Source organism: Arthrobacter sp. Soil_C_60 (assembly GCF_057656375.1).
In genome coordinates this window covers 115,344-171,418 of the sequence record NZ_JBDGKM010000010.1, presented here as the reverse complement: position 1 = coordinate 171,418, position 56,075 = coordinate 115,344, and the positions used below count along the sequence as shown (strand labels likewise).

56 protein-coding genes and 1 pseudogene (2 of these 57 cut by a window edge) are annotated in these 56,075 nt (G+C 64.7%); 11 read left to right on the top strand and 46 right to left on the bottom strand.

The window, feature by feature from the left end; all coding sequences use genetic code 11:
- The 6 genes in view from AC3A4M_RS18605 to argC are tightly spaced (at most 23 nt apart) and all read right to left on the bottom strand, a layout consistent with a single transcriptional unit that may run on beyond the window.
- A protein-coding gene (locus tag AC3A4M_RS18605; protein ID WP_498737595.1) for an arginine repressor crosses the window boundary here: on the bottom strand, positions 1–513 show its 5' portion. 9 nt of this gene lie to the left of the window's left edge; the window shows 513 of its 522 coding nt (coding positions 1–513); it begins with the start codon at positions 511–513; its stop codon lies beyond the left edge, outside the window.
- A gap of 23 nt (positions 514–536) precedes the next feature.
- Positions 537–1,499 (bottom strand): ornithine carbamoyltransferase, encoded by a 963-nt coding sequence (argF, locus tag AC3A4M_RS18600; protein WP_498728515.1) that lies wholly within the window; start codon positions 1,497–1,499, stop codon positions 537–539.
- Positions 1,496–2,845, bottom strand: coding sequence for an acetylornithine transaminase (locus AC3A4M_RS18595; RefSeq protein ID WP_498737594.1), 1,350 nt, complete (start codon positions 2,843–2,845; stop codon positions 1,496–1,498). The genes argF and AC3A4M_RS18595 overlap by 4 nt, the downstream gene beginning before the upstream one ends.
- The gene (argB, locus tag AC3A4M_RS18590; protein ID WP_498737592.1) at positions 2,842–3,750 is read right to left on the bottom strand and encodes an acetylglutamate kinase; all 909 of its coding nucleotides are present in this window, start codon (positions 3,748–3,750) and stop codon (positions 2,842–2,844) included. Before argB ends, AC3A4M_RS18595 begins: the two co-directional genes overlap by 4 nt.
- A 7-nt stretch (positions 3,751–3,757) precedes the next feature.
- Positions 3,758–4,909, bottom strand: a complete 1,152-nt coding sequence (gene argJ / locus AC3A4M_RS18585) for a bifunctional glutamate N-acetyltransferase/amino-acid acetyltransferase ArgJ (RefSeq protein WP_498737590.1) — start codon at positions 4,907–4,909, stop codon at positions 3,758–3,760.
- Positions 4,906–5,937 (bottom strand): N-acetyl-gamma-glutamyl-phosphate reductase, encoded by a 1,032-nt coding sequence (argC, locus tag AC3A4M_RS18580; RefSeq protein ID WP_498728519.1) that lies wholly within the window; start codon positions 5,935–5,937, stop codon positions 4,906–4,908. The genes argJ and argC overlap by 4 nt, the downstream gene beginning before the upstream one ends.
- Positions 5,938–6,092: 155 nt before the next feature.
- Between argC and AC3A4M_RS18575 the strand changes: the two genes are divergently transcribed.
- The 3 genes from AC3A4M_RS18575 (at position 6,093) to AC3A4M_RS18565 (ending at position 12,415) form a co-directional block, all read left to right on the top strand.
- Positions 6,093–7,058 (top strand): quinone oxidoreductase family protein, encoded by a 966-nt coding sequence (locus AC3A4M_RS18575; RefSeq protein WP_498737588.1) that lies wholly within the window; start codon positions 6,093–6,095, stop codon positions 7,056–7,058.
- Between the two features lie 132 nt (positions 7,059–7,190).
- Complete coding sequence (locus tag AC3A4M_RS18570; RefSeq protein WP_498737614.1) at positions 7,191–11,006, top strand: Pls/PosA family non-ribosomal peptide synthetase; 3,816 nt, start codon at positions 7,191–7,193, stop codon at positions 11,004–11,006.
- Complete coding sequence (locus tag AC3A4M_RS18565) at positions 11,003–12,415, top strand: M1 family metallopeptidase (RefSeq protein ID WP_498737586.1); 1,413 nt, start codon at positions 11,003–11,005, stop codon at positions 12,413–12,415. Before AC3A4M_RS18570 ends, AC3A4M_RS18565 begins: the two co-directional genes overlap by 4 nt.
- On the opposite strand, the gene AC3A4M_RS18560 is transcribed toward AC3A4M_RS18565, so the two are convergent.
- The 3 genes from AC3A4M_RS18560 to pheS form a co-directional block, all read right to left on the bottom strand.
- The gene (locus tag AC3A4M_RS18560) at positions 12,381–13,103 is read right to left on the bottom strand and encodes a 4'-phosphopantetheinyl transferase family protein (RefSeq protein ID WP_498728522.1); all 723 of its coding nucleotides are present in this window, start codon (positions 13,101–13,103) and stop codon (positions 12,381–12,383) included. The two genes, AC3A4M_RS18565 and AC3A4M_RS18560, sit on opposite strands and share 35 nt — an antisense overlap.
- Before the next feature lie 79 nt (positions 13,104–13,182).
- Positions 13,183–15,726 (bottom strand): phenylalanine--tRNA ligase subunit beta, encoded by a 2,544-nt coding sequence (pheT, locus tag AC3A4M_RS18555; RefSeq protein ID WP_498737583.1) that lies wholly within the window; start codon positions 15,724–15,726, stop codon positions 13,183–13,185.
- Between the two features lie 3 nt (positions 15,727–15,729).
- Entirely contained in the window at positions 15,730–16,809 is a 1,080-nt protein-coding gene (gene pheS, locus AC3A4M_RS18550; RefSeq protein ID WP_498737581.1) for a phenylalanine--tRNA ligase subunit alpha, read from the bottom strand.
- A 233-nt stretch (positions 16,810–17,042) separates the two neighbouring features.
- Between pheS and AC3A4M_RS18545 the strand changes: the two genes are divergently transcribed.
- On the top strand, positions 17,043–17,471 hold the full coding sequence (locus tag AC3A4M_RS18545) for a hypothetical protein (protein ID WP_498737579.1): 429 nt from the start codon (positions 17,043–17,045) through the stop codon (positions 17,469–17,471).
- A gap of 54 nt (positions 17,472–17,525) precedes the next feature.
- Entirely contained in the window at positions 17,526–18,587 is a 1,062-nt protein-coding gene (locus AC3A4M_RS18540; protein ID WP_498737577.1) for an Rv2578c family radical SAM protein, read from the top strand.
- 71 nt (positions 18,588–18,658) lie between these two features.
- On the opposite strand, the gene AC3A4M_RS18535 is transcribed toward AC3A4M_RS18540, so the two are convergent.
- A complete protein-coding gene (locus tag AC3A4M_RS18535; protein ID WP_498737575.1) occupies positions 18,659–18,940 on the bottom strand; it encodes a hypothetical protein in 282 nt (93 codons plus the stop codon).
- 148 nt (positions 18,941–19,088) lie between these two features.
- Positions 19,089–19,535 carry a (deoxy)nucleoside triphosphate pyrophosphohydrolase gene (locus AC3A4M_RS18530; RefSeq protein ID WP_498737573.1) on the bottom strand — a complete coding sequence of 149 codons (447 nt, stop codon included), beginning with the start codon at positions 19,533–19,535 and terminating at the stop codon, positions 19,089–19,091.
- 174 nt (positions 19,536–19,709) lie between these two features.
- Here AC3A4M_RS18530 and AC3A4M_RS18525 point away from each other — a divergent pair, with 174 nt between their 5' ends.
- Positions 19,710–20,969 (top strand): MFS transporter, encoded by a 1,260-nt coding sequence (locus AC3A4M_RS18525; RefSeq protein WP_498737571.1) that lies wholly within the window; start codon positions 19,710–19,712, stop codon positions 20,967–20,969.
- On the opposite strand, the gene AC3A4M_RS18520 is transcribed toward AC3A4M_RS18525, so the two are convergent.
- The 5 genes from AC3A4M_RS18520 to infC all read right to left on the bottom strand — a co-directional run bounded on the left by AC3A4M_RS18520 (position 20,903) and on the right by infC (position 25,092).
- Positions 20,903–21,853: a cation diffusion facilitator family transporter gene (locus AC3A4M_RS18520; protein WP_498737569.1), complete on the bottom strand. Its 951-nt coding sequence runs from the start codon at positions 21,851–21,853 to the stop codon at positions 20,903–20,905. The genes AC3A4M_RS18525 and AC3A4M_RS18520 overlap by 67 nt on opposite strands.
- Before the next feature lie 2 nt (positions 21,854–21,855).
- Positions 21,856–22,821, bottom strand: a complete 966-nt coding sequence (locus AC3A4M_RS18515; RefSeq protein WP_498728530.1) for a TrmH family RNA methyltransferase — start codon at positions 22,819–22,821, stop codon at positions 21,856–21,858.
- A gap of 45 nt (positions 22,822–22,866) precedes the next feature.
- A complete protein-coding gene (gene rplT / locus AC3A4M_RS18510; RefSeq protein WP_498728531.1) occupies positions 22,867–23,571 on the bottom strand; it encodes a 50S ribosomal protein L20, sunset domain variant in 705 nt (234 codons plus the stop codon).
- Positions 23,572–23,687: 116 nt separating this feature from the next.
- Complete coding sequence (gene rpmI, locus AC3A4M_RS18505; protein WP_074702678.1) at positions 23,688–23,882, bottom strand: 50S ribosomal protein L35; 195 nt, start codon at positions 23,880–23,882, stop codon at positions 23,688–23,690.
- A gap of 139 nt (positions 23,883–24,021) precedes the next feature.
- Positions 24,022–25,092 (bottom strand): translation initiation factor IF-3, encoded by a 1,071-nt coding sequence (gene infC, locus AC3A4M_RS18500; protein ID WP_498737566.1) that lies wholly within the window; start codon positions 25,090–25,092, stop codon positions 24,022–24,024.
- Between the two features lie 363 nt (positions 25,093–25,455).
- Between infC and AC3A4M_RS18495 the strand changes: the two genes are divergently transcribed.
- A complete protein-coding gene (locus AC3A4M_RS18495) occupies positions 25,456–25,887 on the top strand; it encodes a DUF1844 domain-containing protein (RefSeq protein WP_498728533.1) in 432 nt (143 codons plus the stop codon).
- A gap of 58 nt (positions 25,888–25,945) precedes the next feature.
- Here AC3A4M_RS18495 and AC3A4M_RS18490 read toward each other — a convergent pair whose 3' ends face one another.
- The 7 genes from AC3A4M_RS18490 to AC3A4M_RS18460 form a co-directional block, all read right to left on the bottom strand.
- Positions 25,946–26,794, bottom strand: coding sequence for an SseB family protein (locus tag AC3A4M_RS18490; RefSeq protein WP_498737564.1), 849 nt, complete (start codon positions 26,792–26,794; stop codon positions 25,946–25,948).
- Positions 26,795–26,799: 5 nt separating this feature from the next.
- Complete coding sequence (gene priA, locus AC3A4M_RS18485) at positions 26,800–27,543, bottom strand: bifunctional 1-(5-phosphoribosyl)-5-((5-phosphoribosylamino)methylideneamino)imidazole-4-carboxamide isomerase/phosphoribosylanthranilate isomerase PriA (RefSeq protein WP_498728535.1); 744 nt, start codon at positions 27,541–27,543, stop codon at positions 26,800–26,802.
- A gap of 35 nt (positions 27,544–27,578) precedes the next feature.
- Positions 27,579–27,740 carry a CG2302 family histidine operon protein gene (locus AC3A4M_RS18480; protein ID WP_170837974.1) on the bottom strand — a complete coding sequence of 54 codons (162 nt, stop codon included), beginning with the start codon at positions 27,738–27,740 and terminating at the stop codon, positions 27,579–27,581.
- A gap of 2 nt (positions 27,741–27,742) precedes the next feature.
- A complete protein-coding gene (hisH, locus tag AC3A4M_RS18475; protein ID WP_139006014.1) occupies positions 27,743–28,384 on the bottom strand; it encodes an imidazole glycerol phosphate synthase subunit HisH in 642 nt (213 codons plus the stop codon).
- A complete protein-coding gene (gene hisB, locus AC3A4M_RS18470; protein WP_169996336.1) occupies positions 28,381–28,998 on the bottom strand; it encodes an imidazoleglycerol-phosphate dehydratase HisB in 618 nt (205 codons plus the stop codon). The genes hisH and hisB overlap by 4 nt, the downstream gene beginning before the upstream one ends.
- Before the next feature lie 76 nt (positions 28,999–29,074).
- A complete protein-coding gene (locus AC3A4M_RS18465) occupies positions 29,075–30,169 on the bottom strand; it encodes a histidinol-phosphate transaminase (protein ID WP_498737561.1) in 1,095 nt (364 codons plus the stop codon).
- 61 nt (positions 30,170–30,230) lie between these two features.
- Positions 30,231–30,605 carry a LysM peptidoglycan-binding domain-containing protein gene (locus tag AC3A4M_RS18460; protein WP_498737559.1) on the bottom strand — a complete coding sequence of 125 codons (375 nt, stop codon included), beginning with the start codon at positions 30,603–30,605 and terminating at the stop codon, positions 30,231–30,233.
- Positions 30,606–30,959: 354 nt separating this feature from the next.
- On the opposite strand from AC3A4M_RS18460, the pseudogene lexA reads away from it, so the two are divergent.
- Positions 30,960–31,646: pseudogene (lexA, locus tag AC3A4M_RS18455) on the top strand (transcriptional repressor LexA); the annotation flags it as partial.
- 307 nt (positions 31,647–31,953) lie between these two features.
- On the opposite strand, the gene AC3A4M_RS18450 reads toward lexA, so the two are convergent.
- Positions 31,954–33,987: an ATP-dependent DNA helicase gene (locus AC3A4M_RS18450; RefSeq protein WP_498737557.1), complete on the bottom strand. Its 2,034-nt coding sequence runs from the start codon at positions 33,985–33,987 to the stop codon at positions 31,954–31,956.
- The gene (hflX, locus tag AC3A4M_RS18445; RefSeq protein WP_498737555.1) at positions 33,980–35,527 is read right to left on the bottom strand and encodes a GTPase HflX; all 1,548 of its coding nucleotides are present in this window, start codon (positions 35,525–35,527) and stop codon (positions 33,980–33,982) included. The genes AC3A4M_RS18450 and hflX overlap by 8 nt, the downstream gene beginning before the upstream one ends.
- A gap of 418 nt (positions 35,528–35,945) precedes the next feature.
- Between hflX and AC3A4M_RS18440 the strand changes: the two genes are divergently transcribed.
- Positions 35,946–36,557 (top strand): class I SAM-dependent methyltransferase, encoded by a 612-nt coding sequence (locus tag AC3A4M_RS18440; protein WP_498737553.1) that lies wholly within the window; start codon positions 35,946–35,948, stop codon positions 36,555–36,557.
- Between the two features lie 2 nt (positions 36,558–36,559).
- Here AC3A4M_RS18440 and dapF read toward each other — a convergent pair whose 3' ends face one another.
- From dapF to AC3A4M_RS18410, 6 genes are all read right to left on the bottom strand, one after another.
- Entirely contained in the window at positions 36,560–37,495 is a 936-nt protein-coding gene (gene dapF, locus AC3A4M_RS18435; RefSeq protein ID WP_498737551.1) for a diaminopimelate epimerase, read from the bottom strand.
- Positions 37,492–38,415 (bottom strand): tRNA (adenosine(37)-N6)-dimethylallyltransferase MiaA, encoded by a 924-nt coding sequence (gene miaA / locus AC3A4M_RS18430; protein ID WP_498737550.1) that lies wholly within the window; start codon positions 38,413–38,415, stop codon positions 37,492–37,494. The genes dapF and miaA overlap by 4 nt, the downstream gene beginning before the upstream one ends.
- A gap of 13 nt (positions 38,416–38,428) precedes the next feature.
- Positions 38,429–39,958: a tRNA (N6-isopentenyl adenosine(37)-C2)-methylthiotransferase MiaB gene (gene miaB, locus AC3A4M_RS18425; RefSeq protein ID WP_498737548.1), complete on the bottom strand. Its 1,530-nt coding sequence runs from the start codon at positions 39,956–39,958 to the stop codon at positions 38,429–38,431.
- A gap of 73 nt (positions 39,959–40,031) precedes the next feature.
- The gene (locus AC3A4M_RS18420) at positions 40,032–40,508 is read right to left on the bottom strand and encodes a regulatory protein RecX (protein ID WP_498737546.1); all 477 of its coding nucleotides are present in this window, start codon (positions 40,506–40,508) and stop codon (positions 40,032–40,034) included.
- An 87-nt stretch (positions 40,509–40,595) separates the two neighbouring features.
- On the bottom strand, positions 40,596–41,648 hold the full coding sequence (gene recA / locus AC3A4M_RS18415; RefSeq protein ID WP_498737544.1) for a recombinase RecA: 1,053 nt from the start codon (positions 41,646–41,648) through the stop codon (positions 40,596–40,598).
- A gap of 206 nt (positions 41,649–41,854) precedes the next feature.
- Positions 41,855–42,076, bottom strand: coding sequence for a DUF3046 domain-containing protein (locus AC3A4M_RS18410; protein ID WP_139006003.1), 222 nt, complete (start codon positions 42,074–42,076; stop codon positions 41,855–41,857).
- A 62-nt stretch (positions 42,077–42,138) separates the two neighbouring features.
- Here AC3A4M_RS18410 and AC3A4M_RS18405 point away from each other — a divergent pair, with 62 nt between their 5' ends.
- Positions 42,139–42,633, top strand: a complete 495-nt coding sequence (locus AC3A4M_RS18405; RefSeq protein ID WP_169996361.1) for a MarR family winged helix-turn-helix transcriptional regulator — start codon at positions 42,139–42,141, stop codon at positions 42,631–42,633.
- 95 nt (positions 42,634–42,728) lie between these two features.
- On the opposite strand, the gene AC3A4M_RS18400 is transcribed toward AC3A4M_RS18405, so the two are convergent.
- From AC3A4M_RS18400 to dapA, 6 genes are all read right to left on the bottom strand, one after another.
- Positions 42,729–43,169, bottom strand: coding sequence for a helix-turn-helix domain-containing protein (locus tag AC3A4M_RS18400; RefSeq protein WP_074702696.1), 441 nt, complete (start codon positions 43,167–43,169; stop codon positions 42,729–42,731).
- Positions 43,170–43,311: 142 nt separating this feature from the next.
- Positions 43,312–43,812 (bottom strand): CinA family protein, encoded by a 501-nt coding sequence (locus AC3A4M_RS18395; RefSeq protein ID WP_498737540.1) that lies wholly within the window; start codon positions 43,810–43,812, stop codon positions 43,312–43,314.
- Positions 43,809–44,408 (bottom strand): CDP-diacylglycerol--glycerol-3-phosphate 3-phosphatidyltransferase, encoded by a 600-nt coding sequence (gene pgsA, locus AC3A4M_RS18390; protein WP_498728547.1) that lies wholly within the window; start codon positions 44,406–44,408, stop codon positions 43,809–43,811. The genes AC3A4M_RS18395 and pgsA overlap by 4 nt, the downstream gene beginning before the upstream one ends.
- Before the next feature lie 18 nt (positions 44,409–44,426).
- Complete coding sequence (locus tag AC3A4M_RS18385; RefSeq protein ID WP_498737539.1) at positions 44,427–47,267, bottom strand: FtsK/SpoIIIE family DNA translocase; 2,841 nt, start codon at positions 47,265–47,267, stop codon at positions 44,427–44,429.
- Between the two features lie 138 nt (positions 47,268–47,405).
- Positions 47,406–49,097 carry a ribonuclease J gene (locus tag AC3A4M_RS18380; RefSeq protein ID WP_498737537.1) on the bottom strand — a complete coding sequence of 564 codons (1,692 nt, stop codon included), beginning with the start codon at positions 49,095–49,097 and terminating at the stop codon, positions 47,406–47,408.
- Between the two features lie 8 nt (positions 49,098–49,105).
- Positions 49,106–50,017, bottom strand: a complete 912-nt coding sequence (gene dapA / locus AC3A4M_RS18375) for a 4-hydroxy-tetrahydrodipicolinate synthase (protein ID WP_498728550.1) — start codon at positions 50,015–50,017, stop codon at positions 49,106–49,108.
- 139 nt (positions 50,018–50,156) lie between these two features.
- Here dapA and AC3A4M_RS18370 point away from each other — a divergent pair, with 139 nt between their 5' ends.
- The gene (locus tag AC3A4M_RS18370) at positions 50,157–51,359 is read left to right on the top strand and encodes a heparan-alpha-glucosaminide N-acetyltransferase domain-containing protein (RefSeq protein ID WP_498737535.1); all 1,203 of its coding nucleotides are present in this window, start codon (positions 50,157–50,159) and stop codon (positions 51,357–51,359) included.
- A gap of 28 nt (positions 51,360–51,387) precedes the next feature.
- On the opposite strand, the gene AC3A4M_RS18365 is transcribed toward AC3A4M_RS18370, so the two are convergent.
- The 9 genes in view from AC3A4M_RS18365 to AC3A4M_RS18325 are tightly spaced (at most 29 nt apart) and all read right to left on the bottom strand, a layout consistent with a single transcriptional unit that may run on beyond the window.
- Positions 51,388–51,738, bottom strand: coding sequence for a GNAT family N-acetyltransferase (locus AC3A4M_RS18365; protein ID WP_498737613.1), 351 nt, complete (start codon positions 51,736–51,738; stop codon positions 51,388–51,390).
- A 6-nt stretch (positions 51,739–51,744) separates the two neighbouring features.
- On the bottom strand, positions 51,745–51,933 hold the full coding sequence (locus tag AC3A4M_RS18360) for a hypothetical protein (protein WP_498737533.1): 189 nt from the start codon (positions 51,931–51,933) through the stop codon (positions 51,745–51,747).
- A 14-nt stretch (positions 51,934–51,947) separates the two neighbouring features.
- A complete protein-coding gene (locus AC3A4M_RS18355) occupies positions 51,948–52,436 on the bottom strand; it encodes a tetratricopeptide repeat protein (protein ID WP_498737531.1) in 489 nt (162 codons plus the stop codon).
- Complete coding sequence (dapB, locus tag AC3A4M_RS18350; RefSeq protein WP_498737530.1) at positions 52,429–53,187, bottom strand: 4-hydroxy-tetrahydrodipicolinate reductase; 759 nt, start codon at positions 53,185–53,187, stop codon at positions 52,429–52,431. Before dapB ends, AC3A4M_RS18355 begins: the two co-directional genes overlap by 8 nt.
- A gap of 16 nt (positions 53,188–53,203) precedes the next feature.
- Entirely contained in the window at positions 53,204–53,635 is a 432-nt protein-coding gene (locus tag AC3A4M_RS18345) for a molybdenum cofactor biosynthesis protein MoaE (protein WP_074702705.1), read from the bottom strand.
- Positions 53,625–54,266, bottom strand: a complete 642-nt coding sequence (locus AC3A4M_RS18340) for a MogA/MoaB family molybdenum cofactor biosynthesis protein (RefSeq protein WP_498737528.1) — start codon at positions 54,264–54,266, stop codon at positions 53,625–53,627. The genes AC3A4M_RS18345 and AC3A4M_RS18340 overlap by 11 nt, the downstream gene beginning before the upstream one ends.
- Complete coding sequence (gene moaC / locus AC3A4M_RS18335) at positions 54,263–54,748, bottom strand: cyclic pyranopterin monophosphate synthase MoaC (RefSeq protein ID WP_498737526.1); 486 nt, start codon at positions 54,746–54,748, stop codon at positions 54,263–54,265. Before moaC ends, AC3A4M_RS18340 begins: the two co-directional genes overlap by 4 nt.
- On the bottom strand, positions 54,736–55,950 hold the full coding sequence (locus AC3A4M_RS18330; RefSeq protein WP_498737525.1) for a molybdopterin molybdotransferase MoeA: 1,215 nt from the start codon (positions 55,948–55,950) through the stop codon (positions 54,736–54,738). The genes moaC and AC3A4M_RS18330 overlap by 13 nt, the downstream gene beginning before the upstream one ends.
- A 29-nt stretch (positions 55,951–55,979) precedes the next feature.
- Positions 55,980–56,075 carry the 3' end of a molybdopterin-dependent oxidoreductase gene (locus AC3A4M_RS18325; protein WP_498737523.1) on the bottom strand. Its footprint extends 1,545 nt past the window's final position, so 96 of the gene's 1,641 nt are visible here — the last part of the coding sequence; the start codon falls outside the window, past its right edge; the stop codon is at positions 55,980–55,982.

The following is a 56,075-nucleotide window of genomic DNA, read 5'->3' as shown; positions in this document are numbered from 1 at the left end:
GCTGTTGCGGGCGGGTTCGTCCGCGAACTGCAGGAAGCGGGCGGCCAGGTCGGCGCCCCCGTTGGGGTCCCTGGTTACCAGCAGGACGGTGTCATCGCCGGCGATGGTGCCCAGCACAGAGGGCATGACGGAGTGGTCGATGGCCAGGGCTAGGAAGTTGGCGGCTCCGGGTGGTGTCCGCAAGACCACCAGGTTGCCGGAGGCCTCGGCGGTGACCAGCAGGTCCGCGCACAGCTTGGCCAGGCGGGCATCCAGGATCTCCTGGGTAATGCCGGCCTGCGGGGCGCGTTCTCCGCCCTCGGACCTGACGGCGTAAACCAGCGCGCCGTCCTGGCTGCGCACGCGCACGGCACCGAGTTCCACCAGGTCGCGGGACAGGGTTGCCTGCGTCACCTGGACGCCTTCGGCGCCGAGCAGTGCCGCGAGCTCCGCCTGCGAACGCACGGACTGCCCGGTCAGGATCGCTGTGATGCGGGCCTGGCGGGCGGTCTTGGTGGTGGGCATGCTGGTCACGGCCTGTTGTTCCTTCAGCGCCTTCAAGAAATCTTCTGCAGCGGTGCCAGACCGGCCTTGTCCATCAGCCAGACCATCAGGGCCTTCTGCGCGTGCAGCCGGTTCTCTGCCTCATCCCACACCACGGACTGGTCGCCGTCGATCACGTCCGCCGCGATCTCGTAGCCGCGGTAGGCCGGCAGGCAGTGCAGCACGATGGCGTCCGGCGCGGCCAGCTTCATCGCGGCTGCGTCCACGGCGTAGTCCCTGAACAGTTCCAGCCGCTGGGCCTTTTCCTCTTCCTGGCCCATGCTGACCCAGGTGTCGGTGGCGACGACGTCGGTCCCTGCCAGTGCCTCGGCCGCATCGGAGGTAATGAGCACCGAGCCGCCGGTTTCCGCGGCGCGCGCCTCGGCTTCGGCGACGACGTCGGCAGCGGGCAGGTAGCCAACGGGTCCGCCGACGCGGACATGCATGCCCGCCGTGACGCCGGCCAGCAGGTAGGAGTTGGCCATGTTGTTGGCCGCATCCCCCAGGTAGGTCATGGTCAGGCCGGCGAGTTCGCCCTTGTGCTCCCTGATGGTGAGCAGGTCCGCCAGCAGCTGGCACGGGTGGTAGTCGTCGGAGAGCGAGTTGATCACCGGCACCCGTGAGATGGCGGCCATTTCCTCAAGTCCGGAGTGGGCGTAGGTCCGCCAGACCACGGTCGAGACCATGCGCTCGAGGACCTTGACGGTGTCCGAAATGGACTCCTTGTGGCCCATCTGGGATTCGCCCGGATTGATGATCAGCGGCACGCCGCCCAGGTCCGCCACGCCGGTGGCGAAGGACAGCCGGGTCCGGGTGGAGGTCTTGTCGAAGATCACTGCCACGGTCTTGCGCCCGGCACCGTCCGCGGCATACGGCTGATACAGGTACGGCGACTCCTTCATCTGCGCCGCCAGGTCCAGCACCGAGAGCTGTTCGGCCGGGCTCAGGTCGGTGTCTTTGAGGAAGTGGCGGATCATGGCGTGTCCTTCGGGGCATCGGCGTTGGGCGCGGCGGGATTGGCCGCGGCAGTGGTTTCGGCGGCAGCGGTTTCAGCTGCGGCCGCCAAGATGGCGGGCAGCGCCTGGATAAAAGTCTCGGCCTGCGTGCCGGTGAGGATCAGCGGCGGAGCGAGGCGAAGCGTGCGCGGACCGGGGTTGTTGATGATGAATCCGGTCTCCAGCGCGGCACGGACGGCCGGGGCGGCAATCCCCTCGGCCAGGTCGAAGCCGATCAGCAGGCCCTCGCCGCGGACCTCGGTGACGCCGTCGATACCGGCCAACGCGGCACGAAGCTGCGCGCCGACGTCGTTCGCATGCTGCAGCAACTGCCGGGCCTCAATCGAGTGCAGCGTGGCCAGCGCGGCGGCGGTCGCCACGGGGTTGCCGCCGAACGTAGTGCCGTGCTGTCCGGCGGTCAGCAGGGTGGAAACCGGCTCGCCGAACGTCACCATGGCGCCGATGGGGAACCCGCCGCCCAGCCCCTTGGCCAGGGTGATGGCGTCCGGCAGGATGTCCTCGCCGCCGGCCACGCTGCCCTGATAGGCGAACCAGTTGCCGGTGCGTCCGACGCCGGTCTGGACTTCATCCAGGATCAGCAGCGCGCCGGCCTCGCGGGTGATTTCGCGGGCGGCCTTAAGGTAACCCGGCGGCAGCGGCCGTACACCCACTTCGCCCTGGATCGGCTCAAGAACGACGGCGGCAACCGTCCCGTCGACCGCGGCCCGCAGCGCGTCCACATCGCCGAAGGGGATGTGCTCCACGCCGCCGGGCAGGGGCTCGAACGGTTCCCGGTAGGCCTGCTTGGCCGTCAGCGCCAGCGCGCCCATGGTCCGGCCGTGGAAGGCACCGTCCAGGGCGATGATCCTGTTCCGCGTGGCGGTGGAGTTGCGGCGGGCCAGTTTGAAGGCCGCCTCGTTGGCCTCGGTGCCGGAATTGGCGAAGAAGACCTTGGAACCGGCCGGGGCCTGCGCCAGCTCCAGCAGCTTTTCGGCCAGCGCGATCTGCGTCGGGCTGGTGAAGAAGTTGGAAATATGGCCCAGCGTGGACAGCTGGCTGGAGATGATGCTGGTGATGAACGGGTCCGCGTGGCCCAGAGCGTTTACGGCGATGCCGCCGAGCAGATCCAGGTATTCCTTGCCGTCGGCGTCCCAGACAGTGCATCCGTTGCCCCTGACCAGCACGCGCTGCGGGGTGCCGAACACGCCCATCAGCGACTGGTTGTAGCGGGCCAGCAGTTCCTGGTTGTGCAGCCCGTCGAGGCTGGCCAGCTCCGACGCCGAGCCGGCCGCCGGCTGTGGTGCTGCCTGTTGTATTGCCTCGCTCATTTCTCGTCTCCGTCCGGAACAACCTGGGTGCCGATGCCGGCAGCGGTAAATATTTCAAGCAGGATCGAGTGCGCCATACGGCCGTCGACCACCGCGGCGCGCTCCACTCCCCCGTCGACTGCCTTGAGGCAGGCTTCCATCTTGGGGATCATGCCGGACTCGAGCTTGGGCAGCAGGTCCCGCAGCTCGGAGGCGGTCAGCGAGGATATCAGCGAGGACTTGTCCGGCCAGTTGGCGTACAGCCCCTCGACGTCGGTCAGGATCACCAGGCGCGAGGCATGCAGCGCATCGGCCACGGCAGCCGCGGCGGTGTCCGCGTTGACGTTCAGCACCTGGTTGGTGCCTTCGCCGTCGTTGTTGATCTCCGGGGCCACGGTGGAGATCACCGGGATCCGGCCGGCCTCGAGCAGGTCCAGGATGGCGGAAGGATTCACACCGACTACTTCGCCGACGAGGCCCAGATCCACTTCTTCGCCGTCCACGACCGTGCCGGTGCGCACGGCCTGCAGCAATCCGCCGTCTTCCCCCGAAAGCCCGACGGCGTACGGGCCGTGGGAGTTGATCAGGCCGACCAGTTCCCGGCCCACCTGGCCGGTGAGCACCATCCGGACCACGTCCATGGCCTCCGGCGTAGTCACGCGCAGGCCGCCCTTGAACTCGGATTCAATGCCGAGCTTGGAGAGCATGGCGTTGATCTGCGGGCCGCCGCCGTGCACCACCACTGGCTTGATGCCCACGTGGTGCAGGAAGACGATGTCCTCGGCGAAAGCCCGGCGCAGCTCGTCGTTGACCATGGCGTTGCCGCCGTACTTGATGACCATGGTGGTCCCGGCGAAGCGCTGGATCCATGGCAGCGCTTCAATCAGCGTGCCCGCCTTGTCCTGGGCTACAAGCATCGTGTTCATCGGTTCCTCAGCTCGAGTACGCGGAGTTCTCGTGCACGTAGTCGTGCGTGAGGTCGTTGGTCCAGATGGTGGCGGACTCGTTGCCGGCGTTCAGGTCGATCATCACGATGACTTCGCGGGCTTCCAGATCCACCTGGTCTCGGGAGTCCCCCACGCCGCCGTTGCGGCAGACCTGCACTCCGTTCATGGTGACGTTCAGCTGGTCCGGCTCAAAGACTGCGTCGGTGGTGCCGACGGCGGAGAGCACCCGGCCCCAGTTGGGGTCCTTGCCGAAGATGGCGGTCTTGAAGAGGTTGGACCGGGCCACCGCACGGCTGACAACCTCCGCATCCCGTTCGGAGGCGGCGTTGATGGTGGTGACGGCGATGTCATGGCTTGCGCCCTCGGCGTCGGTGATCAGCTGGCGGGCCAGGTCCGCGCACACGGTGGTAAGTCCGGCACTGAATTGAGCCAGGTCCGGCACCGCCCCGGAGGCACCGGAGGCCAGCAGGACCACGGTGTCATTGGTGGACATGCAGCCGTCCGAATCCGTCCGGTCGAAGGTCAGCCGGGTGGCCTCGCGCAGCGCCATGTCCAGGGCAGGGGCTTCGACATGGGCGTCGGTGGTGATGACCACCAGCATGGTGGCCAGGCCGGGGGCCAGCATGCCGGCGCCCTTCGCCATGCCGCCGATCACGTAGCCCGAGCCGTCGAACCGCGACTGTTTGGCCACGCTGTCGGTGGTCATGATCGCGGTGGCGGCGTCAGCGCCGCCGTCGTTGTTCAGGGCCGCCGCGGCCGCCTCGACGCCGGGGAGCAGCTTGTCCATGGGCAGCTGTTCGCCGATCAGCCCGGTGGAGCACACCACCACATCGGAAGCGGAAATTCCGAGCAGCGCGGCGGTTTTCTCTGCGGTGCTGTGGGTGTTCTGGAAACCCTCGGGGCCGGTGCACGCGTTGGCCCCGCCGGAGTTCAGGATCACGGCGTCTGCGCGGCCGTCGCTGATCGCCTGCCGGGACCAGTGGACGGGGGCGGCGGCCACGCGATTGGACGTGAAAACCGCGGCGGCCGATTTGGCGGGACCGTCGTTGACCACCAGGGCCACGTCCGGATTGCCGGAGGCCTTCAGCCCGGCGGTCACGCCTGCGGCGCGGAAACCTTGTGCAGCGGTGACGCTCACGGTGCTACTCCCTGGTGGGTCAGGCCCGCGGTCTCCTCAAGACCGAGGGCGATGTTCATGGACTGGACGGCGCCGCCGGCGGTGCCCTTGGTCAGGTTGTCGATGGCGCAGCTGACGATCACGCGGCCGGCATGCTCATCGAAGGCGAGCTGCATGGCGACGTGGTTGGAGCCCTGGACCGACTTGGTGTGCGGCCACTGGCCCTCGGGCAGCAGGTGCACAAAAGCCTCGTCCGCGTAGGCCTCGGCCCAGGCGCGGCGCAGCGTTGCGGCGTCGGTCCCCGGCTTCACCCTGGCCGTGGCCGTAGCCAGGATGCCGCGGCTCATCGGCGCGAGCGTGGGAGTGAAGGAAACCCGGACGTTTTCGCCGGCGGCAGCGGAAAGCCCCTGTTCGATTTCGGGCGTGTGGCGGTGGCCGCCGCCGACGCCGTACGGACTCATGCCGCCCATGACCTCGGAGCCAAGCAGATTGACCTTCACGGATTTACCCGCACCGGAAGTCCCCGACGCGGCAACGATGACCACGTCCTGAGTCTCCAGCAGGCCCGCGCTGAAGCCCGGCGTCAGGGCAAGCAGCGAGCTGGTGGGATAGCAGCCCGGCACGGCGATCCGTTTGGCCTCGCGCAGGCGTTCGCGGTGGCCCGGCAGCTCGGGCAGGCCGTAGGGCCAGGTGCCGGCATGGACCGTGCCGTAGAACTTTTCCCACACGAGCGGGTCTTCCAGCCGGTGGTCCGCTCCGGCGTCGATCACCAGGGTCTCTTCCGGCAGCTTGGCCGCGATCTCCGCGCTGGCACCGTGCGGCAGGGCCAGGAAGACCACGTCGTGCCCGGCCAGGTTTTCCACGGTGGTTTCCGTCAGCTCACGCTCGGCCAGGGTGTGCAGATGCGGCTGGAGCGCGCCCAATCGCGAGCCGGCATTGCTGTGCGCCGTAATGGCCCCGATGGAGACCTCGGGATGGCTGGCCAGCAGGCGGAGCACTTCTCCGCCGGCGTAGCCACTGGCACCGGAAACAGCTACCGAAAAAGTCATAAGGTCACTATACAGGAAAAGTTATTCACGGGAGGTCATAATTATGCACGATACGATGAAGCCAGCGCCTGCAGCAGAGACTGCGGTGCACGAAAACGCCAGTCTAGCTGCCGCCGCACGCGCGTGCGCGGTTGATTACAGGAGGACCACACGCCATGGCCCAAGCAATAGTTGCCGAAGCGCCCGGAGGACCCGAGGTTATGCAGCTGCAGGAGGTCCGGATCCCCACCCCGGGCCCGGGCCAACTGCTGGTCAAGGTTGCGGCTGCGGGCGTGAACTTCATCGACACCTATCAGCGCAGCGGCGTGTACAAGGTCCGGTTCCCCTTCACCCCGGGCAGCGAGATCGCCGGAACCGTCGAAGCCTGTGGGGAGGGCGTCACGGGTTTTGCCGCCGGCGACCGGGTGGCCACCTCCGAGGCAAGCGCCGGTTACGCACAATATGCACTCGTCGACGCGGACGGCGCCCTGCCTGTCCCGGACGGGGTCAGCAACGAGACGGCCGCGGCCATTCCGCTCCAGGGCATGACGGCACACTATCTGGTCAATTCGAGCTTCAAGGTCCAGTCCGGCCAGACCGTGCTGACGCACGCTGGTGCGGGCGGCGTGGGCCTGGTCCTGACCCAGTTGCTCAAGGCCAAGGGTGCCCGGGTCATCACCACGGTCTCCAGCGATGAAAAGGAAAAGCTGGCACGGGAAGCAGGAGCGGACGAAGTGCTGCGCTACGACGGCTTCGCGGAGCAGGTGCGCGAGCTGACCAATGGCACCGGTGTGGACGTGGTGTACGACGGCGTGGGCAAGGATACGTTCGAAGGCTCGCTTGCCAGCCTGCGGACCCGCGGCACGTTGGTGCTCTTCGGGGGCGCATCCGGGCAGGTTCCGCCGTTCGACCTGCAGCGGCTGAACGCGGCCGGCTCGCTGTTCGTGACCCGGCCCAAGCTGGCCGACCACCTGCTCACCGCGGAAGAACGCCGCTGGCGCTCGGAGGAGCTTTTCGCCGCGGTCCTGGACGGTTCGCTCAAGATCAGGGTGGGCGCGAGCTACCCGCTGGCCGAGGCGGGACAGGCGCACTCCGACCTCGAGTCCCGCCGTACCACGGGCAAGCTCCTGCTGATCCCGTAACCTTCGCCACTTTCGGTCCGGTACCGGCCGGTAGGCCACCTCTTGTTCACCTTCATTGGCGATGCTGTTCAAGTGATTGTGCATGAACCCCAGCTGCCCGGTGCCGGCAGCACTCCCCCGCCCCGGACCCTGATGGACATCCTGACGGCGAGCGCGGAGGCCTATCCGCACGCTTCGGCACTGGACGATGGGCAGCAGCCCCTGAGCTACGCCGAACTGCTGGAGGCCGTCCGCCGGCAGGCGAAGCTGCTGCATGAGGCCGGGCTCGGGGCGGGCGACAAGGTGGGCATTCGGATTCCCTCCGGCACCCGCGAATTGTATGTCAGCATTCTCGCGACGCTGTACATCGGCGCGGCCTACGTTCCGGTAGACGCGGATGACCCCGATGAACGCGCCCGGCTGGTTTTCGGCGAGGCCAAAGTGGCCGGCATCCTGAAAGCCGACGGCGAAATCGTGACGTCGCCGGAGCGGCCGGCACCGTTCCCGAATCCCCGGCCGGCCGAGCTGACGGACGATGCCTGGGTGATTTTTACCTCCGGCTCCACGGGCACACCGAAGGGCGTCGCCGTCACCCACCGGTCCGCCGCCGCGTTTGTGGACGCCGAGGCCCGGATCTTCCTGCCGGCGGAGCCGCTGGGTCCGCAGGACCGGGTGCTGGCCGGGCTCTCGGTGGCCTTCGATGCCTCCTGCGAGGAAATGTGGCTCGCCTGGCGCCATGGCTCCTGCCTGGTGCCAGCGCCGCGTTCCTTGGTCCGCAGCGGCATGGACCTGGGTCCCTGGCTGCTCAGCCGCGGGATTACGGCGGTTTCCACGGTGCCGACGCTGGCCGCGCTGTGGCCGGCCGAGGCGCTGGAAAATGTCCGCCTGCTCATCTTCGGCGGCGAAGCCTGTCCGCCGGAGCTGGCCCGCCGGCTGGCTGTGGAGGACCGCGAAGTCTGGAACACCTATGGCCCCACGGAGGCAACCGTTGTGGCCTGCGCCGCGCCGCTGGGTGGGGACGGACCGGTGCGGATCGGCCTGCCGCTGGACGGCTGGGACCTGGCTGTGGTGGATTCCGACGGCGTTCCGGTCGCCGAGGGCGGCACGGGCGAACTGATCATCGGCGGCGTGGGCCTGGCCCGCTACCTCGATCCGGCCAAGGACGAGGAGAAGTACGCGCCGATGCCGTCCCTTGGCTGGGAGCGTGCCTACCGCAGCGGCGATCTGGTCACCTATGATCCGGCCGGCCTGCTCTTTGTCGGCCGGGCGGATGAGCAGGTCAAGCTCGGCGGCCGGCGGATTGAACTGGGCGAAGTGGACAGCGCCCTTCAGGCCCTGCCCGGCGTCTCAGGCGCCGCCGCCGCGGTGAAGACCACTGCTGCGGGCAACCAGATCCTGGTCGGCTATCTGGCTGCGCCCGATGATTACGACGTCGACAGCGCCCGCGGGCTGTTGGCCGGCCAGTTGCCGGCTCCGTTGATCCCGCTGCTGGCCGTCGTCGACACCCTGCCCACCAAGACCAGCGGCAAGGTGGACCGCAACGCCCTGCCTTGGCCGCTGCCGGGCTCCGAGCCGGCCGACGGCGCAGGCGAGCTCCGGCTGGAGGCGGATGCCGCCTGGATCGCGGAGCAGTGGAGCTCGGTGCTCGGCCTGCCGGTCGCCTCCCTGGATGCAGACTTTTTCGCCAGCGGCGGGGGGTCGCTGGGTGCAGCCCAGCTCGTGTCGGCCCTGCGGGTCCGGTACCCCACCATTGCCGTGTCGGAGATCTACGCCCACCCCCGCATCGGCGCCCTCATCGAGGCGGCGCGCCAGTCGGTTCCGGACGGAGTGCAGGCCGAGCCGAAGGAACGGCAGGTCCGGCGCACCCAGCGCAAGAGCCAGATCTTCCAGACTTTGATGGGCATCCCGCTGATTGTCCTGGTCGGCATGCGCTGGCTGACGTACCTGAAGATCCTCAATAACTCGCTGTCCCTCCTGGGCGTGCTGACCGCGGCGCCGACCTTGTCCTGGTGGTGGGTCCTTGCCAGCTGGGCCGTCTTCGTCAGCCCGCCGGGACGGATGGCCATTTCCGTGCTCGCCGCCCGGCTGCTGCTGCGGGGGCTCCGGCCCGGCACCTACCCGCGCTCGGGCCGGGTACATCTGCGGTTGTGGCTGGCCGAACAGATCGCGGACATGGCATCGGCCGTCTCCCTCGCCAGTGCCCCGTTCGTCCCGTACTACGCACGGGCCCTCGGCGCCGACATCGGCCGGGACGTCGATCTGCACTCGGTACCGCCGGTGACCGGCCTGCTCACGCTGGGCCGCGGAGCGTCCGTTGAACCCGAGGTAGACCTCTCCGGCTGGTGGCTCGACGGCGACAGGGTCCATATCGGTGCCATCAGCGTGGGGGCCGGGGCCACCATCGGCGCGCGCAGTACGCTCATGCCCGGCACCAGCATCGGCGCCGGCGCCACGGTGGAGCCCGGCTCCGCTGTTACCGGCAAGGTCAAGGCCGGCCTGAATTTCTCCGGCTCGCCCGCCGAGCGCACCGGCAAGTCAAAGCACGCCTGGCCGGAACCGCCGGCAAAATCGAGCCCGTTGTGGAGCATTTTCTACCCGTTGGCTTCCTCGGCCCTGGCGCTGATCCCGTTTGCCGCAGCGGCGGCCGCGGTCGCCGTCGTGATTTTCCTGGTGCCCGGCAACACCAGCTTGTCGGCAGCTTTTCTGCCGTTGCTTGCCGCCGTGCCGGCGGCGGCGTTGGTCTGGTTCCTGACCAACCTGGTGCTGGTCCTCGTTACGGTCCGCCTGCTGGGGCTCGGCGTGAAGGAGGGCTACCACCGGGTACGCAGCCGGGTGGGCTGGCAGGTCTGGGCCACCGAACGTGTGCTGGACATGGCGCGCGACATCCTCTTTCCCATCTACGCGAGCCTGTTTACCCCGGTATGGCTGCGACTGCTGGGTGCCAAGGTCGGGCGCAACGTAGAGGCTTCCACCGTGCTGCTGGTACCCAAAATGACCACCATCGGCGAGGGCGCTTTCCTGGCGGACGACACGATGGTTGCCTCCTATGAACTTGGCGGCGGGTGGATGAAAATCGCCCCGGCCAAGATCGGCAAGCGTTCCTTCCTCGGCAACTCGGGCATGACAGCGGCCGGACGGCGCGTGCCGAAGAACTCGCTGGTTGCCGTCCTGTCGGCAACGCCGTCGAAAGCCAAGGCCGGGTCGTCCTGGCTGGGCAGCCCGCCGGTACGCCTGCGCCGTACTTCCATCGAAGCGGATTCCAGCCGCACCTTCGCTCCACCGGCGAGGCTGAAGCTGGCGCGCACACTCTGGGAATTGTGCCGTTTTGTTCCGGTGGCCGTCACCGTGGCGCTGGCCCTGGTGGTTCTCGCGGTCTTTGACTGGCTGGCCGGAACCTACGGCTACCTCGTGGCCGCCCTCGCCGGCGGCCTGGTCCTCATGCTGGCCGGAGCCGCCGCGGCCGGCAGCTCGGTACTGGCCAAGTGGCTCCTGGTGGGGCGGATCAAGCCCGGCGAGCATCCGCTGTGGAGCTCGTTCATCTGGCGGAACGAAGTGGTGGACACCTTTGTGGAACTGGTCAGCGCGCCTTGGTTCGGCCGCGCCGCTGCCGGCACCCCGGCACTGGTCTGGTGGCTGCGGGCGCTGGGTGCGAAGATCGGCCACGGTGTCTGGTGCGAGAGCTACTGGCTGCCCGAGGCGGACTTGGTCAGCCTCGGCGATGGCTCCACAGTCAACCGCGGCTGCGTGGTCCAGACCCACCTGTTCCATGACCGGATCATGAGCATTGATACGGTGGAACTCGCAGCCGGCGCCACGATGGGTCCGCACGGAGTCATCCTGCCGGCCGCTTCCCTTGCCGACGGCGCCACCGTTGGCCCGGCTTCCCTGGTGATGCGGGGAGAGACCGTGCCCGCGGCGAGCTACTGGATGGGCAATCCCGTACGACCTTGGACGTTTACCGCCTCATGACCTGCCTATCATCAAGCCCAACCGATCGCTCAGCCGATGGTCCGGCTGCTGCATTGCCGGCAGCGGTGTCTACCCCACTGCCGGACCCCTATATACCCGGCCGCGGTACCGGCGACCTGCTCGTCATGCACTATGACCTGGATCTGGAGTGCAAGCTGGCGTCCAACCGGCTGGCCGGACGCGCCGTGCTCACCGGCCGCACGCTCAGGGCCACCAGTCGCCTGGAACTTGACCTGACCGGGCTGCAGGCCGGCCGTGTCCAGGTCAACGGGCAACGCCCCCGGAAAACGTCGCAGCGCAATGGCAAACTGGTTCTGTCGCTGAAGGAACCGCTGCCGGCAGACACCGGACTGGTGCTGGAAATCCGCTACGAAGGCACTCCCGCGCCGATCAACGGCGACTGGGGCGAAGTGGGGTGGGAGGAACTGACCGACGGCGTGTTGGTCGCCGGGCAGCCCGACGGCGCCTCCTCGTGGTTCCCCTGCAACGACCACCCCAGCCAGAAAGCCACCTTCCGCATCAGCACCACCACGGACGCCGGTTACCGTGCCGTGGCCAACGGCGAACTGGTAAGCCACCATAAAAAGGCCTCCCGGGAAACCTGGGTCTATGAGATGAACGAGCCCATGGCAACCTACCTAGCCACGCTCCAGATAGGCCGCTACGTCCTGCAGGATCTTGTGCCTCCCGGGTCAGCCGGCCCGGAAGGCGATGCCGCCGTGGCCCAGCAGGTCGCAGCACCCGCGCCGCTGCTCCCGGACGCCGTCGCGGCCCTGTCCCGGCAGGAAGACATGATGGCGGTCTTCGTCCGGTCTTTCGGCCCGTACCCCTTCGCCCGGTACACCGTGGTGGTGGCCGAGGACGAACTGGAAATCCCGCTGGAGGCCCAGTCGCTGTCCATCATCGGCCGCAACCATCTGGACAACGGGTGGGAGGCGCAGCGCTTGATCGCGCATGAGCTCTCGCACCAGTGGTTCGGCAATTCGCTGACTGCTGCGAGCTGGAAAGATATCTGGCTGCATGAAGGCTTCGCCTGCTATTCCGAGTGGATCTGGTCCGAGGCCTCCGGCTCGCTACCTGCGGCTGGCCGTGCCAAAGCCGCCTGGGAAATGCTAGCCGCCCTGGAACAGGACATCACCGTGGGCGATCCCGGTCCGCAGCTGATGTTCGATGACCGGGTCTACAAGCGCGGTGCCCTGGCCCTGCACGCCCTGCGGACCGAACTCGGCGACGAGCCGTTTTTCCGCATTCTGCGCCGCTGGTGCGCCGACTACCGGCACGGCTCCGTCTCAACAAGCCAGTTCATCGGGCTTGCTGACGCGGAAGCAGGACGGCCGGACTTTTCCGCCGCCACACTCCTGGAGCCGTGGCTGTTCAGCGCGGGACTGCCAGTGTTTCCCGGAAAATAACACCCGGATCGGCCGAACCGCCGATGGCCAGGGCCGCGGTCAGCGTTGGCGGGACGGCTGTTCCATCGGCCATGGCCGGCGTGAGCTGAAGGTCCACGAGTTGCACACCCGGCCGTTCCCCGGCAGAACCGGGCCAGATGGTCAGCAGTGCGCTTCCTTCCGCATCCGCCACCCCTACCTCGTCGGGGGCAAGGCGAAGGCCGTGGCCGGTGGATTTCAGCACGGCTTCTTTGCGTGTCCAGAGCTGCGCGCGGAGCCGCCGGCGGTCAACGGCCCGGGCGAGCAGGGCGCGTTCGTCGAGAGTGAGCATCACGGCGTCGATGTTGTCGTCCTCGCCGAAGGCCGCCGATCCGGTGTCTTCCAGGTCCACGCCCAGGAGCACCGGCCGGAAGGACAGCGCGGCCAGCAACCAGTCCCCGCTGCGGCTGTAGCTGACCCGGACGGGCGCCGGATTACCGTCCAGCAGCAGGTACGGCTGGCCATGGCTGCCATCGTTGCCGCGCAGGCAGTCACGGCAGTCGAACGCCAACTGCACGCGTTCGGTCCCGACGTCGAGCTCATCCGCCGCCAGGCGCCGCACCGCGTCACGCGACAGGTTGCGGATGGCACCCCGGCGGAAGCCGCGGCTGGACATGCCGGAACCGGAATCGGCCAGGCGGACCAGCCGCAGGATGACCTCACCCCTCATACACTTACCTCCAAGACCGCCAACGACGGCGGGGCCTACCAAGGCGCGCCCCGCCGTCGTTGTTCAGTTCGCTTTTTGCTTAACGCTGGACGGCGCCGAACCGTTCGGCGGCCAGAGCCACCGCGGCGGCCCGGGCCTCCGAGGCCTCATCGGCCGTCAGCGTGCGGTCATCGGCGCGGAAGCGCAGCCCGAAGGCCAGGGACTTCTTGCCGTCTTCAATGCCTGTGCCGGCGTACACGTCGAAGAGCGCGATGTCCTCCAGCAGTTCGCCGGCGCCCTCGCGCAGGGTCTCCCGCACCGCCTCGGCCGCCGTGTCCGCATCCACCACCAGCGCCACGTCCTGCGTGGCCACCGGGTAGGTGGAAAGGTGCTTGGCGACAATGACGTCCGGGGCGGCCTCGAAGAGCGCATCCGCGTTGAGCTCCAGCGCGACCGTGCGTTCCGGCAGGTCCTGCGCGGCGAGCAGCTTGGGGTGCAGTTCACCCGCGTAGCCCACGCTCTGGCCGTTGCGCAGCGAGATCCTCGCCGTACGACCTGGGTGGAAGGCCTGGTGCGAACCTTGCTCCACCACCAGTTCGACGCCGAGCACGTCGCCCACCAGTCGCGCAGCATCCAGCGCGTCTGCCCAGTCCCAGGGGCGCGGGGTGTGGTTGGCACCGGCGGGCGAATCGTGACCCATGAAGACAGCCGCCAGGTGCAGCGGCTGCTCGGGAATGCCCGAGTACAGCTCGTCCAGCACGTCTTCCGACGGGCGTACGCCCAGCGGCGGGATCTCCGCCGAGCCGAGGCGGCCGTTGGGCAGGAAGACCAGCCCGGCCTCGTACAGGGCCAGGTCGCGGAAGCCGCGGGAGTGGTTCCGGCGCGCCGTTTCCAGCAGCCCCGGCAGCACGGAGGTCCGCAGGTAGCCATGCTCATCGCTGAGCGGGTTGGCCAGCTTGAGCGCGCTGCGTTCCTCGCCGTCCGCCGCGGCACCGAAGCTGTCGTTCGCCGCCTTGGTGACAAACGGGTAGGAAAGCACCTCGGTCAGGCCCGCGTCCGCGAGCGCCTGCATGACGCGCCGGCGCTGCTGCTGCACGCGGGTCAGGCCGCGCCCGGGAGGCGCCACCGGCAGGGTCGCCGGGATCTGGTCGTAGCCGACCAGACGCGCGATCTCTTCAGCCAGGTCTTCCTTGATCTCCAGGTCCTGGCGCCAACTCGGCGCCGTCACCTTGTACCCGCCGTCGTACTTTTCAACGTCCGCGCCCAGGTCCGTGAGCGCCACGGTGATCTGCTCCTCGGTGAAGTCGATGCCGATCCGTTCGGCGGCAAAGCCCGCCGGCAAATCAATAACGACGGCGGCCGGTTCCTGCCCGGCGTCGGTCACCGTGGTGTCAGCGGTACCGCCGGCCAGCTCGGTCAGCAGGTCCACGGCGCGCTGCGCGGCCTCGTCGGCAACCTGCCAGTCCACGCCCCGCTCGAAGCGCTTGGACGCCTCGGAGGGGAGCTTGTGGCGGCGGCGGGAGCGGGAGATGCTGACCTCTTCGAAGTGGGCCGCTTCGATGAGCACGTTGACCGTGCTGTCCGATACTTCGGTGGCCGCTCCGCCCATCACGCCGGCGATGCCGATGGCGCCGGACGCGTCGGTGATCAGCAGGTCCTCGGGATCCAGCTTGCGCACCTTGTCGTCGAGCGTCCGCAGCGTCTCCCCCGCGTTGGCGCGGCGCACCACAATATCGCCCTGGAGCCGGTCCAGATCGTAGAAGTGCAGCGGCTGGCCCAGCTCGAGCATCACGTAGTTTGAGATGTCCACCACTAGCGAGATGGAACGGATGCCGGCCAGGCGCAGGCGCGAAGCCATCCAGGTCGGCGTCGGCCGGGTGGGGTCCACGCCGCGCACCGTGCGGGCGACAAACCTGTCGCAGCCGGGCTTGCCGTAGATGGGTGCCTGGTCTTCCAGTCGCACCGGGTAGCCGGGACCGCTGGAAGGATCGACGACGACGGCGGCTGCCGGGTCCTTGAACTCGGTACCCGTAGCATGGGCGAATTCGCGGGCCACACCACGGATGGAGAAGCAGTAGCTGCGGTCCGGGGTCACGTTGATCTCGGCTGCCTCGTCATAGAGGCTGAGCACCTCGAGGGCGTCCGCCCCGATTTCGGGATCCAGGCCCAAGGTGCCGAGCACCAGGATGCCGTCATGGTCATCGCCGATGCCGAGCTCGCGCACGGAAGCGATCATGCCGGCGGAAACGTGGCCATAGGTCTTGCGCGGGGTGATCCTGAAGTCACCGGGCAGCACGGCGCCGGGCAGGGTGACGACAACCTTGTCCCCCGGCTCGAAGTTGTGCGCGCCGCAGACAACGCCCTGCACGCCGGAGGGGTCAATGCCGTCTCCGGTCAGGGTCTGCTCCTGGCCCTCCGGCACCACGCGGACCTGGCACCAGTTGATGGTCTTGCCGTTGGACTGCGGTTCCTTTTCGGCCGAGAGCACCTGCCCGACGACCACCGGGCCCTTCAGTTCGTCGAGCGGACGGTGGACGTCCTCCTCTTCGAGACCGACCTTGACCAGCTCGGCCATGACATCTTCAGCGGTTGCTTCCGCCGGTACCTGGGCATACTCGCGCAACCAGGAAAGTGGGATACGCATTACTTAGATCTCCATCCCGAAGTGTTCGCTGAACCGTACATCGCCTTCAATCATGTCGTGCATGTCGCCGACCTCGTTGCGGAACATCAGCGTGCGTTCGATGCCCATACCGAAGGCGAAGCCCGAATAGACCTCCGGATCGATTCCGGCCGCGCGCAGCACGTTGGGGTGCACCATGCCGCAGCCGCCCCACTCGATCCACTGCGGGCCGCCCTTGGCACCCGGATGCCAGATGTCCAGCTCCGCGGAAGGCTCGGTGAAGGGGAAGAAGTTCGGGCGCAGCCGGATGCTGGCGTCGGCGCCGAACATCTGCCGGGCGAAATGCTCCAGCGTCCCGCGCAGGTCAGCCATGCTCAGGCCCTTGTCGATGGCCAGGCCTTCGAACTGGTGGAACACGGGTGTATGGGTGGCGTCCAGTTCGTCGGTCCGGAACACCTTCCCCGGGCACAGCACGTAAATCGGCACCTCGCGCTCCAGCATGGAGCGGACCTGGACCGGAGAGGTATGCGTGCGCATCAGCAGGTGGGCTTCCGGCGGCTCCACGAAGAAGGTGTCCTGCATTTCCCGCGCGGGGTGGTCCGGCTTGAAGTTCAGCGCGTCGAAATTGAACCACTCGGACTCCACCTCGGGACCTTCGGCGATTTCCCAGCCCATCCCGACGAAGATGTCGCTCACGCGTTCCTGCAGGATGGACAACGGGTGCCTGGCACCAGCACGACGACGGCGCGGGGCGGCCGTAACGTCCACGGCCTCATCCACGAGGATCTGTGCATCCCGCTCCGCTTCGAGCTCCTCGGTGCGGGTAGCCAGCGCCTTGTTCAGCCGTCCTCGCGCCGGGCCCACGAGCTTGCCGGCCGCAGCCTTTTCTTCCTTGACGAGCTTGCCGATCTCGCGGTTGGCCAGGCTCAGCGGCGACTTCTCACCGGTGTGGGCGATGCGGGCAGCCTTCAGCTCTTCAAGGTTGGCGGCAGCGGCAATCGCGGCCAGCGCCTGCTCGACGGCGGCGCCAATGGCAGCCTCGTCCAGCGGATGCGGCACAGCGGCGGCCTGCGGGGTCTCAGTCCCCAATGTGGTTTCAGACATGTATGTTCTTACCTATTGATTCTGTATGCAGGTGTGTCTTCGGCTCATGAACAGGTGCCTCGAATACGCTATTGCAGCGCTTCAGGTGCCCGGCACTTCGGTCATGTCTCAGCACAAACAGTCTAGTGGACAGTGCCCACACCTCCGGCATCGAGGGAGCGCATGCCAGTTGCCAGCTATGAGCAGACGCGCCCTCCGGGAGGCGCTGCACGTGCAGAACCTATGATGTTGGCATGACCGCCGGTGAGCGCCTGCGCCGCTTCCTGAACCTGATCAACCTCTCCACCCTGGTGGGGCTCGCCGTCGCCAAGGCCGCGGACTGTTCCCTTCAGCATGGCCCCCGCGGCCTGCTTGTTGCGCAGGGTTACACCTGGCCGGCGCCGAAAGCAGCGGCCTTCACGCTGGGAAACGTAGTGCTGCTCCGCCCGACGGCCGCGCATCTGGCGGCCAATCCGGTCCTGATGGGCCACGAGGCACGCCACAGCACCCAGTACGCGTGCTGCCTGGGACTGCCCTTCCTGCCGCTGTACGGCGCGGCCGCGCTCTGGTCGCTGCTGCGGACTGGCGATCCGGCCTCGCGCAATATCTTCGAACGGTGGGCAGGCCTGCGTGAAGGCGGTTATTCCGAGCGGCCACTACGGCGCCGACGCACGAGGGACTAGGACGGATCCGGGCAGCCCTTGCAGAATACCTCGAACGTGTGTTCGAATTGCTTTATGCGTTGGGACGGGCAAGCTTTGGATTCTGTTGATGATCTGGCTTTGCCGGGCCTTGCGAAGATGGCAGGCCTGGTGCGCTCCACGCAAACCCCCGAGTTCAGCGGGGTCACCTTCCACGAAATTGTTTGCAAATCCGCACTCAGCAAAGTTCCCGCGCAGTCGGCCATGCCGTTCGAATGGACCATCAATCCCACCCGCGGCTGCCTGCACCAATGCACCTACTGCTTTGCGCGCAAGACCCATGAGTACTTGGATCTGGATGCCGGGCGGGACTTTGACACCCAGATCATCGTCAAGACAAACATCGTGGAAGTGCTTCGCCGCGAGCTGGCCCGGCCATCGTGGAAACGGCAACCAGTTGCGCTGGGAACAAACTCGGATCCCTACATGCGTGCCGAGGGCCGCTACAAACTCATGCCCGGCATTATCGAAGCTCTTGCCGAATCCGGAACGCCGTTCTCCGTCCTCACCAAGGGGCCCCTGCTCAAGCGGGACCTGCCGCTCCTGGCCAAGGCCGCCGAAAGCGTGGACATTGGAATCGGCGTGTCTCTTGCTTTTGCGGATACACGGCTTCAGCAGCAGGTCGAGCCAGGGACACCCACGCCCAAGGCCCGGCTGGACCTCATCAAGGCGGTTGCGGACGCAGGCTTTAATTGCAACGTCATGGCCATGCCAATCCTGCCGTGGCTAACCGACGGGGACGAGCATCTGGACCGATTGTTCTCCCAGCTGGCTGCCGCTGGAGCGTCGGGCGTCACAGCGGGCGCCCTGCACCTGCGCCCAGGTGCGCGGGAGTGGTATCTGCAGTGGCTGGGTAGGGAATACCCGCAGCTTGTAGGCAGGTACGACGGACTTTACAACGGCGGCACTTACGCGTCCAAGGACTACCGCCAGTGGCTGGCAGGACGGGTGGCAAAGCTCAAAACCCGGTACGCACTATCCGGCGGCGCCGCCCATCTGCGCGTCCGCACGGCCGCCCCGGCAGCCGAGGAGCAGGCTCCGGCCGCTGGAGCGACAACGCCGGAGGCGTCGCCGGCCCTGCAGCCCACGCTTTTCTGACCGTCGGGCACCCTCCCGGAAAGTCGTAGAGGCAAATTTGTGGTGGCTCAGTCAGCGGCCGTCTCCATCCTCTAGCGGGCCGGGAGCCTGTAACCCCACTGGGTGTCCGGTACGGCCGTGCGTATGCGAGCTTCGCCTTCGGCCCGCTTCTGCCCTCTCAACCATGTCGGCAGCACGGCGGCGGGCAGCCAGAACCATACTGTGATCCCTGCCACCAGCAGGGCGGCGAGCAGCAGTCCGTAAACGACCGTCAGCACTGCGGCGTCGATCTCCTGTACGGTCCGGTAAGCGGTCAGGAGCAGGAGTAAGAGTCCGACGAAGAAGCCTGCGAACGTCGGATAGCCGGTTGTCATGTGGATCCGCGTCCACCAATTGCGCCAGACTCCGAAATGTGCCAGCAGCCCGAGGAGAACTACCAGCAGCCCGAACAGCAAAATGCCTACCCAGACACTGGCCCCATCTTCCCCCGGCTCCTTCGTTCAGTTCACCGTACCCATTCGTTCAGGATCGAGCGATGTCCGCCTGATCAACCGACTCCAGGACAGCCATGATGATCGGAAGATCGGCTGGAATCCAAGGCAGGGCATTGAGTTCCGCGTGCCGCAAGGGCACCCACCGCAGCTCGTCATGGTCCTCAAGCGGGCGAGGTTCGCCGTCGAGAATTCGCGCGTTCCAGACCCGCATCGTGGCAGCATCGTTGAGCTGCCAGCCCTGTTCCAGCGGACCTAGGACCTCCGTGCCGAGCTCGACGTCGACACCTAACTCTTCGCGGATTTCACGCAGTAGTGCATCTTCGCAGCTCTCTCCCGGCTCCACCTTGCCTCCCGGAAATTCCCATAGGCCGGCCAAGGATTCCGGTGCCGTTCTCCGGGCGACCAGGAGCTCGGAAGGCTTCGAAAGAGAGTCCAGAATCGCGGCTCCGACGATCTGTTTTAGAGGCTGTTCCACGGAACCGAGTCTACCGACTGTGCAACGACTCCCCGGAGACGGCCCGCCGCCTCGGTTAGAGTGGAAATGGACAACGACGTCGGCGCGTTGCATTCCCACCATCTGCCGGCAGAAGCCTTGCGCCTATACCTCCGCCTGCTGGCTGCCTGACTTCGACCGAGAGCTTCTGCATTCATGACTTCCAAATCCGTCCGACCCGTCAGACAACCCGGTGACAGCACCCATGTTGTCTGGGCGATCATTGCCCTGGCCGCGGGCGGATTTGGTATTGGAACAACGGAATTCGCCATCATGGGCCTGCTGCAGGACGTGGCTGAAGGTCTGCAAATCAGCATTCCCCAGAGCGGCCAGCTGATCTCGGCCTACGCCCTGGGCGTGGTCGTGGGTGCGCCCATCCTGGCCGCACTCGGTGCCAGAGTTCCGCACAAATACATGGTTCTGGGACTCATGGGGTTGTTCACCATCGGCAACCTCTCGTCGGTGGTGGCGGCGGATTACACAACCATGCTCCTGACCCGCTTCCTGTCCGGTCTCCCCCACGGCGCCTATTTCGGCGTCGCTGCCGTCATCGCGGCCTCCCTTGTTGCCCCGGCCAAGCGCGCCCAGGCCGTGGCCGCCGTCATGCTGGGGCTTTCTGTGGCTAACGTGGTCGGAGTTCCGCTGGTTACTTGGCTTGGCCAGCAATACGGCTGGCGGCTCATGTTCGTGGCCGTGGGCATCATGGGCGTCATTACCCTGCTCCTCCTCCAGCGTTTCGTCCCATTCACTCCTACTCATGCGGAAGCGAGCATCCGCAAGGAGCTCAGCGCACTCAAACGCATCCAGGTCTGGCTGGCTTTGCTCATCGGCATCGTCGGCTTCGGCGGTTTTTTCGCGGTGTATTCGTATATCAGCCCAACCATGACGGATGTCACGGGCGTACCCGAATCCGCACTGCCGCTGATCGTGGGACTGTACGGCCTCGGCATGGTCGCCGGAAACCTTATTGGTGGCCGGCTTGCCGACCGCTCGGTTATGGGCAGCATCTACATAGTCATGACGGCGATCATTATCGTGCTGGTGCTGTTCTGGGCCGCTGCCGGCATCCCCTGGCTGGCGATCCCGCTCGTCTTCCTGCTTGGCGCCGCAGGCTCCAGTCTGATCCCGGGGCTGCAGACCCGCCTGATGGATGCCTCACCCGATGCACAGACACTGGCTGCCTCGCTGAACCATTCGGCCCTCAACATGGCGAACGCACTGGGTGCCTTCCTCGGCGGGGCCGTCATCGCCGCCGGCTGGGGATTCAAAGCCCCTGCCCTCGTCGGCGCCGGATTGGCGTTCCTCGGACTGGCGGTTGCCGCTATTTCCGGCCTCCTTGATCGCCGCGGTCAGGCTCCTGTTGCTTCCGAAGCCGCTGATGCTCTCTCCGCCCGGAAGATATCCGGCTCCAAGTAGATCACGCGGGCAATCGGCACAGCCTCACGGATCCGCTGCTCCGCGGCATCGATCGTTTCGGCGATCTCGCGGCCTGATTCGCTGTGTGCGATAGTGACCTTCGCAGCCACCAGCAACTCCTCGGGGCCCAAGTGCATCGTCTTCAGGTGAATGATTCTGGTCTCGTTGTCGGCGCCGATTGCCTCTTCAATCAGCCTGATGTGTTCCTTGGTCGCAGACTCCCCCAGAAGCAGCGACTTTGTTTCGATCGCCAGGACGACAGCGATTACCACCAGCAGCAGGCCGATCATTGCCGTGCCAACAGCGTCCCAGACCCCGTCGCCGGTCAGCAGAGTCAGGCTGACGCCAAAGAGTGCGAAGACCAGCCCCAGCAATGCCCCTATGTCCTCGAGCAGGATGACCGGAAGCTCCGGCGACTTGGCGTTGCGGACGAACTGGACCCAACTCTTCTTTCCACGGACGTGGTTCGACTCGACGATGGCGGTGCGGAGGGAAAACGATTCCGCGATGATCGCACCGATCAGGACAGCGAGCGGAACCCACCACCAGACGCCTTCAATAGGATGCGGGTCCTGCCACTTGTGGTATGCCTCGTACAGCGCAAAGAGCCCGCCGACGCTGAAGAGTACGATCGAGACAATGAAAGCGTAAATGTAACGGTCCCGGCCGTATCCGAACGGATGCTGCGGGCTGGCCTGCCGGGCGGCACGTTTACCGCCGACGAGGAGCAGTACCTGGTTCCCCGAGTCGGCCACGGAGTGTATCGCCTCTGCCAGCATCGAGGATGAAGCGGTGAGAACATAGGCCACGAATTTCAGAACCGCGATGGTCAGGTTCGCCGTCAAGGCCGCAATAATCGCCTTGGTACCTCCGCCGGCTGCCATGGCTACTCCGTTTCTAGACGCTGGGTTTCTAGATTCTCAGTTTCCTCAAAGCTATACCGATCCCGCTGCGCCCGGGCCGAGGCATACAAACAAACTGTCGCTGCGGTTCCAACATTGAGACTTTCGGCTTCCCCGTAAATCGGTACGGCGACACGCCATTGCGCCGCATCCAGTTCAGCGGTCGATAGCCCCTTTGCCTCATTGCCAAAGAACCATGCGGTCGCTTCCTCGAGGCGCGGCATCTTCAATTCTGCACCCACGACGTCGACATCACCTCCGCCCTTGAGCCGGCGCCCGGCGCTTTGGTCCTGCAGCCGATCGAGATCTACGTTTCCGTACCCATCGGCAGCCAGCAGAGCAAGGCCGTGCTTGCGGAGCTCATCGGTGAGCGGGATGAAATCCTGACCCGTGACGATGGGCAGGTGGAAGAGCGATCCGGCGGTCGAGCGGACAGCTTTCGGATTGTAGATGTCAACGCTTCCCTCAGTGAGGATCACCGCATCGGCCCCGGCGGAATCGGCCGCGCGGAGAACCGTCCCTGCGTTGCCAGGATCCTGGACACGGCACATGACTGCCAGCAGCTTCGGGCCTGCCGCCAATACGTCCCTCAGGGGCCGGTCCAGGAAATTGCAGACGGCGACGATGCCCTGCGGGCTGACTGTATCTGCCATGGCAGATACAACTTCCTCGGTGGCGTACCTCAGAGGGACCCCGGCTGCGAGGTCGGCCAATTCGGGCAGCCGTTCGAGACACGGTTCGGTCGCGAATACTTCAACTACGACGCCCCTTCCACCGGGGACGGCAGCGGCACGGTGCGCAGCCAATGCTTCGCGGACTGCCTGCGGACCTTCGGCCAGGAACTGCCTGCGCTTTAAACGCACTGAGCGCCCGGCAAGCTTGGCTACGTCTTTGACCCGATCTGCTCGGGGGTTCGACATAACGGCTTGCGGGCGCCCAGTAGTGCTCATAAAGCGACTATAGCGTCACCGCAGATGCTGCTTGAAACGGCAGTCTTACTCGGCGATCTTCTGGCGTGCCTCGCCACCTGCAGGCTCGTAGCCGGCAGCCTTGGCGGACGCAACAGAGTCAAACCAGTACTGCGCAGCAGTCTGCTCGTACCAGGTGGAGCCCGGAACGTGGTACTTGTTGGACTCAGCGTTGCCCTTGATGGTGAATCCCTCGGGGGCGGGCTGACCGTCAACCACAAGAACAGCACCGGCGGGAGCTTCGGTGTTCTCAGCGGCAGCAGCTTCGCTCTTTTCGGCCTTTGCGGGGGCCGTCTCGGCCTTCTTCGCAGCCTTGGCAGCTTCAGCCTTCTTAACGGCCGGCTTTGCCTCAGCAACTGCAGGAGCGGAGGTGTCAGCGGGGAGGGAATTCTTGGCGATCTGAACCAGGGCAGCGAATGCGTTGGCATCCGAAACAGCCAGCTCGGCAAGCATGCGACGGTCAACCTGGACCTCGGCGGCCTTCAGGCCCTGGATAAGGCGGTTGTAGGTCAGGCCGTTGGCGCGGGAGGCAGCGTTGATGCGCTGGATCCAGAGACGGCGGAAGTCACCCTTGCGCTTGCGACGGTCGCCATAGCTGTACACGAACGAGTGCAGCAGCTGTTCCTTGGCCTTGCGGTAGAGACGGGACCGCTGTCCGCGGTATCCCTTTGCGCGTTCCAGGATTACCCGGCGCTTCTTATGGGCATTAACCGCCCGCTTCACACGTGCCACGTGCGTACTCCTTAAGTGTTGATACCCAGAAGCCGGAGTTGTTGTTCCTCAGGCTTGGGAGCTAGTTGAAAAGATGTGGCGGACCGGATGATCCCACCGTGAATCAGAAGGAAGAGCTAGATGCCCAGCATCTTCTTGATGTTCTTCACATCAGCCGGAGCCACGATCTTGTCGCTGGCCAAACGGCGCGTGAGAGTGGAAGCCTTGTGCTCCAGGTAGTGACGGCGGTTAGCCTGCTGCCGCTTGAGCTTGCCCGTACCGGTGAGCTTGAAGCGCTTCTTGGCGCCACTGTGGGTCTTCTGCTTCGGCATAGCTGCCGTTCTCCTTACGTCTTCCTCCGGCCATAAGGCCATCGGTTCATGCGGTACCCGATTCGGGTACCGGCGGTGTACATGTCTGCCGGACACCGGATGCAAGCTGCAACCGGTACCAGATGAAACCCGGCGTGGTTCAGCTCTTGGAGCTGCTCCGGCCGGAAGGCTTGGGTGCTGCAGGTTTGGCAGGCGCCTTGGCCGCGGCAGGTTTCGGCTTGGCCATGGGCTTCGGCATCGGAGCCGGAGCCTTAGCTGCGGGCTTCGGTGCCGGAGCTTCCGCCTGAGCCGGCGCAACCTTCGCTGCCGGAGCTTCCGCCTGAGCCGGCAGAACCTTCGCTGCCGGAGCTTCAGTCTTAGGCGCCGGAGTCTCAGCCTTAGCCGGGGCAGCCTTCGCTGCCGGAGCTTCCGCCTCGGCCGGTGCAACCTTCGCTGCCGGAGCTTCAGTCTTAGGCGCCGGAGTCTCGGCCTTAGCCGGGGCAGCCTTCGGTTCCGGAGCCTCGACCTCGAGAGCCTGCGCCTCTTCCTCGGGCGCCTCCTGCACGGGTGCAGCTTCTGCCGTCGCCTCAGAAGGAGTCGGCTCTGCGGCGGCCTTGGTCAGCTCTTCGGGCAACAGATCGCCCAAGCTCTGGGTCATCGGAGCCTGATCCGAGGAAACGTCTACGCGCTCCTTCTTGGCTTCGTTGGCTGCCTTTGCTTCGGCTTTCTGGGCTGCCCGACGCGCTTCTGCCTTGGCCTCAGCCTTGTTCTTAAGCGGTCCGATAACCATCACCATGTTGCGGCCGTCAATGCGAGGGCTGGATTCGACCACGCCGACCTCGGCGACATCATCAGCGAACTTCTGGAGCAGGCGAATACCCATCTCCGGGCGCTGCTGCTCACGGCCACGGAACTGGATCATGGCCTTGACCTTGTCCCCGGCACCGAGGAAACGCATAGCGTGACCACGCTTGGTTTCGTAGTCGTGCTTGTCAATCTTCAGTCGGAAACGGATCTCCTTGAGGACCGTATTCGTCTGGTTCTTGCGCGCTTCACGGGCCTTGACTGCAGCTTCGTACTTATACTTGCCAAAATCCATGAGCTTGCACACCGGAGGCTTGGCCTGCGGTGCGACCTCAACAAGATCCAGATCCGACTCGGAGGCCAGACGCAGGGCGTCCTCAATACGGACAATACCGACTTGTTCTCCAGCCGGTCCTACCAACCGCACCTCAGGGACGCGGATCCGATCATTGATTCGTGGCTCGCTAATGTGTTGCTCCTGTTGTTCTGGTAACGAGTACCGCCTGCAATAAAAGAAGGCCTCCGATTGCACGCGCAATCGAAGGCCTCGAACGTCGGCTGGGAAACGACACCGCACGACGGGCGCTTCCTGTTCATCCTCGCTGTCCGACAAGACTGCGACAATGAACATGCCGACCAGGAACCCGGCAGCTCTGGAATATCCATGCCAACAGGTGGGAGAGGTCTCCGCTTGCATATTGATTCGGGTTGCTTCCGCCGGCCTGTAATGCCGTGTGCTTTTGGGCACGAAAATAACTTGAATCAATCGGTCTGTGACAAGCTTACCAGTATGAGCACGCCAGATAACAATCCTGCCCCAGAAACAGACCACCGCCACAGTTTCGAATCCGCCGCGGGTTCCGAGCCCGGAGCCAGCACTCAGGAGCAGGAAGTCCTGACCCAGATGCGCGACATCGCCGAAGTTCCGGCGGTAGAGGTCATCACCACCGCCGCTGTCCACCTTATGAGCGCCGCGGCCGTCAAATGCGGCTTGGCCGCCGGCGACGATGCCGAAGAGCTCAAAGATCTGGACGAGGCGCGGAAACTGATTACGGCCTTGGCAGGCTTCGTGACCGCTGCCGCACCGGAAATTGGCAGTCAGCATGCCGGTCCGTTGCGGGATGGACTGCGTTCCCTGCAGCTGGCATTCCGGGAAGCATCGACGATTCAGGACGAACCGGGCAAGGGCCCGGGCGAAAAATACACCGGCCCGGTCAGCTGAGTCTGGCTCGTCTATATCAAGTTCGACGCCGGAGTCTCGCTCCGGCGTCGAACTTTTATTATCGGGTGAAGCTGATCTCCAGGGAGTCCACCCGCTCCATAAAGTCCGGGTCGCCCCCCAGCCTCCGCTGCAAACGTGCCGCCAAGGCCTGCAGTTCCGCCCGCCCAAGGCCCTCACGAACCTTGAGCACGAGCCGCAGTTCAGGACCGGCTCCGCCACCGGCAACAATCTTGCCGGTGGCGGTTTTTGCCCCGATTCCTCCGCCGGGCGCCAGACCGACACTGCTGATATCGGACTCCACCGCGACTGCCTGCGAAACGATCCCCGTCAACCATTCGTCTTCGTAGGACGGCACCCATTCCTGCTGTTTGGCCAGCGCCCACATGGCCGGCCGACGAACGACGAAAGTAAGTTCAGCACCAGGATCAACAACAAGCAGTTCCGCCTTCTCGGCGACCGCGGAAAGTGCGGCACGTGCGGCGTAGACAGCCACAGGCCGCGCCTCCGAATGCCAGGCTTCCAAGGCGGCGATGGAGGTAAACACGGGTAGCGCGCGTCGACCATCCGGAGCCTGCACCGTCACGAGCGCCATGTCCGCCTGTTTGTCCGCAGACAGTCCGTGGACACCGGCTTCTTCCTCTGCCAACTGCGTGACAATCGGTACAAAGACACGCGCCGTCGCCAGAGCGCGGACAACATCCGCTTCGCCACCGCTGCCGTCGATGAGCGCGGACAATGCTTCAGTGTAAGCAGCGTCGGCGGTGCCGTCGTCCTGGCCGAAATTATGCAGCGGATTGCCCTGGCCGCTCAGGTCCCGTCCTTCCCAGGACCGTCCAGCGGAGTCGGTGCTTCCGCCGGCACCTGCCAGCGCCGCCGCTATGTGTCCGGGAAGCTCTCGCTTTTCCACTTCGGTCAGCGACGGCCGGCGGTATCCAGAGCCTGCGGCAAGGTAAAGGCACCAGCGTAGAGTGCTTTACCCACAATCGCGCCTTCAACACCGTGCGGCACCAGAGCACGCAGGGCGACAAGATCATCGAGACTTGAAATTCCACCGGAGGCAACGACCGGCTTTTCCGTTCGCGCGGCTACTTCCTGCAGCAGCTCGATGTTCGGGCCCTTGAGGGTACCGTCTTTGGTCACGTCGGTAACAACATAGCGTGCGCAGCCGGCATCCTCGAGACGAGCCAGCACCTCCCACAGATCGCCGCCCTCCTTGGTCCACCCGCGCGCTGCCAACGTCGTGCCGCGTACATCAAGCCCGACGGCGATGGCGTCGCCGAATCGGTCGATCGCCCGGGCGGTCCATTCAGGATTCTCCAGCGCAGCAGTGCCGAGATTCACGCGAGCTGCGCCGAGTTCCAGCGCTCGCTCCAAGGAGGCGTCATCCCGGATACCTCCCGAAAGCTCAACCTTGATGGAGAGTTCCTTGACGACGCGCTGGAGTAATTCGGAGTTCGAACCGCGGCCGAAGGCGGCGTCCAGATCTACCAGGTGGACCCACTCAGCGCCGTCGTTCTGCCAAGCCATCGCAGCGTCCAATGGATCGCCGTAGCTGGTTTCGCTGCCGGCCTCGCCCTGAACGAGGCGGACGGCCTGGCCATCGGCAACGTCCACTGCGGGTAACAGTTCCAGAATCGGGGCGTTGTCTGTAGTCATTCGGTATATCTGCTTTCTGGGTTGGTTGAACAGTTCTACTCGGACGGGCCGAGTGTGAGCAGGTAAGCGGCTAGCAGTGACATTCCGGCTAAGACCCAGAAGCTAATGACAATAGCCTTCGGAGCTTTCTGGCTGCGGAAGGATATGGCGCCGCCGATAAGCAGTCCGGCGACACCCATGAGCACGATGCTCCACATGTCTAGCCCAGCGTCCGGAGCCAGTTGCGCAGCAGTTCAGCTCCGGCATCGCCTGACTTTTCCGGGTGGAACTGCGTGGCGCAAAGGGGGCCGTTTTCGACAGCGGAGATGAACCTTCCTCCGTGTTCGGACCAGGTCACCTGCGGCGGGGTCATGGCCGGCTGGGACACATCGAAGTCCCAGCGCTGCACTCCATAGGAGTGGACGAAATAGAAGCGCTCATCCTCGATACCTGCAAATAGGCGGCTGCCTTCTGGGGGCTCAACGGTGTTCCACCCCATGTGCGGTACAACATCGGCAGCAAGACGCTCCACCGTTCCGGGCCACTCCCCCATACCCGGGGTACTGACGCCGTGTTCAACACCCTCCTCGAACAACACCTGGAGACCGACGCAGATGCCCAGGACTGGCCTGCCTCCGGCAACGCGGCGCCCAATCCAGCGCAAAGCATCCACCTTCTTCAGCTGCTCCATGACAGCGGCGAAAGCGCCGACGCCGGGAACCAGCAGGCCGTCCGCATTGAGAACATCCTCGGAGGCATGACTCAGCGTTACTTCCGCGCCGACATGCTCAAGCGCGCGCACGGCGGACCGGACGTTGCCGGATCCATAGTCGAGGACGGTGATTTTTGGGGCTGATTTCACAAGGCCCCCTTCGTGGAGGGAATACCTTCCACCCGCGGGTCAGGTTCGATAGCAGCACGTAACGCCCGCGCAAAAGCCTTGAACTGCGCCTCAACAATGTGGTGCGGGTCCCTGCCGCCCAAGACCCGCATATGCAGGCAAATCTGTGCATGCAGGGTGACGGCCTCGAAGACGTGGCGCGTCAGCGAACCCGTGAAGTGACCGCCAATCAGGTGGTACTCCTGGCCGGCAGGTTCCCCGTCGTGCACCAGATAAGGGCGTCCGGAAATGTCTACCACTGCGTTGGCAATGGCTTCATCCAGCGGGACCGTGGCCTCGCCGAACCGCCTGATTCCTGCCTTGTTGCCGAGGGCGCTCTTAAGGACCTCCCCCAGGGTGATCGCGACGTCTTCAACGGTGTGGTGGACGTCGATATGGGTATCGCCGGATGCCTTTACCGTCAGATCTATCAGCGAGTGCTTAGCCAGCGCCGTGAGCATGTGGTCATAGAACGGCACGGTCGTGCTGATATCGGATTGGCCCGTGCCATCGAGGTTCAGTTCCACCAGGACGGAGGATTCACTTGTAGTGCGTTCAAGGCGCGCGGTGCGTCCGGTGGCAATGTCCACGGTCATTGGAGTCCTTTGAAGAAAATCGATTTTGGCTGTCCACGAAGACGTGCGCCTCTTATATCAGTCTAGGAGAAATCGCTCAGACAAGCTCGCGCAGGCGGTTCAGGAACGCAGTGGTCTCCGCCTCAGTGCCGGCAGTAACCCGAAGATGGCCCGGAATCCCCACGTCACGGATGAGCACCCCGGCGTCGAGCAAACCCTGCCACACTGCGTGCGGATTGGCTACTCCCCCGAAGAATACGAAATTCGAATCCGAGGGCGCGGGACGCAGACCCATATCCGTGAGTTCGGCCACGATCCTGTCACGCTGGCCCTTGATGTCTTCAACGTTGGCCAACAGCGCATCCGCATGGTCTAGGGCTGCAACGGCAGTTGCCTGGGTGATGGCGGACAGGTGGTACGGCAGGCGGACCAAGCGCAAGGCATCCGTCACTTCGGGTGCAGCGGCCAGATAGCCGACACGTGCCCCTGCTAAAGCGAACGCCTTACTCATGGTTCGCGAAACGATCAGACGCTCCCTGCCCTGAAGCAATTCCAAAGCGCTGGGGGTGCCGGTGTGGGAAAACTCGGCATATGCCTCGTCCACAATCACCATGGTGTTGTATTCGGCCCCCGCCTCGTACACAGCTTCTACAACATCCAGGCCCAGAGCTGTCCCGGTGGGGTTATTGGGGGAACAAAGAATGACGACACTTGCGGCTGATTCCCTGACTGCCCGCGCGGCTGCCTCGGCCGTCAAACTGAAGTCGGCGGAGCGAGCGCCGGTTACATATTCAGTGTCTGTGCCGCTTGCCAGCAACGGATACATCGAATATGTAGGGGGGAAGCTGAGTAGGCGTCGTCCCGGACCGCCAAAAGCCTGCAGAATCTGCTGGAGGACTTCGTTCGAACCGTTGGCAGCCCAAACGTTTTCTTCCGTTAGCCCATGGCCCAGATAACGAGCCAACGATTGCCGCAGCTGTGTAAATTCGCGGTCCGGGTAACGGTTCAGCCCCGTGGCTGCCGCATCGACGGCGGCCGCAATGGCCTTGTGAACACTATCGGGAAGTGGATGAGTGTTCTCGTTAACATTCAGCAGCACCGGCACATGTAGCTGGGGTGCGCCATATGGTTCTAACCCTCTAAGGTTTTCCCTGAGAGGCAGGCGATTCAGTCGTTCTAGCTGGTCACTCACCGATCAAGCTTAAGCTCCGGCCGGCCCGGGGCAGGAATCGGGCCAGCCGGAGGGTCTCATATTACGGCCGCTGGCCGGTGCCGCTGACGGGAACATGAAGTTGCTGTCCGGCTTGCACGATGGATCCCGGAAGGTTGTTCAATTGGGAAATCTCGGCAATCACATCATGCGGATTCCGCTCAGGAGCAACGGCACTGGCGACTTCCCACAAGGTCTGACCGGAGCCGACCGTGACAGTAATCGTCTCGCCAGCTCCTAGGCCGTCGCTGTTGGAGGCCATTGCGGGAGCAGTAAAGAAGCCAATCAGCGTCAACAGAGCAGCAGCCGACAGGATGAGCGGAAGGCCGATCAACAGCAGACGGCCACGACGTGTGAGCTGGAGTGGTTGAGCGTGGCGCGGTACTGCAGGCGACTGCGGTGCGAGCTGTGCAGACATGTTGACACCTTTCCCGATCTTCGAACGCTGATGTCCGAGATCTTCCTATTCGAATTTACGTTCGAATCCTTCTTCCACAGTTTTAGCACTTATGATCGAACATTGTCGAGACTCACTAGAACAAATGTTTGAAAGTTCCTCGTGACTCCCCTAGCGTTAAACCAAAGGTGGCCGTACATGCAGTCCATCAGCTGCCACTGACAAAATAAGATTCCGGTTCGAATTCAGGCACGGCACTGCTGAATCGGACTGGACAGAGAAACCGGAGTCCGGGCCATGTCGAAGAACGTTTCCAAAGCAGCTGCCACAGCAGACAGCAAACAGACAAAGCCGACTCGGGCTGCAGGGCAGTCCAAGGGCCTGACTGCGCGCCAAAAGAAAATCCTTGAAACCATCCAGAGATCCGTAAGTGCTAACGGCTATCCGCCATCGATGAGGGAAATCGGTGACACCGTCGGACTGGCGAGCCTGTCCAGCGTGACCCACCAACTGATCCAACTCGAAAAGATGGGATACATCCGTCGTGACCCCAAACGTCCCCGCGCCATGGAGGTACTGACTCCGCTCACGATGGAGGACGGCGCTGTCCAGATGGCCGGGATGGAACAAGCGGACAATGTCCGAAGTATCAACGGTTCCAACGTTTCAGATCTCGGCAGTGCGTCGGATACCGCCATGGTTCCTCTCGTCGGTCGCATCGCCGCCGGCGGCCCCATCCTGGCGGATCAGGTCGTCGAGGACGTTATGCCCCTTCCGAGACAGTTGGTTGGCCATGGCGAGCTGTTCATGCTCAGGGTCTCCGGCGATTCCATGATCGACGCAGCCATCTGTGATGGCGATTGGGTTGTTGTGCGACGGCAGCAAAGCGCCAACAACGGAGATATTGTTGCGGCCCTGCTCAACGACGAGGCAACTGTGAAGACATTCCGGCAGCGGGACGGCCACACATGGTTGCTGCCACAAAATACCCAATACGAACCAATCCTCGGCGACCACGCAACGGTCATGGGCAAAGTGGTTTCAGTGATGCGCACTTTGTAGACGGATACATTTCGCCGAGGCGGGCTCGCCGTGCCGGCATGCCAGGACTTTCCCGCTGGATGCTGCGCCGCGCCCTTACGATCCTTGCGCTGATGTCTATCTCTTCGGCCGGGCCGGAGCATAAGGGCCGGGGTCTTCTGCGATTACTGTGGGCGCCCGTCGTCGCACTCCCATGGCCTTCCCGGGTAGGGGTGCGATGGCAGGGCCACCCGTGAAGCTTGGGACCTCCCCGCTATGATCCAGTATGCCTTTCGGAGTCTGTAGTCTCGCAGTAATATCATCGGCCTCATATGGCGGGAAGTGCGGATCAGCCCGGCTGACGGGCTGAGAGCCGTTCCAAGATCTGCAGCGCTACGCTCCGGTCCTTAGTCGACCAGAATGGTGGCAAAGCAGACCGGAGGAAACTGCCATAACGGGCGTTCGCCAAGCGGGAATCCAGCACTGCGACCATGCCACGATCGCCCGCGGCGCGAATAAGGCGCCCGGCTCCCTGAGCCAGGCGGACTGCGGCGTGGGTAGCAGAGACTGCCATAAAACCGTTGCCGCCGGCTTGCGCCACCGAGCGGGTCCTCGCTGTCATGAGAGGGTCATCCGGACGTGGAAACGGAATCCGATCAATAACGACCAACCTACAGGCGTCTCCGGGTACGTCCACACCCTGCCAAAGTGTCATCGTCCCGAACAAGCAGGTATCCGGCTCCGCCGCAAACTGTTTGACCAAGGCAGCGATCGACGACTCACCCTGGCACAGGATTTCGTTACTGATCCGCCGTCGCATTTCGGCTGCCGCTTCCTCGGCCGCCCGCCGGGAAGAGAACAGACACAATGCCCCGCCTCCTGAGGCCTTCAGCAGTGCCTCCAGCTCGTCCAGTTGTTCCGCGCTGGTTCCGCGTTCAGGCTTCGGCAAGTGCGAAGCCACATACAGCACTCCCTGCTTCGGATAGTCGAACGGACTTCCAACGTCTGCGCTCGAGTATGCAGGTGCACCGGCCCCCATCAGTCCCAGCGATCCGGCCACCGCATCGAAAGCGTTTCCGATGGCCAACGTCGCCGATGTCAAAACCACTGTGTGGCCGTCAAATAAACCTTCGCGCAGCCTTGAAGCCACGGACAGGGGTGCCACGTTGACCGTTGCGGGCTGCGTATCGTCTTCTGACCCGTAATCGGTTCCGGACGCGAAATTGCTAGGCCTGGTAATCCACACGACTTCCCGAGCCTGGGCCGCCGAGAGAATCCGGTCGCATACCTCTAGCACGACCGTCAGCCTGGAGCGGGCCAGCTGCCGCCCACCGTCCACACTGTTCGATGTGTCCGATTTGGAGTCGGAAAGTGCGACCCGACAGGCCTCACGCAACTGCGTCAGAGCCATCTCATGATCGTCACGGAGCCCGGAGGCCATCAGGCCCGTGGCGGTGGCTGCCAAGGCCGCTTCAAGGCTCTTCGCTGCGCTGTTGATCGACTCGACGCTGGCCGCAGTATGCTTGCGGGCCATGGACGCCGCTGTATGCACCATCGCCACTGAGAGTTGCCCGGCGACCGCGCTGGTGACGCGGTCCTGCAGTTCATGTGCTTCGTCGATGACTACGACGTCGTATTCCGGGAGTACCGACAGGCCTTCAAAGGCGTTGATAGCCAGCAGGGCATGGTTGGTGATCACCACGTCCGCTTCACCGGCCCTCGTGCGGGCTTGCTCGCTGAAACACTCTGCCGCCATCGGGCACTTCTGCGCTCCGAGGCACTCCATAGAACTCACCGAAACCTGACGCCAGGCACGATCGCTGACGCCGGGCACGATCTCATCCCGATCGCCGGTGTCAGTCTCGTCCGCCCATTCCCGCAGCCGTACCACTTCTTTTCCCAGCCCGTAGGCCGGGCCAGCGGTTGCCGGGGCAGGATGCGGTACAGCATCCTCGCCAAGAGCGAAGAGAGCGTCGGGAGCATCTTCCTCGGGGAAGCCACCGGCAAGTTTGTGCCGGCAGAGGTAGTTGTTGCGACCCTTCAGGAGGGCTACATCCACCGGGCGTGGCAGCTCGTCCGAGATAGCCTCGAGCAGCCGCGGCAGGTCGCGTTTGACGATCTGTGACTGCAAGGCCAGTGTCGCGGTGGAAACAACCGCAGGCTTCTCGCTCTCAAGGGCATGGACGATCAGGGGAATGAGATACGCCAATGATTTGCCGGTGCCCGTACCCGCTTGAACAAGCAGATGTTCTTCGTTACTGAATGCCTCAGCAACGCGGTCAGCCATCTCATGCTGCCCAGCGCGGTTCTGCCCGCCCATGGCACGTACCGCAACGTCAAGCAGACGCAACGCTTCCTTCTCGGTCAACGATGCCTCAACCACGATAGAGGAAGGGTCCGAGCTCTGCAGCCAGCCCTTCGCGGACCTTCACTTCCAGCTTCGTTCCGTTTTCGACATGTTCGACGGAGAGAATCTCCGCATCCGGGCTGTGTAGCCGGCTCACGACTTCGCCACGGTCATACGGAATCAACAATTCAAGCTTGACCGTTGGACGTGGAATTCCGTCGTTGATGGCCTCAAGCAGTTCTGGAATTCCTTGACCTGTGCGCGCCGAAACCACCACGTGCCGCGGTTCACGCTGGCGAAGACGCTCGACGACAAACGGGTCGGCTGCGTCCGCCTTGTTCAGGACTACGATTTCCGGGAGCTTTCGCGCGTCGACTTCAGTAAGTACCTCCCGGACGGCGGCAATCTGCCCTTCGGGATCCGGATGGGAAGCGTCGACAACGTGGAGGATGAGATCCGCATCCGCTGCCTCTTCCAAGGTCGAGCGGAATGCCTCAACCAGTTGGGTAGGCAGCGAGCGGACGAAGCCAACCGTGTCGGCCAGGGTATAGCCAAGACCATCCGCGGTTTCAGCTTTCCGCACGGTGGGATCGAGCGTGGCGAATAGCGCGTTTTCCACCAGGACGCCCGCATTGGTCAGACGGTTCAGCAACGACGACTTGCCCGCATTGGTGTAGCCGACTATGGCAACGGACGGAACAGCATTGCGTTTTCGATTGGCCCGCTTCGTATCTCGGGCCGGTTTCATCCCTGCGATTTCCCGACGCAGCTTCGCCATACGGGTACGAATCCGGCGGCGGTCCAGCTCGATCTTAGTTTCACCGGGACCGCGAGAACCGATACCGCCGCCGGCGGCACCGACCCGGCCACCGGCCTGCCGGGACATTGATTCGCCCCAGCCGCGCAATCTCGGAAGCAGGTATTCGAGCTGGGCCAGTTCCACCTGCGCTTTGCCTTCGCGGCTCTTGGCATGCTGGGCGAAGATATCAAGGATCAGTGCCGTACGGTCGATCACCTTGACCTTGACGATGTCTTCCAGGCCGCGACGCTGAGATGGAGAAAGTTCGCCGTCAACAATGACGGTATCCGCGCCAGTGCTCATCACGATGTCCCGCAGTTCCTGCGCCTTGCCAGATCCAAGGTACGTGCCGGGGTCCGGCTTGAGCCGCCGCTGCACTATACCGTCAAGCACCTCGGAACCGGCGGTCTCTGCCAGCGCCGCAAGCTCACGCAACGAATTATCGGCGTCGTCGGCGGTACCTTCGGTCCAGAGACCGGCAAGGACGACTCGTTCGAGCCGCAGCTGCCGGTATTCGACCTCGGTAACGTCTTCGAGTTCAGTAGAAAGACCTGCAACACGGCGCAAGGCACGCCGTTCGGCCAAGTCCTGTTGCTCGCCGTCGAATTCCGAGTGTTCCTCGTCCAACGTCGAGATGGCCTGTGCCCTGCCTCTGACACCGCCGGACTTCGTCCGTGCCGCAGTATCCTTGGCCAGAATCCGGTCGATGACCGCCTGGATTTCCTCCGGGCTCAGCTCCGGTTCCGGCGAGGGCTGGCTGTTGCTAGTGGTGGACATGCTCTCCTTTGAAAAGTCTGTAGTTCTATCGTAGACCTCAGCGGCCTCGGGCACCGAGGGGCCAGCCGGTCTATGTTGATGAGGGGCCAAGAAATCCTCCTGACAACGGGCAGCGCTCGGCCGCCGGCAATTAATCTGGTGGGAGCCGCCGCCTTTGGCTTCGGCTAATGAAGTACGGAAAACTGCGGCACACACCGCCACAGGTTCAAGGAAGAAGGAACTGGCTTACGTTTCCGGATGGACCGTGCGCCATCTTCCCTCGGAGCTGGGCTCAACGGCAGAGAAGATTCGGTGCGGGCCGGGGCTGCCGCAACGGCACAATCACTTATTCCACATGCAGCTACCATACCAGCACGTCGGCCCGCCTTAGGACTGCCTAGATACACATTCCACTCCCGGCGCACTACTCTGGCGGATTATGGCCACAGATCATTACTTCAGTGCGGAGCCCGAAAAACCCGAGATTCGCAAGCCTCTGACCGTGGTGTTGGACGGACAGTCCCGCCGGCTAACGACGTCCAACGGCATTTTCAGTCCGGACGGCATCGATAAAGGGACGGCGGTTCTCCTGGCCGACGTGCCCGCACCGCCTGCCGGCGGGAACCTTCTGGATATTGGCTGCGGCTGGGGACCGATCGCTCTCACTCTTGCCTTGAAGTCGCCCGGGGCAGCGGTGACCGCCGTCGATGTCAATACCCGCTGCATCGCCTTGACCAACGACAACGCCCGCGCCCTCGGATTGGCGAACGTCCGCGCTTGCCTGCCTGAAGAAGTGGACCCTGAACTGCGCTTTGATGCGATCTGGTCCAATCCGCCGATCCGGATCGGTAAGAGCGAGCTACACTCGCTGCTCATGCTGTGGCTGCCGCGGCTGGCGCCCGGCGGAAACGCATGGTTGGTGGTGCAGAAGAATCTCGGGGCCGATTCGCTTCAGCGCTGGTTGGCCGCCGAGCTTCCCGGGGAGTTTTCTGTACGCCGCGAAAGCACGGCGAAGGCCTTCAGAATCCTGCGGGTCACCCGGGCTGCCTGAAGCTAGGCGATGGTCCCGTTGGCCACCAGAACCGCCGGCCCGCTGAGCCGTACATGTTCCTTGCCGTCGATGCCGGGCAGGAAGCTGACATGTACCGTGCCGCCAGGTACCTGCACCTGCCATTCGTTCGGTGCTCCTGCGCCAGCCCAATGCCTGATGGCCACGGCCGAGGCGCAGGCCCCGGTTCCGCATGATTGTGTTTCGCCGACGCCGCGCTCGTGTACCCGCATGGTGATGTGTCCGGCGCCGTCGTGAACCAGTGGCTCGGCCGGAACAACGAATTCGACATTGGTGCCGTTGGCGGGCAGCGGATCGACTTCGGGTGATTCGAACAGCTTGGTGGCCGCCAGCTCGTCGAGTTCAGCCAATGCAACTACGGTATGCGGATTTCCCATGCTGATGCTCAGCGCCGGCCGCGGCACCTCCAATCCCTCCGCATTGACCAGGGAATCCATGGCTTTGGCGACGGCCTGGTCGGGAAAGATGAATTCCCACGGCCCCATATCCACTGCGTAGCCGTCTATGGAGCGGGTAATGACCTTGAGTCCGGCGCGCGTGCCGATGGTCAGGGACTGGCCCTCGCTCAATGTGACAAGGCCCTGCTCAATCAGGAAGTGCACGAACACACGGACGCCGTTGCCGCACATTTCCGAGAGGGAGCCGTCCCCGTTGCGGTAGTCCATGAACCATTCGGCTTCGGGCGCGATCGCGAGCAGGTCGCGGCCCTCGGCCAGATGCCTGGAGCGCACAGCGCGGATCAGGCCGTCAGCGCCGATGCCCTGGTGTCGGTCGCAGAGGACAGCCACTGCTTCCGGACCGATCTCTTGTGTCCCATCGGGATCGGCGATCAGGACAAAGTCATTGCCGGTGCCATGACCTTTCGAGAATGCGGTCCCGGAGAGAGAAGTCAGAATTGCTGCACTGGAAGAATCGGTCACTGTCCAAGCTTAGCGACCTCAGCCACCGCCTTGTCCACGAGGAGCTCGTCCTTCCATGGCAGCCACTGGATGCGTGGGTCGGCACGGAACCAGGTCAGTTGGCGGCGGGCAAACTTGCGCGTGGCCACAATCGTTTCCTCAACCGCCCCTTGGATGGAAAGCTGCCCATCGAGGACCTGCAGGAACTGTGAGTAACCTAACGCGCGCGGTGCCGTCTTCCCGTCCCGTAACCCGTGCCCTTCCAGCCTACGGACCTCGTCCAACAGGCCCTGCTCGACCATTCGATGGACGCGCAGCGCCAAGCGTTCCTTGAGCTCGTCCCGCTCTACCTCCAAACCAATCTGTACGGCCGGTTGCCAGTATCGGCGGTCAGGCATGTATGAGCTGAAGGGCCGTCCGGTCAGAGCATGGACTTCAAGGGCGCGCACTACCCGTCGCGCATCCCCGAGACGGGCCGCCGACATCGGATCGACAGCTGCCAGCCGTTCCCGCATGGCCTGCAGGCCTTGCACGTCCAACTGTGCTTCGAGTTGCCCGCGCAGCCCGGGATCGGTTCCGGGGAAATCGATGACATCCAGGGCCGCCCTGACATACAGTCCGGATCCCCCGACGAGAATGGCCCGCCGGGCTCTGCCATGTATGTCGGCGATTGCCGCACGGGCCTGCTGCTGGAACGCCGAGACGCTGGCTTCCTGGTGGACATCAAGAATGTCGAGCAGGTGGTGGGGTATGCCCTGGCGTTCGGCCAAGGTGATCTTCGCCGTGCCGATATCCATGCCGCGGTAGAACTGCATGGCATCGGCGTTGATGATTTCGGCGTCAAGCCGATGCGCCAGCGCGACAGCCAGATCCGATTTCCCCGACCCGGTCGGTCCGACGACCGCGATGACCGGCGGCGCCGCCGCGGACCCGTTGCCCATATGCGTCGACGGGTTAGTTGCTGCGGACAGGCAGCACCGGCATCCCCAGGGACACTGCGGCCTTGGCCCCGCTGGCGGCCCCTGCCGAAGGCACACCACAGGAATCAGCCTGGGAGCGGTCCCAAGCATCTCCCGCACGGGAGCGGCGCAGTGAGTAATCCGCGGCGCTGCCCGGATCGGCAACGAGATGGAACGGTGCAGCCTCCGTAATGGCCACTGTTACCAGGTCCCCGGGGCGCGGTGGCTCTGCGCCTGCCGGCACCGAGAAGTGGACCAGCCGCTGGTCGCGGGACCGGCCCGACAGCCGATGGGTCTCGCTGGCTTTGCGTCCCTGCTGAGCGGTGACCATGACTTCGACCCGGCGTCCTACCTGCTTGGCGTTCTCCTCCGCGGAGATCCTGTCCTGCAAGGCCGTGAGGCGCTCATAGCGTTCCTGGACCGTTGATTTGGGAAGTTGGTCGGGCAGCTCCGCAGCCGGTGTCCCCGGACGCTTCGAGTATTGGAACGTGAATGCGGTCGCGAAGCGGGACTTCTCCACCACATCCAGCGTTGCCTGGAAGTCTTCCTCGGTTTCCCCGGGGAATCCGACGATGATGTCAGTTGAAATGGCTGCGTGCGGAATACGGTCCCGGACTTTGTCCAGGATGCCCAGGAACTTGGCTGACCGGTAGGAACGGCGCATGTCCTTGAGCACTTTGTCCGAACCGGATTGCAACGGCATGTGCAGCTGGGGCATGACATTGGGCGTTTCCGCCATCGCCTCGATGACGTCGTCGGTAAACGCGGCAGGATGCGGACTGGTGAACCGCACCCGCTCGAGACCTTCGATATCACCGCAAGCGCGCAGCAGCTTGGCGAACGCACCGCGGTCGCCGAATTCGACGCCGTAGGAGTTCACGTTCTGCCCCAGCAGCGTGACTTCGATGGCGCCGTCGTCGACCAGTGCCTGGATTTCGGACAGGATGTCCCCGGGTCTGCGGTCCCGCTCTTTGCCTCGAAGCGAGGGAACGATGCAGAACGTGCAGGTGTTGTTGCAACCCACTGAAATGGAGACCCAGCCCGAGTAGACCGCATCCCGCTTGGTCGGCAGCGTGGAGGGGAAAACGTCCAGGGATTCGAGGATCTCCAGCTGTGCCTCGTTATTGTGCCGCGCCCGTTCCAACAGCGTGGGCAGCGAGCCCACGTTATGCGTGCCGAAGACCACATCAACCCACGGCGCCTTCTTGAGGATCGTCTCCCGGTCCTTCTGCGCCAAACATCCGCCGACGGCGATCTGCATACCGGGGTTCTGCTCCTTGACAGGAGCCAACTGGCCGAGGTTTCCGTACAGCTTGTTGTCCGCGTTTTCGCGTACTGCGCAGGTATTGAAAACAACGACGTCGGCCTGGCCGCCTTGCGCTTCAACCAGACCTGCATTCTCCAACAGGCCGGACAGGCGTTCGGAGTCATGCACGTTCATTTGGCAGCCAAAGGTCCGTACCTGATACGTACGCTGGATGCCTTCGGGCAGGATCGATTCGGGGGCAGGGATGGTCACGCTCACCTCTTAAGGGTAAGACCTGCGCAGCAGGTCGCCACAATCGGCGCCGGAGGAGCCAGGGCAAACGGCCGGCATGTCAGTCCCAGGGCTCCTGCGGAGCATCAAGTTCCTCGTTCACGACGCGATACGCCATCGACGGCGGATAGCCCTTCCTGGCCAGCATCGCCACCAGACGCCGAACGTGCTTGTCCCTAACGAGGCGGTCGCCCAGATTCCAGTCAGGTCGGATTTTCCGGCGGATCAGCTCTCTGGCGCTGTCCAGCTCGTCCTCGGGCGTCAGCTGGTCGAGCGCTTCTTCCGCTATCTCTCCGTCGATGCCTTTGTCCGACAACTCCCGCTTGAGTGCCGCACGGGCCAGCGCCCGTGTCTGGGAACGGCTGCGCACCCACATTCGGGCGAACTCAGCGTCATCAATGAGCTGCACCTCTTCGAACCTGTCCAGCACGGCAGTCGCGACGTCAGCGGGCACGTCGCGCTCGGCCAGCTTCTCCGCCAGTTGCTTCCTGCTGCGGGGAGCCATCGTAAGCTGGCGCAGGACTATTGAGCGCGCCACCTCATGCGGGTCCGCTTCGGAAGTCTGATCCGCAGGGCTGCCGGGAGTCGGCCCAGCAGCCCTGCCTCGTTTGCCGGTCACGGCAGGCTAGAAGCCGTCGACGGCCTTGAGCTTGGGCTCCCCGCCTTCGCCCTCGTCCGGCACAACCCCAATGCCCAGCTTCTCCCTGATCCGGCGTTCGATCTCGTCTGCCAGGTCCGGGTTGTCTACCAGGAACCTACGCGCATTTTCTTTACCCTGGCCCAGCTGGTCACCGTCGTAGGTAAACCAGGCTCCGGACTTCCTAACCAGGGAATGCTCAACACCCATATCGATCAGGCCGCCCTCGCGGGAGATGCCGATGCCGTACAGTATGTCGAATTCCGCTTGCTTGAAGGGCGGTGCCATCTTGTTCTTGACGATCTTGGCCCGCGTGCGGTTACCCACGGGGTTGGAGCCTTCCTTCAAGGTCTCGATCCGCCGAACGTCTATACGCACCGAGGCGTAGAACTTCAGGGCCTTACCACCGGTGGTCGTCTCCGGGCTGCCGAAGAAGACGCCGATCTTTTCGCGCAGCTGGTTGATGAAGATCGCGGTCGTCTTGCTCTGATGCAACCGGCCGGCGATCTTACGCAGAGCCTGGCTCATCAGCCGTGCCTGGAGCCCGACGTGGGTGTCGCCCATTTCGCCTTCAATTTCGGCACGCGGAACGAGCGCCGCAACCGAGTCGATGACGACGATGTCCAACGACCCCGAGCCAATGAGCATGTCCATGATTTCCAACGCCTGCTCGCCGGTATCCGGTTGTGACACGAGCAAAGCGTCGGTATCCACGCCAAGCTTTTTGGCATATTCGGGATCCAGGGCATGTTCCGCATCGATGAACGCGGCGATGCCGCCATTGCGCTGCGCATTGGCAACAGCGTGCAGTGCCAATGTGGTCTTACCGGAAGACTCCGGACCATAAATTTCCACCACGCGTCCCCGCGGCAGTCCGCCGATGCCCAGGGCGACGTCCAGTGCAATGGAACTGGTGGAAATGGTTTCGATCGGTGCCCGAGTGTCATCGCCGAGGCGCATGATCGAACCCTTGCCAAACTGCTTATCAATTTGTGCAAGCGCTGCTTCCAAAGCCTTCTCGCGGTCAGCTGGTGCGGCCATTCTTCACCTCGGTATCTTGGGGCCCGGCAGGGCCATGTTCATTGCTCACTCTGACCGTAGCTTTCCGCACTGACAGAATCTGATCAGGGATGTCATTTGTGGATAATTCGCGCATCAGGCGCGGATTCCAGCCTCTGTGTAGGAGCATATCCGTTCAAAAGCGCTGGTTCGAACACATCTGCGAATTTCTCCTAGGCGTGTCGGAATTAGCGGGAGGGTTTAATGTCGCGGCCCAGACGCCGTTCGGCCGGCACATCCTGCATCTCGCACACAGCCAGCCAGACTGACTTTGGCGGTATGCCCGCTTCGAGAGCAGCCGCGGCGGTCCTCCCGCCGAGGCTTGTCAGGACCAAATCCGAAGCAAGGACGCGCGAATAGCCCGGCCCGAATTCATCATCCATTAGTCGCCAAAAGTCACTTATGCGCACCCTTCCATCCTCTCACGGCGGCGGCTGCGACGGGAGTTCCGCCGCCTCACTACAATGGCTTCATGACCCGACAGGATCCCGCACCGGACGAGACTGGCTTCGACGTCGCAATCGACGCCCTGGAACAACAGCTCAGTCTTCTGTGGCGCCGCGCCCGAGCCAACTCCCATCGCGTGGCACGCCAGGTGCATCCGGACATGGAGCCGGCCGCGTACGGCCTGCTGATGCTGCTGCAGCGGGAAGACTCGATGCGCCTGACCGAGCTGGCAGCCAGCATCGGGGTGGGTAAGCCTTCCGTCAGCCGTCAGGTCGCACTGCTCGAGCAGCTCGGTTTGGTCCAGAAGGAAACGGATCCGTTGGACGCCCGCGCCCAGGCCATTACCTTGACCGAAGCCGGACGGGAGAAGTTGCATTCCGCCCAGACCGCCAGGAAGGCAGCCTTCCATGACCGGCTGGGCGACTGGAGCGTGGATGATCTGACGTCCCTTGCCCAGTTGCTTGACCGCCTCAACGAGTCCTATGCCCATGAACAGCCGGTGGCGCACGACCAACCATGATTCAGGCTGCGCGCCGCGCCGCAGACACAACAATGCGCGCAGCAAAGAACGGGCCGGTTACCTGATCCCAGGTAACCGGCCCGCTTATTGGCTTGTTAGGACCGCGCGGAAGCGAGCCCGCGGCTCAGGCCGTCCGGCAGTTCGTCCGGAATGTCGGCGACAAACTCGCGGGAAAGTTCCTGCGGCACGGTATCCGGTATGACGACACCCTCTGCATCGGCGACACGATCACTGACTTCGCGGAGCATCAGGGAAAGCGGAACATCAAGTGCCGAGCAGATGGACGAGAGAAGCTCTGAAGATGCTTCCTTCTGGCCACGCTCCACTTCGCTAAGGTAACCGAGGGAAACACGGGCGCTGTGTGAAACTTCGCGCAGGGTGCGGCCCTGCCGCTGCCGGACGTCGCGCAAGACGTCACCGATCTCGTGGCGTAGCACTACCATTTTGCGCTCCTTCTGCTCCCGGTGGGATTCTTCCGTCAGACCCACATCACGCCAACGGACGACGCCGTTTACGGACACGGGTTGCTTGACCATCTGTATCGCCTTACTCCCTCAATGCTTGGCGGCTGCTGCCGCTTGTCTCCAGCTTAGGCCAACTACCGTAACAGTTGCTGACACCTTTGATAACTACTGGGCCAATTATTTTGTTCCCGTGACATGAAAGGTGCGGGATAGGTCACCTTTGACCACGCGCCGCCGTGGTCCGCTGGATGGCCTCCAGCAACTGCTCCAAGGCGGCTTCTTCCGCCTGGGCACGGATTTCCGCCCGCCCGCCGCTGAAGGTAAAGGCGACGGCGTCCGAACCGTCGGCGTCGGCAGTTCCAATGAACACGGTGCCTACCGGCTTGCCCCCGTGCGGTTCCGGACCCGCCACACCGGTGGTCGAAACAGCAATGTCGGCGCCAAGGACCCGCCGGGCTCCTTCAGCCATTTGCCTGGCCACATCGGCGTGGACCGCACCCTCTGTGGCCAGCAGGTCCTGATCAACACCGAGCACGCCGGACTTCACCTCGCTCTGGTAGGACACGATGCCGCCCTGCAAGGCAGCCGAGGCGCCTGGAACGGTAGCCAGCGCGGAAGCGATCATTCCGGCGGTCAGCGATTCGGCCGTGCCGATTCTCACGCCGTCCGCCACCGCTGCCAGGACAACCTGCTGCGCCAGCGTATGCTCGTTCACTTTCCGGCCTCTCGCCGAGCCCCGGACCGCAGCCGGACGGCTTTGAGAACATAGTCGACGCCGGTCACCACCGTGACCAGCACCGCCACCAACATGACAATAAAGGCGATCCAGACCGCCCACTCCCCCAGCCAGGTTCCCAGTGGCAGCAGATACAGGAAGATGGCAAGGGTCTGGAGCACGGTCTTCAGCTTGCCGCCGCGCGACGCCGGCATGACGCCGTACTTGATCACCACGAACCGCAGCAAAGTGATGCCGAGTTCGCGCACCAGGATGACCACGGTGATCCACCAAGGCAACTCGCCGAGGACCGACAGGAGGATCAGGGCGGACCCGATCAGTAGCTTGTCGGCGATCGGATCGGCAATCTTGCCGAAGTTGGTGATCAGCCCCCTGCTGCGGGCCAGGTCGCCGTCCAGTTTGTCCGTGTAGATAGCAACGGCGAAAACGACGACGGCGAGCCACCGGAACAGCCCATGCTCGGCGTTGTCCGCGAGCAGAAGCCAGATGAAGACCGGCACCAGGAGGATGCGCAGCGTCGTCAGGACGTTGGCGATGTTGAGCGTGGGCACCGGATGGGCAGGTGAATCAGTCACGACGCTAAGGTTACCCGTCTATCTGCCGGTCAGGCTCCAGGCATCTTCCGATCCCTGGTCGTCATCGTCGTCGTAATACTCCGTGGCTTGGGCCCTGGCGTCCAGATCTGCCTGGACAAGATCCTCGGGCCCGTCCTGGTCGAAGTTGTGGTTGGCATTGGCGTTGTCGGCGAGAGCATCCGTCATCGGATCCGCGCCCGGTGCGGCGGCTGCCGGAACATCGTCGCCGCGGATCGCAGCCAGCGTCACGGCGAGGTCGTCCGGCTTCACCAGCACGTCGCGGGCCTTCGAGCCTTCGGACGGTCCCACCACGCCGCGGGACTCGAGCAGGTCCATTAATCGCCCGGCCTTGGCGAAACCGACCCGGAGCTTACGCTGGAGCATCGAGGTGGAGCCGAACTGCGTGGTCACGACCAGCTCGGTGGCCTGCAGCAGCACCTCCAGGTCATCCCCGATGTCGTCGTCGATCTGCTTCTTGGGCGCCTCGACGGCGACATCCTCGCGGTACACCGCCTGCAGCTGGCTCTTGACGTGTTCGACAACCTTGTGGATCTCGGTCTCGCTGACCCAGGCGCCCTGGACGCGCATGGGCTTGTTTGCTCCCATCGGCAGGAAGAGCGCGTCGCCCTGGCCAATCAGCTTTTCGGCGCCCGGCTGGTCCAGCACCACGCGGGAGTCGGTGACCGACGACGTGGCAAACGCCATGCGGGAGGGCACGTTGGCCTTGATCAGGCCGGTCACGACATCGACCGAAGGGCGCTGCGTGGCGAGCACCAAGTGGATGCCGGCAGCGCGGGCCAGCTGGGTGATCCGGACGATGGAATCTTCCACGTCACGGGGGGCGACCATCATCAGGTCGGCAAGCTCGTCCACGATCACCAGCAGGTACGGGTACGGCTTGACGATCCGCTTGGAGCCTTCCGGCGGGATCACCTTGCCGTTGCGCACGGCCTTGTTGAAGTCGTCGATGTGTTTGTAGCCGAAATTGGCCAGGTCGTCGTAGCGGGTGTCCATTTCGCGGACCACCCACTGCAGCGCTTCGGCGGCCTTTTTCGGGTTGGTGATGATGGGCGTGATCAGGTGCGGGACGCCTTCGTAGGCGGTCAGTTCCACGCGCTTCGGATCCACCATGACCATGCGGACCTCGTCCGGCGTCGAGCGCATCAGGATCGAGGTGACCATGGAGTTCACGAACGCGGATTTACCGGCGCCGGTCGCGCCGGCCACGAGCAGGTGGGGCATTTTCGCGAGGTTGGCCACCACGTAGCCGCCCTCGACGTCCTTGCCCACGCCCATGACCATCGGATGGTCCGTCTTGCGCGCGTTGTTGGACCGCAGCACGTCACCGAGCGACACCGTCTCACGGTCCGTGTTCGGGATTTCGATGCCGATGGCGGACTTGCCCGGGATGGGGCTCAGGATCCGGACGTCCGAGCTGGCCACCGCGTAGGAGATGTTCTTGGACAGCGCCGTCACGCGCTCCACCTTGGTGCCCGGCGAGAGTGCGATTTCGTACCGGGTCACGGTCGGGCCGCGGGAGAACCCGGTCACGCGGGCCTCCACCTTGAACTGGTCCAGCGTCTGGGTCAGCGCGGCAACGACCGCGTCGTTGGCCTCGGAGCGTTCCTTGGACGGCGGTCCCGCCGGCAGGTAATCCGAGGGCGGCAGCGTGTACGCCACGTCGCCCGAAAGCTGAAGCTGCTCGGTCCGCTGCGGGATGGGGGTCGCCGGCGGCTGCGGCTGGACCGGGTTGGCCGGGACTGCCGCCACGCTCACGGTCGAGGCAGGGAGCACAACGGGGAGGGCCTCGGTGGCACCCTCCGGCATGAGGCCCTGATCGCGCTTGAGCTTCTCGGCGGCGAGTTCGGACTGGGTGGGACGGCGCACGCCCGGCGGCACCTTAGGGGCGGCCGGTCCCGGCGCTGCAGCACTCGGAGCGTCTTCGTCTTCGATGACGGGAGTCTCGAAGGCCTCGTCGCCGTAGTAGCCCTCGTCATGCTCTTCCTCTTCGGGTGCATGCTTGTCCCGGCCGAACCGGCGCTTCCGGGGCTTCTTGGCCTTCGGCTCGCTCCGGTCCGATTCATAGAGGTAGCTCTGGTCATGGCCGTTGGCCGTGACCTCGTTGAGGTCCTGGCCCATGAGGCCCTCGTAAAGGGCGCGAAGCCGGGCCGGGATATGCCGGAACGGCGTGGCGGTAACGATGAGCAGGCTGACGAAGGCCAGCAAAGAGTAGACCGCAACCGCGAGCCACATGTTGATGGTGGCGAGCGGCGAAGAGATGAGGAAACCGACCATGCCGCCGGCCGCCCACAGCGCATCCAGTCCGTCGGCGAGGCCGGGCTCGCCGCCGATGACGTGTGCCAGGGCTGATCCGGACAGCGTCATCAGAGTCAGCCCGATGGCGATCCGGTTGTTTCCGCGGGCATCCTCCGGGGAGCGCATCAGGCGCACGGTGAAGATCAGCAGGAAAACGGGCAGCAGCAATGCCATCCAGCCGAACGTCCCGCCGGCCACAGCGTGGACGACGTCGGCGAAACCGCCGGTTAGGGCCCACCATTCAACCGCCGCGATGACCACGGCCAGCAGGAGCATGAAGAAACCAGTACCGTCGCGGCGCAGTTCCTTGTCCGGGTGCACATCCGGTCCGAGTTTGCGGATGCCCGCCGCGACGATGTGCGCGGTACCCATCCAAGCGCCGCGGACCATCCTCAACGGCAGCGGAAGGTGGTCCTCCGGCTGCACATTGAGAGCTTTGGTTTTGGCCGCGCCGCGTCCCGCAGTAGAGCGCGAAGCACTGCCTGAGTTCTTACCGCGCGACTGCTGGGTGCCTTTTTTGGCAGGAGAAGTACGAGTCGCCATATCGGATACGTTACCCGCAAAGGCCAGGCAACTGGGGGATTTGCCGTCCAGCGCGAGCAGGTGTCAGCCGAATCACGGGCGCGCCGGGCGCACCGACTGCAGCACTGGCGGCGTGCCCCCGGTGCTGCAGAAAGCAGATCAGGCCTCGAGCACGACCGGCACGATCATGGGCCGCCGGCGATGCCGCTTGTTGACCCACGTACCCACGACCCTGCGGACCACCTGCTGCAGCTGGTAGGTGGTGTGCTCCTTCGTCCCGACCACGGCCTCCTCCAGAGCGGCAGTGATTTGGGGCTTGATGTTGTCAAAGACCGCGTCGTCCTCGGCGAAACCGCGCGCATGGATTTCCGGACCGGAGACAATCTTGCCGGTACTGCGGTTGACCACGGTGATCACCGAAATGAAGCCTTCTTCGCCCAGGATCCGGCGGTCCTTCAGGTCCGAGTCGGTTATTTCGCCGATGCTGGAGCCATCCACATAGACGAAGCCGCATTCGACCTGGCCCACGATGCGCGCCTTGCCGTTGACGAGGTCCACCACGCTGCCGTCATCGGCGAGCAGGACATTCTCGTCGGCCACGCCGGTCTGCCGTGCCAGGTTGCCGTTGGCGATCAGGTGGCGCGTTTCGCCGTGGACGGGCATCGCGTTCTTGGGCTTGAGGATGTTGTAGCAATACAGCAGCTCACCGGCAGCGGCATGGCCGGAGACATGGACTTTGGCGGTGCCCTTGTGGATCACCTCGGCACCCAGCTTAAGCAGGCCGTTGATGATCCGGAAGACGGCGTTTTCGTTGCCCGGGATCAACGAGGACGCGAGGATCACGGTGTCGCCCTTGCCCACCTGGATCCGGTGGTCCCCGTTGGCCATCCGCGAGAGGGCAGCCATTGGCTCCCCTTGGGAGCCTGTGGACATAAGCACGATGCGATCATCCGGGAAGTCTTCGACGTTTTTCAGGTCGACAATGATGCCCGGCGGTACGTTGAGGTAGCCCAGCTTCTCGGCGATGGCCATGTTGCGGACCATGGACCGGCCGACAAAAGCTACGTGGCGGCCGTGGGCGGCGGCGGCATCGAGCACCTGCTGGACACGGTGGATGTGCGAAGAGAACGACGCGACGATGATCCGCTTCTGGACCTGCCCGAAGAGCCGTTCCAGCACCGGTCCGATTTCCTTTTCCGCGGTAGTGAACCCGGGGATGTCGGCGTTGGTCGAATCCGACATGAACAGGTCCACGCCTTCTTCGCCAAGCCGGGCGAAGGCACGCAGGTCCGTCAGGCGCCCGTCCAGCGGCAACTGGTCCATCTTGAAGTCGCCGGTGTGCAGCACATTGCCCGCGGCCGTGCGGATGAAAACAGCCAACGCGTCCGGAATGGAGTGGTTGACGGCCACGAATTCGCACTCGAACGGCCCGAACTGCTCGATCTGGCCTTCGGAAACGATCAGCGTGTAGGGCTTGATACGGTGCTCGGTCAGCTTCGCCTCGACCAGTGCCAGCGTCAGCTGGGAACCGATCAGCGGAATGTCCTGGCGCATGCGCAGCAGGTACGGAACCGCGCCGATGTGATCCTCATGCCCGTGGGTCAGGACCACACCGACAATGTCGTCCAGCCGGTCTTCGATATATGAGAAGTCCGGCAGGATCAGATCCACGCCGGGCTGGTGCTCTTCGGGGAAGAGGACACCGCAATCCACAATCAGCAGCTTCGAATTGATCTCGAACACCGCCATGTTCCGGCCGATCTCGCCCAGGCCTCCCAGCGGTACTACCCGCAGGGTACCCTCGGCGAGTTTTGGCGGGGTACGTAGCTCTGTAATTGTGGACTCGCTCATACTTTGGATCAGACCTCCAGGTTCCAGCCGGCCTCTTCGAGGTCTGCGCGGATCAGTGCGATCTCGGCGTCGGACGGCTCAACCAGAGGCAAGCGGACTACCGAGTTGGGCAGTACGGACTGCCACTTAAGAATGAGTTTGGATGCGACCGCCCCTTGGATGTGCGTCATGACGGCCCGCTGGACCGGATCCAGCTCAAAGTGCAGCCTGCGCGCAGTCGCCAGATCACCGGCATGCATGGCATCGACCAGGGCGCGGTACTGCGCCGTCGCAACGTGGGCGCTGACCGACACGAGGCCGACGGCACCGGCGGCCATCAGCGGCAACGTCAGCGAGTCATCGCCGGAGTACACATCCAGATCGGTGTTCGCCAGGACGCGCGTGGTCTCCTGGTAGTCCGCCTTGGCATCCTTCAGCGCGACAATGCGCGGGTGTTCGGCCAGCCGGTACAGGGTCTCGGTCTCGATCCGGATGCCGGCGCGGCCGGGGATGTCGTAGACCATTACGGGCAGATCAACCGCATCCGCGATGGCTTCGATGTGCGCCTGGACACCGGCTTGGCTGGGCTTGTTGTAGTACGGCGCGGTGACCAGGAGTCCGTCCACGCCCAGTTTCGCCGCTTCCTGGGACAGACGGATGGAGTGCCGTGTGTCGTTGGTGGTGGAGCCGGCGATGACCTTTGCACGTCCGCCTACTGCGTCGACCACTGCCCGGAACATGCCAAGGTTTTCCTCGTCGAGCAGAGTGGAGGTCTCCCCCGTGGTCCCGGTGACCACCAGTCCGTCGCAGCCGTCCTCGACGAGCTTCAGGGCCAGCTTTCCAGCGACCTCATAATCCACGTCGCCCTTCTCATTGAAGGGGGTAACCATGGCAGTCACTAAAGATCCGAAGGTGTACTCACGGGAAGAAGACTCAGACATAGACAAAACGTTACCGCGTGGACCTCGGTTTGCCGCAACGGCCCCGGGGAGTTTCGTATCACGGCAGCGCTTACACCTTGCGGCGCTGCGATTGTTACGCCGCAAGCCCCCATACAGAGGGCTGTGAGAATATCGGATTATGGCATCCACACACAGCGGTTCCGCCGGGCAGCGGCTGGCCGGAATCGACGCTGCCCGGGGCCTGGCCCTGCTGGGCATGATGGCCACCCATATCTTTCCGTTGTGGACCGCCGGTGCCAACCCCGAGCCCAGTTTCAGCGGTCTGGTGCTCTCCGGCCGGTCCTCTGCCCTCTTCGCGGTCCTGGCCGGTGTCGGGCTTGGCCTGTTGACCGGCGGCAGCCGCCCGCACAGCGGCCGGTCGCTGCTGGCCGACCGGTCCGGAATCGCGGTGCGCGCGGCCATTATCGCCGTCGTTGGTCTGATGCTTGGCATGCTGAGCGTCAGCATTGCGGTCATCCTCGTCCACTATGCGGTGCTGTTCCTTTGTGCCCTGCCGTTCCTGCAGCTGCGCCTGCCCGTGCTGGCAGCGTGGGCCGGCGGCTGGCTGCTGCTCTCCCCCGTGGCTGCCTATCTGCTGCGCCCGTGGCTGGAAAACACGCTCGGTTTGGAGAGCCTGGGGCACAATCCGATGATTCTCGACGTCTTTATCCCATCCAGGTTCCTGGCCGACATCTTCGTCACCGGGTACTACCCCGTACTGCAGTGGCTCGGCTACATCCTGGTTGGACTTGTCATCGGCCGGCTGGATATCCGCCGCGCCGCGGTCCAGCTGTGGCTGCTTTCCGGCGGCCTGTCGGCAGCGGCGCTGGCCAAGGCCGGCTCGTGGCTCATCATGGACGGCCTGGGCGGCTACCGCCAGTTGGCTTCCACCGAGGCTGCGGAACGCGCGGATTTCGCCCTGATCTACCAGGTGAACCTCAGTTGGGTGGACACGGACGATTCGTGGTGGTGGCTGGGAATCTCCGGCCCGCATTCCGGCACAACCTTCGATCTGCTGCATACCTCCGGTACGGCAGCGGTGGTGCTTGCCATCTGCCTGCTGCTGACCACGAAGAAACCGAATCTGCTGCTGCCGCTCTCGGGCGCCGGTGCCATGACGCTGACCCTGTACACGGTGCATGTCTGGGTCATGAGCCTCATCCCGAAGAATGCGGTCTGGCCCGGGGACAACGAAATTTACTGGGTGCAGGTCATCGTGGCCCTCTCCGTGGGCACGACGCTGCACGTGCTGGACCGGCGCGGACCGTTCGAATTCATCACATCCACCACCTCGAGGGCAACCCGCGACGCCATCCGCGGCGGCCACCGCCAATACAGCTGACACGCGCCACTTCGGCTACGTATCCAGCTTACGACGGCGGCAGCACCTGGGCTGTTTCGGCCGCCAGCAACTGGTACAGATCATGGTCCTGCCACCGGCCGGCGATCCGGAGATACGACGGCGCAGTGCCGTACCGGGCGAAGCCGTTACGCTCCAGGACCCGCTTCGAAGCAGCATTGTGGGGCAAGATCTCGGCTTGGACACGGTGCAGCCCCAGGTCCTCAAAGGCGGTGAGCGCAAGGGATCGGACCGCCGCGGTGGCCAGTCCCCGGCCGTTATGCCCAGCATCCACCCAGTAGCCCATGCTGCATGACTGGAACACTCCCCGGACAATGCCGTTGAGCGTGATGCGGCCCGCAACCTCGCCCGCCCCGTTCAGGATGACTTACGGCAAGCACATACCCTGGCGGTGCTCCTGGAGAATGCCGCGGATAACTCCGCGTTGTCCGTCAGCGGTGAAATACTCATCGGCCCGTACCGGCTCCCAAGGTGCAAGGAACTTCCTGTTGGCGCTCAACAGGTCCGCGAGCACCGCGGCATCCTGCAAGGTGATGAGGCGGGTGGGCCGGTCCATGCGGGAACGCGGTTTCAGCTGCGGCTGAGCTCGATGGCCTTGCGCATGGCTTCGCGGGCGCGCTTGCGGTCCCGGGCGGCATCGTAGGCGCAGGAGAGCCGAAACCAGCTGCGCCAGTCCTCCGGCGCGGCCTCGGCCTCAAGCTTGTACTTTTCGAACTCGGCATCCGCTGCCTCGCGGACGATGCGTCCCCCCGGGGTGCGCGGCAGGTTATCCACCGGCAGCCCGCCCTCAGCCTCAAGGATCTTGGCCAGTTTGGACATGCGCGAGCCGAAGAGGATTTCGCGGATGAGGGCCCAGGCACCTACCGCCGGCAGCACCAGCAGGGCGGCGCCGAGGGCAATCGCCACCGGCTGCGGGTCCTGCAGGAGCAGCCAGGCGCGGTGCACAGTCAGCGCCATGTACGCGAGCAGCAGGAAGATGATGGCCGAGACCCAGATCTTCTCGCCGTGGCGCGAATACCAGGAAGCGGAGCCGGTTCCCGGGCTTGCGGAGTCAGTCATTGAGGTCAAGGTATCCGTCCAGGCCGTAGGTCAATCCCGGATGGGCCGCCACGGCGCGCACGCCCAGCAGGACTCCGGGCATAAAGGAAGCACGGTCAAACGAGTCGTGCCGGATGGTGAGCTGTTCCCCGGGGCCGCCGAGCAGCACTTCCTGGTGCGCCACCAGGCCGCGCAGCCGCACGCTGTGCACCCGCACCCCGTCCACGTCCGCGCCGCGGGCGCCGTCCAGGGACTTGGTGGTGGCGTCGGGGCTGGCGGAAACGCCGGCCTCTTCGCGCGATGCGGCGACCAGTTGCGCGGTGCGTACTGCGGTGCCGGAGGGCGCGTCGACCTTGTCGGGGTGGTGCAGTTCGATGATCTCCACCGATTCGAAGTATCTGGCGGCCTTGGCGGCGAACGCGGAGGCCAGCACCGAGCCCAGCGCGAAGTTCGGCGCGATCAGCACACCGGTTCCCGGGTGCGCTTCCAGCAGTGCCGACAGGTTACGGCGTTTCTGCTCGTCCCAGCCGGTGGTTCCGACAACGGCGTGCATGCCGTGTTCGACGGCGAAACGTACGTTGGCTTCGGTGCTGTCCGGCGTGGTCAGATCCACAACGACCTGCACGCCGGTGCCGACCAGTGAATCCAGGCTGTCCCCGCGCCCCAGTGCCGCCACAAGTTTGAGGTCTTCGGCGGCGTCAACGGCCTTGACCGCCTCTGCGCCCATTCGTCCGCCGGCACCGAGCACGGCCACCGCAAGTTGTTCAGTCATGGTTTCCAGCGTATCGCTACTGGCCGATGCCTACCCATTCGGTACGTCCGTCGGCGAAATGCTGTTCCTTCCAGACCGGTACCCGCTCCTTGACGGTGTCCACCAGTTCCGATGCCGCTGCGAACGCTTCGGCACGGTGCGCGGAGGCGACGGCGGCCACCAGCGCCGGGTCCCCGATCTGCAGCGATCCAATCCGGTGCGCAACCCAGATGCGCACGCCGTCGTACTTCGCTGCAATGTCGGCGGCGACCTCGGCTATCACCCGGCCCGCGCTGGGGTGTGCGGAGTAGCCCAGTGCGGACACCGCTTCCCCGCCGTCGTGGTTGCGGACTACGCCGCTGAAAGTCACGACGGCGCCGCATTCGGGTGACTCCGCTGCGGCCATCGCCTGTGCAGCGTCCAAGGGGGAATCGGCGACCCCTGCGTACAGCACTTCGCTAGTGCCCATGATGCCCTCCGGTTTTGTGGCTGGTGGTGTGGGTGGAGCTCTCCGCGGCGGCCAGGTGTCCGGCACCTTCGTGTCCGGCGCCTTCGTGTCCGGCGTCGCGGCGGCCTTCCAGTTGCGTGCAGATGTGCTCGATCAGCGGCTGCAGTACCGCGAGCCCGTCGCGGACGCCGCCCGGCGAGCCCGGAAGATTGATGATGAAGGTCCCGCCTGCCACCCCTGCCACCCCGCGGCTCAGTGCGGCCAGTGGCGTGTGCGGCCGGCCCGCCGCGCGGATTGCTTCCATGATTCCCGGGACTTCCTTATCCAGGAGCGCAGCGGTGATCTCCGGTGTGCGGTCGTCGCGGGTCAGTCCGGTGCCGCCGCTGGTAATGATGATCCGGACGCCCTCGGCCAGCAGGTCCGCCAGCGCAGCTTTGACCTCGGGGCCGTCCGGGACCACGCGCACGGGCAGCGGCTCGAAGCCTTCGGCGGCCAGCCACTCGGTGATGATCGGCCCGCTGCGGTCCTCATACGTCCCGGCTGCCGCACGGGTGGAGGCGACAACGACGCCGGCGGTACGCCGCGTGCCCGCGCCTCCGATGGTGCTAGCGGTGCTGTTGCTGGCGGTGCCGGTGCTGGGTCCGGTGCTCACAGCGTCCAGTCCCCGCTCTTGCCGCCGGATTTGGCCAGCACCTTGATGTCACCGATGACGGCGTGCTTGTCCACGGCCTTGATCATGTCGTACAGGCTCAGCGCCGCCACCGAGGCCGCGGTGAGCGCCTCCATTTCGACGCCGGTGACTCCGCGGGTGCGTACGGTCGCCTCGATCCGCACCTCGCTGGTGCCGGGGAAGAAGTCCACTGTGACCTTGCTGATGGGCAGCGGGTGGCACAGCGGAATCAGCGACGGCGTCTGCTTCGCGGCCATGATGCCGGCCACACGGCTGACCGCCAGGGCGTCCCCCTTGGGCAGGCCACCGGAGGCCAGCAGGGAGACAACGTCCGCCCGCGTAGCCAGCACTGCCTGGGCGGTGGCTTCACGGGTGGTTTCAGCCTTAGCGCTGACGTCCACCATGTGCGCCGTGCCGTCCTCGCGGACATGGGTCAACCGGTCCTGCTCGCTCATAACAGCCATACTTCCACGTTCCGCCCGGCCGGGACCTCCGTTACGCCGACGGGAAAATGCACCAACGCGTTGGACGCTGCCAGGGCGTGAAGCAGATGCGAGCCGGGACCGCCGATCAAGGTGACGGAGCCGCCGTCGTAATGGCCGCGCCGGATCTGGTGCTTGGCCGCCGGCGACTGGGCCGCCTCGGCCAGCGGCACGTGCAGGATGGTGCGCGGCTCCGGGTCGCCCAGCACCTCGGTGAGCGCCGGACGGAGGAAAGTCTCGAAGGACACCAGCGAACTGACCGGGTTGCCCGGAAAGCCCAGATAGGCCACGCCGGCCACCGTGCCGATGGCCTGGGGTCCGCCGGGCTGCATCGCCACCGGGCCGAACTCCACCTGGTCGCGGGCGAGGGCCTGCTTGACCACTTCAAAGGCACCCTTGCTGATGCCGCCGGAGGTCAGTAACAAATCCGGCTGCTGGCGCTCCAGGTCCTCGTGCAGCCGGGTCAGGAAGTCCTCCGGGGAATCGGCCAGGATCCGGCTGCCGGCCACGTCCGCGCCGGCCTCGGCGAGCCCGGCTGCCAGCAGGGTGGTGTTGGCATCGAAAATCTGTCCGGGAACCAGGGTGCCGCCGGGTGCGATGACCTCGTCGCCGGTGCTCAGCAGCAGCACGCGCAGCCGCGGCCGCACCGCAACCTCCGCGACGCCGAGCGCCGCCAGCAGTCCCAGCTGGGCCGGCTTGAGCCGCGTGCCGGCGGCGAGGGCAAGCGTGCCGGCGACAATGTCACTGCCCTCGGCGCGCACGAACTGGCCGGCCGGAACGCTGGCCGGCAGCCTCACCGTCAGCCCAGGGGCGGGCGTGCGGAAACCATCCGGGTCCGCCTGTTCAATGGGGACGACGGCGTCCGCTCCGGCCGGCAGCATGGCCCCGGTCATGATCGGCGCCGCGAAGCCGGCGGCCAGCGGCGGAGCCGGGTAACCTGCGGCGATGGTTTCGGCCACCGCAAACTCCGGCCGGCCGCCGGCTGCCGCGCTGTCCACCGCGTAGCCGTCCATCTGCGAGTTGGCGAAGGGCGGCAAGCTGACCGGGGCGGTAATGTCCCGGGCCAGGATCCGGTGGCGGGCCTCGAGCAGTCCGACCGTGTCATCCGGCCGGCGGTTGCGTTGCACGGCGGCGCGGACCAGCTCAGTGACCGCCTTGCGGTGCTCAGCTACTGTAGCGGCCACGCCGGACTCCCTTCTCTTCAGGAGCCATCCTAAGCGACGGTCACGCTCACCGTATGCCAGCCGGTGGCTCCATCGGGCACCACCGGGGCGCTCTCGCCGGTCTGGACCATGCCCGCGGCATCGAT

Bases quoted from the DNA above. Each gene is read 5' to 3' on its own strand.
- argF (WP_498728515.1), bottom strand. From the start codon at position 1,499: ATGATCCGCCACTTCCTCAAAGACACCGACCTGAGCCCGGCCGAACAG.
- AC3A4M_RS18595 (WP_498737594.1), bottom strand. From the start codon at position 2,845: ATGAGCGAGGCAATACAACAGGCAGCACCACAGCCGGCGGCCGGCTCG.
- argB (WP_498737592.1), bottom strand. From the start codon at position 3,750: ATGAACACGATGCTTGTAGCCCAGGACAAGGCGGGCACGCTGATTGAA.
- argC (WP_498728519.1), bottom strand. From the start codon at position 5,937: ATGACTTTTTCGGTAGCTGTTTCCGGTGCCAGTGGCTACGCCGGCGGA.
- AC3A4M_RS18575 (WP_498737588.1), top strand. From the start codon at position 6,093: ATGGCCCAAGCAATAGTTGCCGAAGCGCCCGGAGGACCCGAGGTTATG.
- AC3A4M_RS18570 (WP_498737614.1), top strand. From the start codon at position 7,191: ATGGACATCCTGACGGCGAGCGCGGAGGCCTATCCGCACGCTTCGGCA.
- AC3A4M_RS18565 (WP_498737586.1), top strand. From the start codon at position 11,003: ATGACCTGCCTATCATCAAGCCCAACCGATCGCTCAGCCGATGGTCCG.
- AC3A4M_RS18560 (WP_498728522.1), bottom strand. From the start codon at position 13,103: ATGAGGGGTGAGGTCATCCTGCGGCTGGTCCGCCTGGCCGATTCCGGT.
- pheT (WP_498737583.1), bottom strand. From the start codon at position 15,726: ATGCGTATCCCACTTTCCTGGTTGCGCGAGTATGCCCAGGTACCGGCG.
- pheS (WP_498737581.1), bottom strand. From the start codon at position 16,809: ATGTCTGAAACCACATTGGGGACTGAGACCCCGCAGGCCGCCGCTGTG.
- AC3A4M_RS18545 (WP_498737579.1), top strand. From the start codon at position 17,043: ATGACCGCCGGTGAGCGCCTGCGCCGCTTCCTGAACCTGATCAACCTC.
- AC3A4M_RS18540 (WP_498737577.1), top strand. From the start codon at position 17,526: ATGCGTTGGGACGGGCAAGCTTTGGATTCTGTTGATGATCTGGCTTTG.
- AC3A4M_RS18535 (WP_498737575.1), bottom strand. From the start codon at position 18,940: ATGACAACCGGCTATCCGACGTTCGCAGGCTTCTTCGTCGGACTCTTA.
- AC3A4M_RS18525 (WP_498737571.1), top strand. From the start codon at position 19,710: ATGACTTCCAAATCCGTCCGACCCGTCAGACAACCCGGTGACAGCACC.
- AC3A4M_RS18520 (WP_498737569.1), bottom strand. From the start codon at position 21,853: ATGGCAGCCGGCGGAGGTACCAAGGCGATTATTGCGGCCTTGACGGCG.
- AC3A4M_RS18515 (WP_498728530.1), bottom strand. From the start codon at position 22,821: ATGAGCACTACTGGGCGCCCGCAAGCCGTTATGTCGAACCCCCGAGCA.
- rpmI (WP_074702678.1), bottom strand. From the start codon at position 23,882: ATGCCGAAGCAGAAGACCCACAGTGGCGCCAAGAAGCGCTTCAAGCTC.
- AC3A4M_RS18495 (WP_498728533.1), top strand. From the start codon at position 25,456: ATGAGCACGCCAGATAACAATCCTGCCCCAGAAACAGACCACCGCCAC.
- priA (WP_498728535.1), bottom strand. From the start codon at position 27,543: ATGACTACAGACAACGCCCCGATTCTGGAACTGTTACCCGCAGTGGAC.
- AC3A4M_RS18480 (WP_170837974.1), bottom strand. From the start codon at position 27,740: ATGTGGAGCATCGTGCTCATGGGTGTCGCCGGACTGCTTATCGGCGGC.
- hisB (WP_169996336.1), bottom strand. From the start codon at position 28,998: ATGACCGTGGACATTGCCACCGGACGCACCGCGCGCCTTGAACGCACT.
- AC3A4M_RS18460 (WP_498737559.1), bottom strand. From the start codon at position 30,605: ATGTCTGCACAGCTCGCACCGCAGTCGCCTGCAGTACCGCGCCACGCT.
- hflX (WP_498737555.1), bottom strand. From the start codon at position 35,527: ATGTCCACCACTAGCAACAGCCAGCCCTCGCCGGAACCGGAGCTGAGC.
- AC3A4M_RS18440 (WP_498737553.1), top strand. From the start codon at position 35,946: ATGGCCACAGATCATTACTTCAGTGCGGAGCCCGAAAAACCCGAGATT.
- miaA (WP_498737550.1), bottom strand. From the start codon at position 38,415: ATGGGCAACGGGTCCGCGGCGGCGCCGCCGGTCATCGCGGTCGTCGGA.
- recA (WP_498737544.1), bottom strand. From the start codon at position 41,648: ATGGCCGCACCAGCTGACCGCGAGAAGGCTTTGGAAGCAGCGCTTGCA.
- AC3A4M_RS18405 (WP_169996361.1), top strand. From the start codon at position 42,139: ATGACCCGACAGGATCCCGCACCGGACGAGACTGGCTTCGACGTCGCA.
- AC3A4M_RS18400 (WP_074702696.1), bottom strand. From the start codon at position 43,169: ATGGTCAAGCAACCCGTGTCCGTAAACGGCGTCGTCCGTTGGCGTGAT.
- AC3A4M_RS18385 (WP_498737539.1), bottom strand. From the start codon at position 47,267: ATGGCGACTCGTACTTCTCCTGCCAAAAAAGGCACCCAGCAGTCGCGC.
- AC3A4M_RS18380 (WP_498737537.1), bottom strand. From the start codon at position 49,097: ATGAGCGAGTCCACAATTACAGAGCTACGTACCCCGCCAAAACTCGCC.
- dapA (WP_498728550.1), bottom strand. From the start codon at position 50,017: ATGTCTGAGTCTTCTTCCCGTGAGTACACCTTCGGATCTTTAGTGACT.
- AC3A4M_RS18370 (WP_498737535.1), top strand. From the start codon at position 50,157: ATGGCATCCACACACAGCGGTTCCGCCGGGCAGCGGCTGGCCGGAATC.
- AC3A4M_RS18360 (WP_498737533.1), bottom strand. From the start codon at position 51,933: ATGGACCGGCCCACCCGCCTCATCACCTTGCAGGATGCCGCGGTGCTC.
- AC3A4M_RS18355 (WP_498737531.1), bottom strand. From the start codon at position 52,436: ATGACTGACTCCGCAAGCCCGGGAACCGGCTCCGCTTCCTGGTATTCG.
- dapB (WP_498737530.1), bottom strand. From the start codon at position 53,187: ATGACTGAACAACTTGCGGTGGCCGTGCTCGGTGCCGGCGGACGAATG.
- AC3A4M_RS18345 (WP_074702705.1), bottom strand. From the start codon at position 53,635: ATGGGCACTAGCGAAGTGCTGTACGCAGGGGTCGCCGATTCCCCCTTG.
- moaC (WP_498737526.1), bottom strand. From the start codon at position 54,748: ATGGCTGTTATGAGCGAGCAGGACCGGTTGACCCATGTCCGCGAGGAC.